Annotated in this window: 54 protein-coding genes and 1 tRNA gene (1 of these 55 running past the window's edge); 21 read left to right on the top strand and 34 right to left on the bottom strand. The window is 48.6% G+C overall.

Annotation, left to right across the window (positions count from 1 at the left end):
- From pabC to DUW71_RS16405, 7 genes are all read right to left on the bottom strand, one after another.
- Positions 1-665: the 5' portion of an aminodeoxychorismate lyase gene (pabC, locus tag DUW71_RS16435; RefSeq protein WP_119396370.1), read on the bottom strand. It extends 136 nt beyond the left edge of the window; 665 of the gene's 801 nt are visible here — the first part of the coding sequence; the start codon lies at positions 663-665; its stop codon lies off the left edge, out of view.
- Positions 665-1,903, bottom strand: coding sequence for a beta-ketoacyl-ACP synthase II (gene fabF, locus DUW71_RS16430; RefSeq protein WP_119396369.1), 1,239 nt, complete (start codon positions 1,901-1,903; stop codon positions 665-667). Before fabF ends, pabC begins: the two co-directional genes overlap by 1 nt.
- 108 nt (positions 1,904-2,011) lie before the next feature.
- Positions 2,012-2,245 (bottom strand): acyl carrier protein, encoded by a 234-nt coding sequence (gene acpP / locus DUW71_RS16425; RefSeq protein ID WP_119396368.1) that lies wholly within the window; start codon positions 2,243-2,245, stop codon positions 2,012-2,014.
- 470 nt (positions 2,246-2,715) lie between these two features.
- The gene (gene fabG / locus DUW71_RS16420; protein WP_119396367.1) at positions 2,716-3,459 is read right to left on the bottom strand and encodes a 3-oxoacyl-ACP reductase FabG; all 744 of its coding nucleotides are present in this window, start codon (positions 3,457-3,459) and stop codon (positions 2,716-2,718) included.
- A 9-nt stretch (positions 3,460-3,468) separates the two neighbouring features.
- Positions 3,469-4,395 carry an ACP S-malonyltransferase gene (gene fabD / locus DUW71_RS16415; RefSeq protein ID WP_119396366.1) on the bottom strand — a complete coding sequence of 309 codons (927 nt, stop codon included), beginning with the start codon at positions 4,393-4,395 and terminating at the stop codon, positions 3,469-3,471.
- Between the two features lie 280 nt (positions 4,396-4,675).
- Positions 4,676-4,858, bottom strand: a complete 183-nt coding sequence (rpmF, locus tag DUW71_RS16410; protein ID WP_119396365.1) for a 50S ribosomal protein L32 — start codon at positions 4,856-4,858, stop codon at positions 4,676-4,678.
- A gap of 16 nt (positions 4,859-4,874) precedes the next feature.
- Positions 4,875-5,420, bottom strand: coding sequence for a YceD family protein (locus DUW71_RS16405; RefSeq protein WP_119396364.1), 546 nt, complete (start codon positions 5,418-5,420; stop codon positions 4,875-4,877).
- 53 nt (positions 5,421-5,473) lie between these two features.
- Between DUW71_RS16405 and DUW71_RS16400 the strand changes: the two genes are divergently transcribed.
- Positions 5,474-6,058 (top strand): Maf family protein, encoded by a 585-nt coding sequence (locus tag DUW71_RS16400; protein ID WP_119396363.1) that lies wholly within the window; start codon positions 5,474-5,476, stop codon positions 6,056-6,058.
- On the opposite strand, the gene DUW71_RS16395 is transcribed toward DUW71_RS16400, so the two are convergent.
- Positions 6,055-6,969 (bottom strand): RluA family pseudouridine synthase, encoded by a 915-nt coding sequence (locus DUW71_RS16395; RefSeq protein ID WP_119396362.1) that lies wholly within the window; start codon positions 6,967-6,969, stop codon positions 6,055-6,057. The genes DUW71_RS16400 and DUW71_RS16395 overlap by 4 nt on opposite strands.
- A 411-nt stretch (positions 6,970-7,380) precedes the next feature.
- Here DUW71_RS16395 and rne point away from each other — a divergent pair, with 411 nt between their 5' ends.
- The gene (gene rne, locus DUW71_RS16390; protein ID WP_119396361.1) at positions 7,381-10,110 is read left to right on the top strand and encodes a ribonuclease E; all 2,730 of its coding nucleotides are present in this window, start codon (positions 7,381-7,383) and stop codon (positions 10,108-10,110) included.
- 58 nt (positions 10,111-10,168) lie between these two features.
- Complete coding sequence (gene rsuA / locus DUW71_RS16385; RefSeq protein ID WP_119396360.1) at positions 10,169-10,861, top strand: 16S rRNA pseudouridine(516) synthase RsuA; 693 nt, start codon at positions 10,169-10,171, stop codon at positions 10,859-10,861.
- Here the strand turns inward: rsuA and DUW71_RS16380 are convergent.
- From DUW71_RS16380 to DUW71_RS16340, 9 genes are all read right to left on the bottom strand, one after another.
- Positions 10,829-11,536 carry a polysaccharide deacetylase family protein gene (locus DUW71_RS16380; RefSeq protein WP_119396359.1) on the bottom strand — a complete coding sequence of 236 codons (708 nt, stop codon included), beginning with the start codon at positions 11,534-11,536 and terminating at the stop codon, positions 10,829-10,831. The genes rsuA and DUW71_RS16380 overlap by 33 nt on opposite strands.
- Positions 11,536-12,663 (bottom strand): glycosyltransferase, encoded by a 1,128-nt coding sequence (locus DUW71_RS16375; RefSeq protein WP_119396358.1) that lies wholly within the window; start codon positions 12,661-12,663, stop codon positions 11,536-11,538. The genes DUW71_RS16380 and DUW71_RS16375 overlap by 1 nt, the downstream gene beginning before the upstream one ends.
- Positions 12,664-12,665: 2 nt before the next feature.
- Positions 12,666-13,808, bottom strand: coding sequence for a sulfotransferase family protein (locus DUW71_RS16370; RefSeq protein WP_119396357.1), 1,143 nt, complete (start codon positions 13,806-13,808; stop codon positions 12,666-12,668).
- A complete protein-coding gene (gene cysC / locus DUW71_RS16365; protein ID WP_119396356.1) occupies positions 13,805-14,425 on the bottom strand; it encodes an adenylyl-sulfate kinase in 621 nt (206 codons plus the stop codon). The genes DUW71_RS16370 and cysC overlap by 4 nt, the downstream gene beginning before the upstream one ends.
- Positions 14,426-14,617: 192 nt before the next feature.
- The gene (locus DUW71_RS16360; RefSeq protein ID WP_119396355.1) at positions 14,618-16,594 is read right to left on the bottom strand and encodes a methyl-accepting chemotaxis protein; all 1,977 of its coding nucleotides are present in this window, start codon (positions 16,592-16,594) and stop codon (positions 14,618-14,620) included.
- A gap of 41 nt (positions 16,595-16,635) precedes the next feature.
- Positions 16,636-17,742, bottom strand: coding sequence for a peptide-methionine (R)-S-oxide reductase MsrB (gene msrB, locus DUW71_RS16355; protein ID WP_119396354.1), 1,107 nt, complete (start codon positions 17,740-17,742; stop codon positions 16,636-16,638).
- A gap of 356 nt (positions 17,743-18,098) precedes the next feature.
- Positions 18,099-21,653: an ATP-binding protein gene (locus DUW71_RS16350; RefSeq protein ID WP_119396353.1), complete on the bottom strand. Its 3,555-nt coding sequence runs from the start codon at positions 21,651-21,653 to the stop codon at positions 18,099-18,101.
- Entirely contained in the window at positions 21,643-22,284 is a 642-nt protein-coding gene (locus DUW71_RS16345; protein WP_119396352.1) for a DUF4194 domain-containing protein, read from the bottom strand. The genes DUW71_RS16350 and DUW71_RS16345 overlap by 11 nt, the downstream gene beginning before the upstream one ends.
- Positions 22,285-22,488: 204 nt before the next feature.
- Complete coding sequence (locus tag DUW71_RS16340) at positions 22,489-23,910, bottom strand: Wadjet anti-phage system protein JetA family protein (RefSeq protein ID WP_119396351.1); 1,422 nt, start codon at positions 23,908-23,910, stop codon at positions 22,489-22,491.
- A gap of 214 nt (positions 23,911-24,124) precedes the next feature.
- Here DUW71_RS16340 and DUW71_RS16335 point away from each other — a divergent pair, with 214 nt between their 5' ends.
- A complete protein-coding gene (locus DUW71_RS16335; protein ID WP_158584212.1) occupies positions 24,125-25,267 on the top strand; it encodes a helix-turn-helix domain-containing protein in 1,143 nt (380 codons plus the stop codon).
- A gap of 109 nt (positions 25,268-25,376) precedes the next feature.
- Positions 25,377-26,723: an isochorismatase family protein gene (locus tag DUW71_RS16330; protein WP_119396349.1), complete on the top strand. Its 1,347-nt coding sequence runs from the start codon at positions 25,377-25,379 to the stop codon at positions 26,721-26,723.
- A gap of 55 nt (positions 26,724-26,778) precedes the next feature.
- Here DUW71_RS16330 and vapC read toward each other — a convergent pair whose 3' ends face one another.
- Entirely contained in the window at positions 26,779-27,177 is a 399-nt protein-coding gene (vapC, locus tag DUW71_RS16325; protein WP_119396348.1) for a type II toxin-antitoxin system tRNA(fMet)-specific endonuclease VapC, read from the bottom strand.
- Positions 27,174-27,404: a type II toxin-antitoxin system VapB family antitoxin gene (gene vapB, locus DUW71_RS16320; RefSeq protein ID WP_119396347.1), complete on the bottom strand. Its 231-nt coding sequence runs from the start codon at positions 27,402-27,404 to the stop codon at positions 27,174-27,176. The genes vapC and vapB overlap by 4 nt, the downstream gene beginning before the upstream one ends.
- Positions 27,405-27,636: 232 nt before the next feature.
- On the opposite strand from vapB, the gene bcp reads away from it, so the two are divergent.
- From bcp to DUW71_RS16295, 5 genes are all read left to right on the top strand, one after another.
- The gene (gene bcp / locus DUW71_RS16315; protein WP_119396346.1) at positions 27,637-28,116 is read left to right on the top strand and encodes a thioredoxin-dependent thiol peroxidase; all 480 of its coding nucleotides are present in this window, start codon (positions 27,637-27,639) and stop codon (positions 28,114-28,116) included.
- Positions 28,117-28,179: 63 nt separating this feature from the next.
- Positions 28,180-28,737 (top strand): GTP cyclohydrolase I FolE, encoded by a 558-nt coding sequence (gene folE, locus DUW71_RS16310; RefSeq protein WP_119396345.1) that lies wholly within the window; start codon positions 28,180-28,182, stop codon positions 28,735-28,737.
- Between the two features lie 195 nt (positions 28,738-28,932).
- Positions 28,933-31,782 (top strand): valine--tRNA ligase, encoded by a 2,850-nt coding sequence (locus DUW71_RS16305; protein WP_119396344.1) that lies wholly within the window; start codon positions 28,933-28,935, stop codon positions 31,780-31,782.
- 108 nt (positions 31,783-31,890) lie between these two features.
- Complete coding sequence (locus DUW71_RS16300; protein WP_119396343.1) at positions 31,891-33,207, top strand: GGDEF domain-containing protein; 1,317 nt, start codon at positions 31,891-31,893, stop codon at positions 33,205-33,207.
- A 91-nt stretch (positions 33,208-33,298) separates the two neighbouring features.
- Complete coding sequence (locus DUW71_RS16295; RefSeq protein ID WP_119396342.1) at positions 33,299-33,757, top strand: FKBP-type peptidyl-prolyl cis-trans isomerase; 459 nt, start codon at positions 33,299-33,301, stop codon at positions 33,755-33,757.
- Between the two features lie 69 nt (positions 33,758-33,826).
- Here DUW71_RS16295 and DUW71_RS16290 read toward each other — a convergent pair whose 3' ends face one another.
- Positions 33,827-34,141: a SelT/SelW/SelH family protein gene (locus DUW71_RS16290; protein ID WP_119396341.1), complete on the bottom strand. Its 315-nt coding sequence runs from the start codon at positions 34,139-34,141 to the stop codon at positions 33,827-33,829.
- 45 nt (positions 34,142-34,186) lie between these two features.
- On the opposite strand from DUW71_RS16290, the gene DUW71_RS17625 reads away from it, so the two are divergent.
- Genes DUW71_RS17625 through DUW71_RS16265 form a run of 6 tightly spaced genes read left to right on the top strand, consistent with a single transcriptional unit; the run spans position 34,187 to position 38,898 of the window.
- Entirely contained in the window at positions 34,187-34,513 is a 327-nt protein-coding gene (locus tag DUW71_RS17625) for a hypothetical protein (RefSeq protein ID WP_158584211.1), read from the top strand.
- Positions 34,417-35,376 carry an asparaginase domain-containing protein gene (locus DUW71_RS16285; protein ID WP_119396340.1) on the top strand — a complete coding sequence of 320 codons (960 nt, stop codon included), beginning with the start codon at positions 34,417-34,419 and terminating at the stop codon, positions 35,374-35,376. The genes DUW71_RS17625 and DUW71_RS16285 overlap by 97 nt, the downstream gene beginning before the upstream one ends.
- A gap of 47 nt (positions 35,377-35,423) precedes the next feature.
- On the top strand, positions 35,424-35,807 hold the full coding sequence (locus tag DUW71_RS16280; protein WP_119396339.1) for a hypothetical protein: 384 nt from the start codon (positions 35,424-35,426) through the stop codon (positions 35,805-35,807).
- Positions 35,788-38,061 carry an ATP-dependent helicase C-terminal domain-containing protein gene (locus DUW71_RS16275; protein ID WP_119396338.1) on the top strand — a complete coding sequence of 758 codons (2,274 nt, stop codon included), beginning with the start codon at positions 35,788-35,790 and terminating at the stop codon, positions 38,059-38,061. Before DUW71_RS16280 ends, DUW71_RS16275 begins: the two co-directional genes overlap by 20 nt.
- The gene (locus DUW71_RS16270; protein WP_119396337.1) at positions 38,051-38,437 is read left to right on the top strand and encodes a diacylglycerol kinase; all 387 of its coding nucleotides are present in this window, start codon (positions 38,051-38,053) and stop codon (positions 38,435-38,437) included. The genes DUW71_RS16275 and DUW71_RS16270 overlap by 11 nt, the downstream gene beginning before the upstream one ends.
- Positions 38,437-38,898 carry an RDD family protein gene (locus DUW71_RS16265; protein WP_158584207.1) on the top strand — a complete coding sequence of 154 codons (462 nt, stop codon included), beginning with the start codon at positions 38,437-38,439 and terminating at the stop codon, positions 38,896-38,898. Before DUW71_RS16270 ends, DUW71_RS16265 begins: the two co-directional genes overlap by 1 nt.
- Here the strand turns inward: DUW71_RS16265 and DUW71_RS16260 are convergent.
- Together DUW71_RS16260 and DUW71_RS16255 are read right to left on the bottom strand one after the other, a co-directional pair.
- Positions 38,888-39,922 carry an LptF/LptG family permease gene (locus tag DUW71_RS16260; RefSeq protein WP_119396335.1) on the bottom strand — a complete coding sequence of 345 codons (1,035 nt, stop codon included), beginning with the start codon at positions 39,920-39,922 and terminating at the stop codon, positions 38,888-38,890. The two genes, DUW71_RS16265 and DUW71_RS16260, sit on opposite strands and share 11 nt — an antisense overlap.
- Entirely contained in the window at positions 39,919-40,980 is a 1,062-nt protein-coding gene (locus tag DUW71_RS16255) for an LptF/LptG family permease (protein ID WP_158584205.1), read from the bottom strand. Before DUW71_RS16255 ends, DUW71_RS16260 begins: the two co-directional genes overlap by 4 nt.
- Before the next feature lie 82 nt (positions 40,981-41,062).
- Between DUW71_RS16255 and DUW71_RS16250 the strand changes: the two genes are divergently transcribed.
- Together DUW71_RS16250 and DUW71_RS16245 are read left to right on the top strand one after the other, a co-directional pair.
- A complete protein-coding gene (locus DUW71_RS16250; protein ID WP_233546177.1) occupies positions 41,063-42,508 on the top strand; it encodes a leucyl aminopeptidase in 1,446 nt (481 codons plus the stop codon).
- A gap of 168 nt (positions 42,509-42,676) precedes the next feature.
- A complete protein-coding gene (locus DUW71_RS16245) occupies positions 42,677-43,318 on the top strand; it encodes a MarC family protein (protein ID WP_119396332.1) in 642 nt (213 codons plus the stop codon).
- On the opposite strand, the gene DUW71_RS16240 is transcribed toward DUW71_RS16245, so the two are convergent.
- The 5 genes from DUW71_RS16240 to recQ all read right to left on the bottom strand — a co-directional run bounded on the left by DUW71_RS16240 (position 43,302) and on the right by recQ (position 47,513).
- Entirely contained in the window at positions 43,302-44,705 is a 1,404-nt protein-coding gene (locus DUW71_RS16240; RefSeq protein ID WP_119396331.1) for a cryptochrome/photolyase family protein, read from the bottom strand. The two genes, DUW71_RS16245 and DUW71_RS16240, sit on opposite strands and share 17 nt — an antisense overlap.
- A gap of 53 nt (positions 44,706-44,758) precedes the next feature.
- Entirely contained in the window at positions 44,759-45,166 is a 408-nt protein-coding gene (locus DUW71_RS16235; RefSeq protein ID WP_158584203.1) for a gamma-glutamylcyclotransferase family protein, read from the bottom strand.
- 102 nt (positions 45,167-45,268) lie between these two features.
- On the bottom strand, positions 45,269-45,592 hold the full coding sequence (locus DUW71_RS16230) for a hypothetical protein (protein WP_119396329.1): 324 nt from the start codon (positions 45,590-45,592) through the stop codon (positions 45,269-45,271).
- 13 nt (positions 45,593-45,605) lie between these two features.
- Positions 45,606-45,681: transfer RNA gene (locus tag DUW71_RS16225), tRNA-Arg, on the bottom strand.
- Positions 45,682-45,725: 44 nt separating this feature from the next.
- On the bottom strand, positions 45,726-47,513 hold the full coding sequence (gene recQ, locus DUW71_RS16220) for a DNA helicase RecQ (protein WP_119396411.1): 1,788 nt from the start codon (positions 47,511-47,513) through the stop codon (positions 45,726-45,728).
- A gap of 50 nt (positions 47,514-47,563) precedes the next feature.
- Between recQ and DUW71_RS16215 the strand changes: the two genes are divergently transcribed.
- Together DUW71_RS16215 and DUW71_RS16210 are read left to right on the top strand one after the other, a co-directional pair.
- Positions 47,564-48,136: a YecA/YgfB family protein gene (locus tag DUW71_RS16215; RefSeq protein ID WP_119396328.1), complete on the top strand. Its 573-nt coding sequence runs from the start codon at positions 47,564-47,566 to the stop codon at positions 48,134-48,136.
- 5 nt (positions 48,137-48,141) lie between these two features.
- Complete coding sequence (locus DUW71_RS16210; protein ID WP_119396327.1) at positions 48,142-48,576, top strand: tRNA-uridine aminocarboxypropyltransferase; 435 nt, start codon at positions 48,142-48,144, stop codon at positions 48,574-48,576.
- On the opposite strand, the gene DUW71_RS16205 is transcribed toward DUW71_RS16210, so the two are convergent.
- The 6 genes from DUW71_RS16205 to uvrB all read right to left on the bottom strand — a co-directional run bounded on the left by DUW71_RS16205 (position 48,573) and on the right by uvrB (position 55,257).
- Complete coding sequence (locus DUW71_RS16205) at positions 48,573-48,878, bottom strand: BolA family protein (protein WP_119396326.1); 306 nt, start codon at positions 48,876-48,878, stop codon at positions 48,573-48,575. The two genes, DUW71_RS16210 and DUW71_RS16205, sit on opposite strands and share 4 nt — an antisense overlap.
- Before the next feature lie 9 nt (positions 48,879-48,887).
- Positions 48,888-49,400: a 3'-5' exonuclease gene (locus tag DUW71_RS16200; protein WP_119396325.1), complete on the bottom strand. Its 513-nt coding sequence runs from the start codon at positions 49,398-49,400 to the stop codon at positions 48,888-48,890.
- Between the two features lie 45 nt (positions 49,401-49,445).
- Positions 49,446-51,278 carry a protein-disulfide reductase DsbD gene (dsbD, locus tag DUW71_RS16195; RefSeq protein WP_119396324.1) on the bottom strand — a complete coding sequence of 611 codons (1,833 nt, stop codon included), beginning with the start codon at positions 51,276-51,278 and terminating at the stop codon, positions 49,446-49,448.
- Positions 51,279-51,375: 97 nt separating this feature from the next.
- Positions 51,376-52,863, bottom strand: coding sequence for a DUF3570 domain-containing protein (locus DUW71_RS16190; RefSeq protein WP_119396323.1), 1,488 nt, complete (start codon positions 52,861-52,863; stop codon positions 51,376-51,378).
- Between the two features lies 1 nt (position 52,864).
- Positions 52,865-53,056, bottom strand: coding sequence for a DUF4266 domain-containing protein (locus tag DUW71_RS16185; protein ID WP_119396322.1), 192 nt, complete (start codon positions 53,054-53,056; stop codon positions 52,865-52,867).
- Positions 53,057-53,232: 176 nt separating this feature from the next.
- Complete coding sequence (gene uvrB / locus DUW71_RS16180) at positions 53,233-55,257, bottom strand: excinuclease ABC subunit UvrB (protein WP_119396321.1); 2,025 nt, start codon at positions 55,255-55,257, stop codon at positions 53,233-53,235.
- Between the two features lie 106 nt (positions 55,258-55,363).
- Between uvrB and DUW71_RS16175 the strand changes: the two genes are divergently transcribed.
- Complete coding sequence (locus tag DUW71_RS16175; RefSeq protein WP_119396320.1) at positions 55,364-56,509, top strand: YihY/virulence factor BrkB family protein; 1,146 nt, start codon at positions 55,364-55,366, stop codon at positions 56,507-56,509.
- On the opposite strand, the gene DUW71_RS16170 is transcribed toward DUW71_RS16175, so the two are convergent.
- Positions 56,502-57,050: a GspH/FimT family pseudopilin gene (locus DUW71_RS16170; protein WP_158584201.1), complete on the bottom strand. Its 549-nt coding sequence runs from the start codon at positions 57,048-57,050 to the stop codon at positions 56,502-56,504. The genes DUW71_RS16175 and DUW71_RS16170 overlap by 8 nt on opposite strands.
- Positions 57,051-57,671: the final 621 nt, after the last annotated feature.

Here is a 57,671-nt window from a genome sequence, read left to right as displayed (position 1 = left end):
CTGTCGGCATTATACAAGGTTTCTAGTGAAATACGCTGAACGCTCGTTGCAAGTCCTAATCGCTGGGCTGCATTCAGTACAAGCTGGCGCATTACTCCCTGTATACCGGCCCGGTCAAGTGTTGGGGTACACAGCACACCTTGGTGCAAGATAAACAGATTGCCCGCGGTTGCACAGGTAACATAACCATCTTGGTCCAGCATGATGCCGTCATTAAATTCAGGCGCTAAACTAGCAGTGGCGATGACTTGATCGAGCCGATTGATATGCTTACAGGCCACCAGCGCTGGCTGATGCGACAACCTATGTTCAATAATCTGAACGGCTACGGGCGCGCTGGATGGCGCGCGATCGAATCCTTGCACGATCGTTTTGATTGCAGCACGACCTGGCGCGTATCCCCTACCCTGCTGAGCGCGAGTAACGGTAATGCGAGCCATTTGACAGTGTTTAAGCTGGTTAAGCTGGCTTACGAGAAAGCCTGCCAGCATGGGCGAAAAAGGCATGGATAACACCTCCATACCCCTACTTAAACGCTGCCAGTGGTGTGACCAAAGTGGTACACGACCATCCACTAAGCGTATCGTTTCAAATAACCCATCGCCATATAACAAACCCCGGTCAAGTGCCGGGGTTTGTGCAGGTTTACCATCAATTAGAAGCATTAGACCTTGCTGAAAATCACCGTACCATTGGTACCACCAAACCCGAAAGAGTTTGACAGTGCGTGTTCGATCTTCATCTCTTGGGCAGTGTGTGCCACATAGTTGAGATCGCACTCATCACTTGGATTATCTAGGTTAATAGTTGGCGGCGCAACCTGATCTCGAATGGCTAGCACTGAGAAAATCGCCTCGATCGCACCGGCTGCACCTAGCAGGTGACCTGTCATCGACTTGGTTGAACTCATTACAACCTTATTTGCATCGGCACCATAGAGCGATTTAGCTGCCATAGTTTCAGCGATATCACCGGCTGGGGTAGACGTACCGTGGGCGTTGATATAGTTCACGTCAATTGGGTTGAGCTTGGCATCCGCCATGGCGTTTTTCATCGATAACGCTGCACCTGAGCCATCAGCTGGTGGTGACGTCATATGATAAGCATCATCGCTCATACCAAAACCAGTTAGCTCGGCATAAATTTTTGCACCACGCGCTTTAGCATGCTCGTACTCTTCCAACACCATGATGCCAGCACCGTCAGACAATACAAAACCATCACGGTCTTTGTCCCAAGGGCGTGACGCCGCTTGCGGGTCATCGTTGCGAGTAGACAGCGCACGTGCTGCAGCAAAGCCACCCATGCCAAGTGGGGTTGATGCGTATTCTGCACCACCAGCAATCATCACATCCGCATCACCGTAAGCAATAGTGCGTGCGGCATAACCCATAGAGTGCGTACCTGTTGTACAAGCTGTAGTGATCGCAATATTCGGACCGCGGAAGCCATAACGAATGGCTAGGTTGCCCGCCGTCATATTAATAATGGCACCTGGTACAAAAAATGGAGAAATGCGGCGTGGGCCTTTATCAACCAATGCTGAATGGTTAGTTTCAATGGTGTGCAAACCACCAATGCCAGAGCCGATAGAACAACCAATACGTGCTGCGTTGTCTTCAGTAACGGTCAACCCTGAGTCTTCAAACGCTTGAATCGCTGCGGCGATACCATACTGGATAAACGGGTCCATCTTCTTGGTATCTTTGGCATCGAAGTAGTCAGTTGGCTCGAAACCTTTTACCCGACCACAAAATTGAGTGGCGAACTTGCTTGCATCAAAGTGATCAATCGTTGCAATACCACTTTTTCCTGCAAGAATCCCCTGCCAGCTTTCTTCTACTGACAAACCTAATGGGCTCAACATACCCATGCCAGTCACAACAACGCGTCTGCCGTTCATGCACTTCTCCATTAAAATACTAAAAAGAAAAGCCGCCCCTTTAGGACGGCTTTTCATATTCGACTACTAAATCGCGAAGCCTGATGCTAAGCGTTTAGCAACGACCAATTACTGGTTGTTGTTGATGTAATCGATCGCGTCCTGAACTGTTTGGATCTTTTCTGCATCTTCGTCAGGGATGTCAGTATCGAACGCAGTTTCAAGTTCCATTACTAGCTCAACAGTGTCTAGAGAGTCAGCACCCAAGTCATCTACGAAAGATGCCGCTGGCACTACGTCTTCTTCTTTAACACCTAGTTGCTCAGCAACGATCTTCTTTACGCGTTCTTCAATATTGCTCATGTTAACTCCCGATTATTCTGTTCGGTATAAGGAATTTAAAAATTTTGCTTAGTGTATTGGTCACAATTGCCAACGGCAAGTAAAAAGTTTCTGTCGTTTTAGGCACGACTGAAGCACTTACACTAAACGATCAATTAGTGTTCAAAACCTAGCAAAAGCGCTTAAAACATCAACAAAAAAGCACTTTTGCCTATTTATATCAGCTTAATATCAAGTTATTTGGCTAATTAGGCTTGCAAGAGTCATTCTGCAAACCTTAGCGATTGACTGAATCGAAATGATAGCGCGGCGAAAGCTTGCGAAAACGCCGCACAATTCAACCAATCCGGATTTAGGGAGTTATGTGGATCTGAGCTTAGTGCAGTACAAGGCAAATGTGAGCGAGGCGCGCAGTGTACAAGTCGTACATGAGTAGCCGAGCGAACATTTAACGCAGTAATGCGCAAGATCAGACCCACAGGAACCCTAAATCACATGTACATGCCGCCGTTTACGTGTATCGTCTCGCCGGTGATGTACGCTGCTTCTTCACTTGCCAAGAATGCAACAGCCGACGCAATCTCAGCTGGATCACCCAAACGACCAGAAGGCACTTGCGCTAGCAACGCTTCTTTGTGCGACGCTTCTAGTACATTAGTCATATCCGTTGCGATAAAACCAGGTGCAACAGCATTCACAGTAATGCCACGCGGGGCAACTTCACGTGCTAGCGAGCGAGAAAAACCTTCGGCGCCTGCTTTTGACGCAGAGTAGTTCGCTTGGCCAGCATTACCCATCGAGCCCACAACAGAGCTAATGTTTACGATGCGACCCCAACGGTTTTTCGACATCGCACGTAATGCAGCCTTTGAAACGCGGAAGATGCTGGTTAGGTTGGTATTGATTACCGCATCCCAGTCTTCTTCTTTCATGCGCAACATTAGGTTATCTTTAGTGATACCAGCATTGTTCACCACGATCACTGGCGCGCCAAAATCTTCTGTTACCGCTTTAAATAACTCGGTTACTGAATCTGTATCCGCAACGTTTGCAACGTAACCTTTACCTTTTACACCAGCTTCAGCTAGATATTCAGTAATTTTTGCCGCACCACCTTCAGATGTAGCCGTACCAACGACGGTAGCACCTTGTGATGCTAACTTTAACGCGATCGCTTTGCCGATACCGCGCGTTGCACCTGTAACTAGGGCAACACGACCCTCATGCATAGACATATAAGCTCCTTAAGCTTCTAAATACTTTGCGAGGCTGGCAGCATCGCCAGTCGCTTGCGCACCTAGCGCACGATTAATACGCTTCGCTAGACCCGCTAACACTTTACCTGGACCAACTTCAACTAGGGTTTCAACACCCTGCTCGGCCAGTTTGTTGACTGATGGCGCCCACAGTACCGGCTGGTACAGCTGAGCGATCAGTTTTTCACGAATTAGATCTGCCGACTCAGCCACGTCACCATCCACGTTATGTAGAACAGGAATGCTTGGCGCCGTAATGTTCACTTCTTTCAGCGCTTGCGCTAGCTTTTCTGCTGCTGGTTTCATTAGCACACAGTGCGACGGCACACTTACAGGCAATGGCAACGCACGTTTCGCACCAGCTTCTTTTGCACGCTCACAAGCAGCATCAACAGCTTCTTTATGACCAGCAATGACAACTTGGCCAGGCGAGTTGTAGTTCACTGCCTGAACAACTGCTGCGTCGTCTAGCGCGCCACAAACCTCTTCAACTTGCTCATCAGTCAAACCAAGGATCGCAGCCATGGCACCAACGCCAGCAGGCACGGCTTGCTGCATCAGTTGGCCACGTAGCTCAACAAGCTTTACTGCGTCTTTAAATTCGATTGCACCAGCACATACCAATGCTGAGTACTCACCCAAGCTGTGACCCGCCATGGCAACGGGTGCTGCCACACCTTCTTGCTGCAATACACGGAAAAGGGCCACGCTTGCTGTTAACAATGCTGGCTGGGTTTTTTCTGTTTTACCTAACTCTTCAGCAGGGCCATCTTGAACCAATGCCCAAAGGTCGTAACCAAGTGCTTCAGACGCTTCAGCGAACGTGTCAGTTACAACAGAATATTTTTCAGCCACATCTGCAAGCATCCCTACAGTTTGTGAGCCTTGACCAGGAAAAACAAAAGCGGTTGTCATAATGGTTCCATATAAGTATCTAGTTGGCATTATCGATTGGACAATGACAGAGTAAACAGAAGATCTGAGAAAACAATTGTGATTATTTCGAACAGGTCAGTAGAGTGGCGGTATTACTGACTTAACACAACCCATTGCAGGCTGCTGTAATTATAAATATTTCCCGAAGCTGCGCTTCGTAAAACCTACTGCTGCACATATCGTAGGTCGTACGAATCTTTGATTCGGGCGACATAGCTTTGTAATGCTCAAAAAAAAGGAGCCGCTAGGCTCCTCTTTTTTAGTCTTCGCTGCTGTCAGCAACTACTTTCTTACCACGGTAAAAGCCGTCTGGCGTTACGTGGTGACGACGGTGAGTTTCACCAGTCGTTGAATCTACTGACAGAGTTGCAGCAGTTAGAGCGTCGTGTGAACGGCGCTGACCGCGACGTGAACGAGTTACTTTGTTCTTTTGAACAGCCATGGTTTACTCCAAGCTTTCAGGATAACTTATCTTTCAAATCCGCTAGCATAGCGAACGGATTCTGCTTAGCCTCACCATCAACTTCAGACTGCTCATCCTCAGTTGGCGAAGCGGTGTAATGGTTCGGTGCATTGCACTCAGCTTCAGGATGCATGACATTAACAGGCACCCCGAGCAGCAGTTCGTCTTCAAGTGGGCTTACGATGTCAGCACGATCTTGATCACCGCTCACCAACCAGGGCTCGTATTGTTTGCTAACGTGCGCTGCTGCCTCATCAGAGAACACAATAGCTAGTGCAAAGTCGGCACGTATTGGCAAGCGCATCGGCTGCAAACAGCGCTGACAAGTCACTTCAACGTCAACAGAAAGAGACCCTTTAACAAACCGCTGCCGATCTTCATCAATACCAAACTCTAATTCAACCTCAGCATCAGTCACTACTTCGATACCAGATTCCTGCGTGCGAACAAATTTGCTCGCGGCAATCATTCCAGAAAGCGAGACAGCTTTTTGTGCTAATTTTAGTGGCTCAAGTGAGCTTGGTAATGCAGGTTTCGACATAGGCGCGGTATGATAGGGATCGGTCAAGCTACTGTCAAAGGTTTTCGTACATTATGAGTATAGTTCTCGCGTCCTCATCTCCCTATCGCCAGCAACTTTTGCAACGATTGCAACTGTCATTCATCGCTGACAGCCCGGATATTGATGAAACGCCGCTACCTAACGAGTCGCCAATAGAACTGGTCACGCGCTTAGCACGACTAAAAGCAGAAGCGACAGCTAAGCGTCATCCGGGCAAAATCATCATTGCAAGCGACCAAGTTGGTGTCGACCCATATGGCACTATACTGACCAAGCCAGGCACACGCGACGCTGCAATTGAACAATTAATGCGCTACCCCAACAACCAGATCAGTTTTCTAACCAGCCTTTATACAGGCACAACTGAACAGCATTGCCTCGATGTTGTTAGCTACGATGTCGGCTTCCGAGACTTAACGCGTGACCAAATCGAGGCATACGTAGATATGGAACAACCATTTGATTGTGCCGGCAGTTTTAAAGCCGAAGGGCTAGGCAGCGCCCTATTCAGTTATCAACGCGGCGATGACCCAACTAGCTTGATTGGGCTACCACTCATCAAGTTATGCGAACATCTAGATAGCCTTGGTTATGACGTGCTCGGTCGGCATAACTAAAAGTTCAGCATGACACCCTCTTTTGGGGCATCCAGCGTTAGGCGCTTGCCGGTGCGAGGGTGCTGAAAAGTAAGCTGGGCAGCATGCAGCATCAAGCGATCACAACCAATAGATTTACTGTACGCCAGCTCTTCTGGGGTGCAGTATTTTTCGTCACCGGCAATCACACCACCGCCATACAAACAATGCACACGTATCTGATGGGTCCGACCGGTCTTTGGTGAGGCTTCCATTAATGTCCAGCCTTTGCCACGCTTGAGTACCTTATAACCCGTCACCGAAGGCTTGCCAGCTCTTGAAACTCGAACCAAGCGCTCCTCGCCTCGTTGATAGCGTTCAAGTGGCGCATCCACAGCACTTTTCCCATCCGGCCATCGCCCCAACACCACACAGTGATAAATTTTGCGCATGGTTTTACCACGCAGTTGATCATGCAAGTGCTTGAGCGCACTGCGCTTTTTGGCAACGAGAATCACCCCTGAGGTGTCGCGATCTAAGCGATGCACTAATTCTAAAAACTTTTGTTGCGGATATAACTGGCGCAGCGCTTCAATTAAACCAAGCTTCACGCCACTGCCACCATGCACTGCTAACCCATGCGGTTTATTAACCGCAATCATCACGTCATCTTCATATAAAATGCGGGCTTGCAACGTTTGCTTTAACTGCTCACTAGCCGGCGCGGCAGCACTCGGCTCACTTACTCGCACTGGTGGAATACGAACTACATCATCTATCGCGAGTCGGTCAGTTTGCTTGCAGCGCTTTTTATTAACGCGCACTTCACCTTTTCGAATAATTCGGTACACCAAGCTTTTTGGCACACCCTTTAACTGCGACATCAAAAAGTTGTCCAGCCGCTGACCATCGTTATCTTCGTTGATGGTGACAAATCTCACGCCTTGCGACATACATCCACACTACTTATTTAACAAAGGCCTATGATAACAGGTTATTGAACATTTGCGCCCTAGCTACATTCTGTTATATTGAGAAAGTATCCGTAAAAGGATCTGGATTTAACATAGCAAATCCATCGAGCACGAGTCAGTGCCAAGCTAGATTTATGCTGGTGACGCAATAAACTGCATTTAATGCGCAAGCGGGAAGAGCCGTAAGACTTGCCTAATAATGCCACGTCATCAGCAGAACTTCACAATTTACGATGAACGCCATTCTGCAATCAGAGGTGAGTCAGCTGTCGGAAGCAAGATGAGTTAAGTTGACGTCCCGACAACGACCAAGGATTCAGATTTGACGTGAAGTAATCTGCTTCGCGACCCGTCTTGGTGGATAACAACAACCAAGAGTCGAATTACTGCATGAAAAGAATGCTAATTAATGCAACACAGGTTGAAGAAACCCGTGTTGCCTTGGTCGATGGGCAGAGCCTGTACGACCTAGACATCGAAAATGGCTTTCGTGAACAAAAAAAAGCAAACATCTACAAGGGTCGAATCACCCGCATTGAACCAAGCCTTGAAGCTGCGTTCGTAGACTACGGCGCTGAACGCCACGGCTTTTTACCCCTTAAAGAAATCGCACGCGAATACTTCTCTAATACCGACTTCCAAGGTCGCCCAAATATCAAAGATGTCGTCGCTGAAGGCACCGAGGTCATTGTTCAGGTTGACAAGGAAGAGCGTGGCAATAAAGGGGCAGCATTAACCACTATGATCAGCCTCGCCGGCCGGTTCCTAGTATTGATGCCAAACAATTCGCGCGCTGGTGGTATATCCCGCCGTATTGAAGGTGAAGAACGTGCCGAATTGCGCGAAGCGATGCGCGGCTTAAACATTCCTAAAGGCATGGGCGTCATTGCACGCACAGCCGGCATCGGCCGCTCTACCGAAGAGCTTCAGTGGGATCTAGACAACCTACTGAACTTGTGGCGCGCAATTACCGATGCATCGGCGAATAAGGCACCTCCGTTCCTCATTTTGCAAGAAAGCAACGTGATCATTCGAGCGATCCGTGATTATTTGCGCTCGGATATTGGTGAAGTACTGATTGATAACGAAGACACCTTCGCTGAGGCACAAGGCTTTGTTTCAACCTACATGCCAACGTTTGCCAATAAAATTAAGCTGTACCAAGACGAAGTACCGCTTTTTAATCGCTTTCAAATTGAGTCGCAAATTGAGTCGGCATTCCAGCGTGAAGTGAAGCTACCATCAGGCGGCTCAATTGTTATCGACCCAACTGAAGCCTTGGTATCGATTGATATCAACTCAGCACGTGCGACCAAAGGCGGCGATATTGAAGAAACCGCGCTGAATACCAACCTCGAAGCAGCGGAAGAAATTGCCCGCCAGTTGCGCTTGCGTGACATCGGTGGCTTGATCGTGATCGACTTTATCGACATGACACAAGCCAAGCACCAACGCGAAGTTGAACAGAAGTTAAAACAAGCCGCAGGTGCCGACCGCGCCCGTGTACAAATTGGCCGTATTTCACGCTTTGGCCTGCTAGAACTATCACGTCAACGTTTGCGCCCATCATTGGGTGAAACAAGTGCGATCACTTGCCCGCGCTGCTCAGGCCACGGCATCATTCGCGATGTTAAATCACTGGCATTATCTATTCTTCGCATTGTTGAAGAAGAAGCGTTTAAAGAGCGTACGTCACAAATTCGTGTCGTAGTGCCACTCGCCGTTGCAACCTACTTGTCGAACGAGAAGCGCAACGCCATTACCGAGATAGAAAAGCGTCTTGATGTACATATCCTAGTCATTGCCGACCCAGAGATGCATACCCCACATTATGATGTGGTGCGCCTGCGTGATGACGACGAGCAGCTAGGTGATGACACACCAAGCTTTAAGATTAAGGTTGAGTCGAGCAGCACGGAAGAGCAAACAGCAGCCCTAGAAGCTCCTGTTAAGCGTGAGCGAGCTGCTGTATCGCAAATTGCTGCGGCACCAAAAAAAGCGCTACCTGAAGAGGCGCCGGCGACTGAGTCACTGCTGGGCAAAATTAAAGGCTGGTTAAAATCTGCATTTGTTGAAGAAGCACCAGAGCGCGACACTAGCGCCGCACCAGCAGCTAAAAAACCAAAACAAGACAGCAAGCAAAAGCCAAAGCCAGCGAAAAAACCTCGCAACAACGATCGTAATAACGACCGTGGTAGCGATCGTGGCCGTAACACCGATCGCAACAATGATCGAGGCCCAGATCGCAACACTGACAAGTCAAATAGAAACGGTGACCAGCGCACTAACGACAAGCGCCGCAAGCCTCGCAACAACGATAAGTCAAACGATAAAGGCCAAGATAAGCACAACGACAGCAAAGCGCCCGAGCAGAAAAAGCAGGAGCGCAAAGCTGATCCAAATCGCCGCCCAAACCGCGACGACCAAGGCCGCATTCCAACCAATGAGCGCGGTGCGAATCGACGCGAGCGTGACAATAGCGCGCAAGAGTCGCGCAAGGCACAAGCTGCGGTAACTGAGCAAACAGCAGAAGTCACATCGCAAGCCGTTGTTGAAGAGGCAAGCGAAAAGCCTCGTCGTACACGCAAGCCTGACAGCAGCAAAGCCCGTACAACGAAGCCAGAGGAAGTGGTTAACTCGCCAGTTGAAGAAACTGCAAGCCAAGCGCCAAACAATGGTGAACAAACTACTGCTGCAGAAGCAACGCCTGCGACAGGCGAGCAACCAAAAGCTGAGCCGACTACAAGTGTTGAGCAGCCTGAAGCTACGACTGAAGCAGCAAGTAAACCTGAAGCAGTGGCCAAACCTGAGGCTGAAAGCAAGCCGGAGGTTGCAGTGAACGCGGAGCCACAAGCGAGCGACAAAAAAGCAGCGCCTGCGCCACAACAATCTGCAGAGCCGCCGGTAGAAGCCAGCGAGCAAGCGCCTGCACCAACGAGCCAAAGCGAACCTGCACAAGCAGAGCCAGTCGAACCGGCGAAAGCAGATGCTAGCAGCACGGATACAGCCGAGCCGGCAAAAGAAGACAAAGCTGGCGCGCCGCGTCGTCGCCGTCGTCGCGCGCCAAACGACCCGCGCGAAATTGCTAAGCGTCAAGCCAGCGAAAGCAACGCCGAGTAGCGTTAACCAAATAGGGCCTGCGGGCCCTTTTTTTTACCTGATTGATTACGAGACACTTATGCGCCTAGATAAGTTTTTTTCTGACGCTACCGGAATGAGCCGCAAAGATGCTAAACGCCAAATTGGCAAGGGCAATGTTACTTGCAATGGCGAAGTTGAAAAACGCGCAGCCTATGTGGTCGCAGAACAGGATGAGATTGCTTGGCATGGCGAGCAGCTTAGCATTGCCGGCAACCTCTACATAATGCTCAACAAACCGCCAGGCTTTGTTTGCTCCACCGCTGACCCAGAACACCCGACAGTGCTTGAGCTGGTGGATGTCGTTAGCCGAACACCTCTGCACGCAGCTGGGCGTTTAGATATCGACACCACAGGCTTAGTATTGTTAACCAACGACGGGCAATGGTCTCATCGCATTACCTCACCTCAGCACCAGTGCGAAAAACGCTACCGTGTTGAACTTGCCGATCCAATAACCGACGAGCAAATTAAACAATTAGAGCAAGGCGTGCTGTTACGCAATGAGGACACCCCTACTCTGCCAGCTAAAGTGGCAGTCATCGACGTACAGGAAATTTTGATTTCCATTTCTGAAGGTCGCTACCATCAAGTGAAACGCATGTTGGCGGCAGTTGGAAACCACGTTGACGCCCTGCACCGCGAGGCAATCGGGCCTATCGAACTGGATAAGGATCTTGAGTTAGGCGAAAGCCGATACCTAACGGACGAAGAGATAGTCTGGGTGGGTTAACTCAACCTGCTCGCTGGCAATACGAGTTAAATCCCGACGCAAATCATCTGCCAGCAGCAGCGATAAGTCTTGTGGGTGGATACCAATGCGTACGGGACGCCAGCGGCCCAATACCCGGTTAATCGCGTTCCAAGCACGCACCGACCATTTTCGCAATAGCGTGTCAGCCTCATAACCAACCATCGGCAAAAAATGGTGACGTTGCGCTCGGCTGTCATAAACGAAAAACGTTGACTCAAAAAGTCGGTAGCCACTGTCGCTGCGTTGATTAATAGGCAACTGACCAAATGCCCAAGCCGGTGGCACATACCAGTCACTGATTGGCAGACCGTTTTGCTCGAACCAATCGCGATTCGCTTGCATTAACGTTAACTCTTCCTCAGCAGTGATCGACAAATGCTCAGCGACATCACGCGAGACGAAAGTTGCATGCAACTTGTGCCACAAGGTTTCTATCTTCTCTGTTTTATGGTGCCAGCCATGGCCTGCAAGCTGCAAGCCATGAGTTGTCCACTGGCGCAACTGCATGAGCTGCTCGGGCTGCCATGCTAAGCCAGGCACCACCAACAACAGTATTTTATTACGGTGCGCACTAGGCACGAGCTCAATGATTTCGGCAACTCGCTCCATTGTCTCCGGCATCACATCATGAATGGATAAAACGGCTGTTTTCATTAAGCAACCTGGCGCAGTGGTTGATTCGACAAAGCACCCAATAGTTGCAGCCAGTCACTAATACTCCACTCATGAACTTCGCTGGCAACCGAGAGTGCTTTAGCCGCCTGTGCTTGCAGTGCATCGCTAGGCACTTGCTTGAGTTGCGACAATACTTGCGTTAGCGTCTGCTGCTCACTAATTAAACTCATCGCCCCAGATAAATTCTGCCACTGACTAATACCACAGCCCGTGCTAACAATAGCAATGCGCTGACGCGCCATGGCTTCTAGCGCAATGGTACCGAATGATTCAAAGTAAGATGGCAGTAACAGTGCATCATTGGCATCCATTTGTTGGCGCAATTGAGCTCGGCTTAACCAGCCAACATAGTGCAAGTTATCTAGCTCATCACAATAGGCTTCAACTTCCTTGCGCATTGGGCCATCACCAGCAACCGTAAACTGGATATCACGATGGCGTTTTGCTGCAAGCAGCACAGATGCTACGTTTTTCTCAGCCGCAAGACGGCCAGCAAACAAACAACGCTTTAACTCGCCTGAATGCGGCACCACGGGTGTATCAACAAATTCAGCCGGTATGGGTGTACCAACAAGCTTTACCGATTCAGCACCGATGCGTTCGGCGAGCTCTACCATTTCTCTAGAATTAGCCAATACTTCTGAAGATTTACTAAACAGGTATTTGTTCGATTGCTCAAAATATCGACGGGCCACTTTGCCCATAATCGAGCCTTGCCAGTACAAGTCCGTTAAGTGCTCAAAGCTCGTGTGAAAACCAGCTACCACTGGAATATTCATCGATTGCGCAATGAAAGCACCCATTAGGCCATAACAACCTGGTGTTGGCACAATCACGACATGAGGATTCAACTGGCGCAACGAGCGTTGCAACGAAATTGGGTTGGGCATGCACATCTTTTGTGTCGAGTCGCCTGGCAAAGGCAACACCATACCCGCCTGCCAACGACCATCAGCCTCGATCGTTGGAGAGAAAATTTCGACCTGATGAATATGGCGACGTAAATGTGTTACCAAATCGAGATAGTACGCGCCAACACCGTTGCGTGCGGGTGCAGCATCCGAGACTACTGCTAGACGTAGCTGTTGTGTATGAGCAATCGTCATCTTTACGCTCCTTGCATGCTAAGTGCTTGATGCTGACGCCATGCTGGCATAAAAAAACGCCGTATGTCGTCTTCGCCAATGTGGTATTCCAACAAGCTGTATTGGTGGCCACTACTGTACTGTCGCGAGGCTTGCGCTTGTTGCTCAAGCTGCTCAGCGAAAGCATCTGTAACTTCTAGATGACAGAACTGATAAATAGCCTTAGTAGTACTTACCAGTTCCGTTTTAATTTGGCTCATTGGTACCAGCACACAATTGGGTTGCGATGCCCAGTGCGCGACAATTTCATAATAGGCTGCTAGCGAATTCAGAAGAGGTTGCTGAATTTGCTTAAACGTCGCCATGCTTGCAAATAAGGCCACAGAAGGCTTTAACGAGCTAAGCTGCGAAGCAACGACCGTTTCCGGATCACGAGTACAGGCGATAAACTTTGCATCAGGGAACGTTTGACTCAGGCTGGTCATCATTGACGTGAAAGATGGGTTTTTCGATAAAATCCTTAGGTCAGAACCATGGAAATATAAATGCTTCTGCAAACAACTATAATAGTACTGCATGACCAAACGGCGCCACCAAGCCGGTAGTTGTTGGTCAAACTGACTGAGTTGCCATATGTACTTGCTATTTGGCGCCAGTACGAACAGTAAAAAACAAGCGTGGATAGATAAAAATAACAGGAAGTCTTCTTCTGGCTCATCCAAGCGAATGGTATGGATGTTATCCATGCGAACAAACAGCCGTTGCTGTGCTCGCTCTACTAAACCAACAAAAGGTCGACCCAGAAAAGCAACTGCTTGCCAGAAATAGCGCTCGCTGATCGATGGCGCCAAAATACATTCCCACGTTCTAAGGGTTGTTAATGACGCATCATTAGCCAGCACTCGTTGCAAAAAAGTAGTGCCGCTGCGCGGCACTCCCAAAACAAATACTGGCGCCTTTACAGGCAGCTGCCGTGCCTTGCGAAACAGCAGTGCATCCAAAATAAAACCAATAATGTGAACAACATTCAATGCGCTCAGCGCAATCCATACTAGCGAAAACAGAACTAATCTTTTTGGTAAACACTTAATGCCAGCACTGGGTAGCGCTTTAATTAATGTGAAGAGTAAAAAAAAAGGCGCAATCGCTAATAGGATGATGTTCATTTTACTGCTCGTAAAGGCTTAGGCTTTAGCCATCCATTGATCGTTAGATACTCCACTACCTTTTGCGCACATTGTTCGGCAGTGAACTGACTACCGTCCAAATAAACTTCTGGGTTAACTGGCGGCTCATAGCTCGAGTCGATACCAGTGAAGTTCTTAATTAACCCAGCCCGTGCTTTACGATACAACCCTTTTGGGTCACGCTTTTCGCACTCAGACAATGGTGTATCAATATGAATTTCAATGAACTCACCTTGTTCAAACCGGTCACGTACCATTTGCCTTTCACTCGCGAACGGTGAAATAAATGCAGATAATACGATGAGGCCAGCATCGCTCATTAGCTTGGCAACCTCTCCTACTCGGCGAATGTTTTCTTTTCGATCCGAATCGGAAAAGCTTAGATCAGCATTCAACCCAAGACGAACATTGTCGCCGTCAAGTAAATAACTATGATGACCTTGGCGGAACAACTCCGCTTCGACCATATTGCTGATGGTTGACTTCCCTGCACCGCTCAAACCAGTAAACCAGAGCACACAGGCTTGCTGGCCTTTTTGGGCGGCACGCTGAGCTTTGCTAATCTCAGCTGCGTGGTATGTCAAATTTTCGCGCATGCTTATCTCCTTACTACGCTACGCAGAATGACGTTAAAGTGTGATGATAATGTGACACTAACAAGTCACTATCATTGCAATCAAGTCTTGCAGACATTGATTGCAAGACGAGTAAGGCGGCATTCATTCATAACGCGTGAGAGATAGGCTATTTTTGGCTACCGCCCTTGATCGGTTGCATAAATTAACATATCAACAGTTAAATTTTTCCATTAATTTGTTCTGCTGAGCAGCTAAATCACTCACGTACTGACTTGATTCACTTCCTGATATGGCTCTTTGATAAGCCTGCTCTGCCAGGTCAGCAACATCTACCACGTTTCGATTAATTTCGCTGGCAACCAACGTTTGTTGCTCTGCAGCCGTGGCAATTTGCGTCGACATATCTTGAACAACAGCCATCGCTTGATCGATGTCATGCATCGCTTTTGAAGTAATTTCAGATTGCTCCACACACACCACCATAGATGCCGCAGCGGCATCCATATAACTCTTAGCCTGTTCACTGGCCGCCGTTAATGACGTAATCATGCTTTGAATTTCGGCCGTAGACTGGTTGGTTTTATCGGCAAGACTTCGCACTTCATCGGCAACCACAGCAAACCCTCTGCCAGACTCGCCAGCACGAGCTGCCTCAATGGCAGCGTTTAATGCAAGCAGATTGGTCTGTTCAGCGATACCACCAATGACATCCAAAATATTGGTAATTTGTGCGGTTTGTTCAGCTAACTTACTAATCACATCGTTAGCCGCATGCACCTTACCATCTAACTCATTGATCGTGGCAATATTACTTTGCATTGCCTGCTCACCGTTATTGGCAAGTGTTTTTGCATTCTCAACTTCATGGCGTGTCTCATTGGTTGACTTGGCAACTTCCGAAACGGCCGATTCCATCTCATTGATTGCCGTGGCGATCGACTGCGCTTGATCTTTTTGATGGCCAGCTTGTTGTTGTGACGTAGCCGCTTGCTGTTTTGACTGCGAAGCAGAATCGGCGAGCGCTGTGGCATTTTTTCTAAGCTCAGTAATAGATGCCGACAGCTCTTCGCTGAGTTCATTGACATAGCGACCAATGCGACTGAACTCATCTCGCCCAGATGCAGCAAGGCGAACAGTAAAGTCGCCTTTGCTCACTTGCTGCAGCGCTCTAAGACTCGCTTCAAGTGGATTACGAATACTCATAATTGACCGCCAACCAATTAGAAGTGCTGCAATAATGGCTACCGCGATACCAGCAAGTGTATAGGCTCTCGCGCTCGCTGCAGTTTGCTGGCCATCCATTTGCTGCGTTGCAGCATAATCCGACACGGAGTCGCTAATACTGGCAATCATAGTCTCAGTTTGAGCAATGGTTGCCTCCCACTGCCCTAGCAGGGTTAACAACTGAGCTTGTTTTTCAAACACTGCCAACTGGGTACTAGCAAACCCCTCATCACCCGTTAAAAAATTTCCTAGAACTGCGCGCATTTGCACCAGTTGTTCAGTCGAAGCGCCTTGTGATTCGATGCGATCAATAACAGCTTGCATTGACTCAAACGAGCGCAGCAACCCACCATTATCGATATCCTCTATCGAGCTGGCTTGCGCCAATGTTTCGGCAAATTCCACCACTGGTTGCGCTAAGCGGTCGAACTGGCGATAGCCACGTGCAGCAGCGCTGCTGGCACCTACTTGTAAACGCTGGGAGTCTGATAACATGCCTTGCCAAAGAGAGGTAAACTCGTTGAGTAGTTGGATTTCTCTCGCCTCAAGCACCCTTAAGTTATTTACCGTGGCAATGATATTTTCGACCTGACCTTGCGTGGCGTTGACTGGCGTTTTTAGTTCACTGAGTGCTTGCCTACTAGTAAAAGAGCTGGGGGTTTTGGCGACGAGCTCATCGTAACTGGCGACAAGTTGTTGTTGCGAAGCGATGATGCGATTGCGGGTGCTTTCACTGGGGGGAACTTCAAACAGGTAACCTGTTAGATCGTTTTGCAGCTGATAGAGCTCTTGCGGCACCACTTGCGACTGTTCAACAAAAGGTAATAACTCAAAATACGCCGAGTCATTTTTTGCCACAATTTGAGTTATTGAGGATAGCGAAAGCAGCCCTATGGCAGTTAATAAACCACCCAGCAAGCCAAAACCGATAACAATTCTTTGAACGACGCTCAAGCCCCGCATAACACCCCCCAAGAATTCTGTTATGCAGGGCCAAGACTGGTTTAATCAAACAGATAACTAAACTCGCCGTATCCTGCATCATCCAGCTCAGCTGCAGGAATGAATCTCATTGCAGCAGAGTTCATACAATAGCGTAGACCAGTTGGTTCAGGTCCGTCGTTAAAAACATGCCCTAAATGGGAGTCGGCAAACTCACTGCGAATCTCTGTACGCACCATAAATAATGATCGATCCTCTTTTTCAACGAGCTGAACGCCAGGCAATGGCTGGGTAAAACTAGGCCAGCCAGTACCAGATCGATACTTGTCGGTAGAACTAAATAACGGCTCCCCCGAAACGCGGTCAACATAAATTCCTGGTGCTTTGTTGTCCCAGTATTCGTTATTAAATGCACGCTCGGTACCGTCTTTAACAATGACCTTATATTGAAGATCGGTTAGCTGCTCACGAAGCTCGTCATCGCTTGGACGCTGGTAATCAGCAAAGCGCTCGCGCCAAGCATTAGCAGGTGCACTGGCAGCTGTCGGCGCAAGCAATTCTTGCATAAACTGCTTGTCCATAATGGCATCATCGCGCCCCCAAACACTGAAAATATAATCGTCACGACCAGAACGCGAACGATACAACTTGTAGCGGAAAGAGTTTCTTAGGTAATAGTTTTGGTGAACGTCACCAGCTGGATAAAAACTCTTAAACGGCTCGATCACCGTGACAATTTCGCCATCAATGATACCACTGGCTTGCAACAAATCGCGTGAGCGCTCGGCAAGCCTCTGCTGCTCTTCGCTATGCGTATAAATTGCTGAGGTATAGTGGCGACCTCGGTCAACAAAAGAGCCACCGGCATCAGTTGGATCGAATTGGCGCCAATAGATGTTCAAAAGTTCAGCATAGCTGACTACTTCAGGGTCGAACGTAATTTGCACCACTTCACGGTGTTTAGTTTTGCCGTCCACCACATCGTAATAATTTGGGTTGGCAATATCACCACCACTAAACCCAGAAATGACTTGTTTAACGCCATCTAGCAGCTCGTAAGGCGGCTCCATACACCAAAAACAGCCACCGCCAAAAGTTGCCAGCTCGTCTTCCGACATCGCTGAAACGCTCATGAGCGCTACTAACGTTGCAATGATTAACTTCCTCATACCCACCTCGTGTTGCTAATGCAAAGTTATACGCAAACAATCTTAATTTGCCTTAATTATGCAGCAGGATGATGAGCCTGTCTGTGAGGGGAGTTACTTATTTGGCTGCGGTAATTTTGCTTAAGGACAAAATCGTAGGTTTCACGAACAGAATGTTCGGGAAACATTGATTGGTGACGCTTTATGTTGCCCGGCAGAAAAACACCTGCCGTACAACCTACTAAGTAGAGGCCTAGGTTTCACGAACTCAAGCTTCGGGGAAACAATGACCGGCGGCGATACATGTTGTCCGACAGGATAAACACCCTGTCGTACAACCTACGATATTTTATAGATCACCGCCAACACATGGCGCCTTAAGCAAAACTCTCCATAAACTCAAGCTCGGCTTGCCTGCGCAACACTTTGCGATGCTGCGCCCATAGCACCTTGATTTTGTCTTGATTAAAGCGCTGGCGGTCAAGCAAAACCGTTGAAGTCAGCTCACCGACCGGCTGCGAACCTGGCACTTTGCTAAAGACAAACTGGTGCGAGACCACGTCTTTATATGGCCCTGCTTTACTGGTTGGCATAATGAACAGCAGCTGCAAACCCTGGGTTTTAGTCAGGTAGTCGATCACTTCACGAGAGCGGGTTTCATCCATCTTCGAGAAGGCTTCATCGACCAGCACCATACGCAGGTGCGAATCGCCTTGATCAAAACCAAAGGCGCTCGTGACCGCTGCCGAACGGATGATATAAGCCGGTGTTTCGAGCTGACCACCCGAGCCCGTACCGTACTGCGATAGCGCAATTGGCTGCTTGCCTTCTGGTATCTTATAGATCTCATAGTTGCGGTAATTACGGTAATCCGAGATACGCGCCAGCTCCGCCATGGCTTGCTGCTCGTTGTCCGACAGCAACATGTCCATCCACTTGTCGAGCACCTTTTGTGCACTGGCTGATAACGCCACATCAAACAGGCTATTGCGCTCACCCAAACTTGGGTTTTGGCGAATTTCTTCAAGGAACTGCCAGTATTCTTTAAACTCTGGTACCCAACTCCAACCAAACTCAAAGCGTTCTTTATCGGCACCAAAACGGTAATGCTGCAACTCGTCATTTAGTTGCTCTAGGCGCGCTTTACCCGATTCAACCGCGCGGTAAACCGCATGGCAAAGGTTGGTGACAAACGCCGAATGGAAGCTCTCGCGCAGCTCATGCAAGCTTTGCTCACGTCCCATCAACACGTTGTGGGTCAACTGAGTTTGCAAACGGGTGATCTCAGCTTCCAGTTCAACTGCAGCTTCAAAAAACGCTAGGCTCTCAATGCCCTGCCCTTGCAAGTTGAATAGCAATTGCTCATGCGCTTGGGCCTGCAAATTGTACTGGGCAATCGACTTGTCGACCTGCACAACGGTGCTCAGCAGCGACTGTGATTTTTGCTCAAGTTCCGCGGTTAGGGCATCTAGTTTAAGCTGATCAGCACGCTCTGTTGCTTCGCTAATAAGCGCCTTCAATTTTAGCTGCGGCCAAGCTTTAGCCACCGCTGCTAACGACTCTTCAGCATCTTCGGCGATGATTTGTGTTGCTTCTTGCTGCTCGTCGAGCTTGGCAACCTGCTTAGCAATGCTTTCAAGTTTACCGAGCGCTCGCCCGCGCTCACTGATGGTTTGATCTAGTTTTTCACGCTGCGCATGCAACGCCGCGAGTTTTTCATCGTAACGCAGCTGCAAGCTTGCCGTATCGGTAAGGTCCAAGCCTTCTAAGCGGCTTTGGTTAATGCGCTGGCGCTCTTTGGCATCCAAAAACGCTTCAATTGGCAACTGCACCCTAGCGACAGACTTCAGCTGGTTATAGGCATCTTGCTGCACACTATAGTGCGCTAGCAATGGCTGCATATCTTGCTGTAGTTCGGTGATTTGGACTTCTACTGCCGCTTGTGAGCGAGCGCGACCTGATTGACCAAACACCAAATCACGATCGGCAATATCACAGCGATAATAGGCATAACCACCAGTGGCAATTCCGGTTTTGGTCAAACCACGGCGCGTGTTTTTCAACTCAGCTTCGGAGTTCACCAATACCGCACTGCCAAAGCTGGCAGTCAGGTAGGCTTTCACCGTTTCATTGTCCATCACCAGCTGATTGATCAAGCTGTTTTGTTCAACTGGGCGGCGATTGGCATCTTTACGCGCTTGCTGACCTTGAATCACTCGGGCGCGATTTTTAGCCGGCAGGTCACGTAATAGCTGCGCTGCTTCGACCTCATAATCTGGGTCAACAACAATGCCAAAACGTGCCATGGCCAAATAACCTTCAATAGCCGACTGCCATGAGGCATCTTGCACTTCAACAAAGTCGGCCAACACAGCTGGCTTGGCTTGAGGTAACTGCTGGCGAATATAGGCTAATGCTTCTTCAACAAAACCTGGCAATCCACGCTGCGAGCCTTGCTGACTGCCTTGTAAGCGCTGAATTTTTTCGCGAATTTTTGCTATGCCTTGCTCTGATTGCTGCATTTGACTGCGCAAATCAGCCAGCACACCTTGATCAGCATCACCTAGCGCTTCGACAATGGCAACGTATTGGTCAGCTAAGGCCGCCACACCAAGCAGGCGATTCACTAGGTTTTCATTACCCACCCAGTCATCACCAGCCAAGTCGTTAATATCAAAATCTAGCGCAGGCAGTTTGCCAACCTTGTCGGCCAACATGGCATTCGAGGCCGCAATTTGCGGTTTCTGCGCCTGCAGTGTAACTATGCCTGCTTGCAAGGCCAATAACTGCTGCGGCAACTGCTGCTGCAATGAGGTCAATACCTGCTTCGCGTCGGCCAGTTCAGTTTCTAACTGATCTTTGGTGTGTAGCTGCGAACCTTGACGTTGAGCGGCAATATCACGCAGCTCGTCTTCTAGTTGCTGATACTGCTTTTGCTCAACAACAATTTGTCGCTCAAGCGAGTCCAAATTCTGCTGAATATCTTGCTGCGTCGCTTTGGCTTTTAAATAAGCCTGCTGGTCGGCACGGTATTTGGCAATGGCCACGGCCAGTTCATCGGCGCGACAGCCACTCCAGTCGGTAAGATAACGCTCGATGCCATTATGCGCCGCCGTTAACATGTCACTAGCGGCCCGCACACGCTTGGCTTCCTTTTCGATGCGATTGATCGACTTCATCAACTCAGAGACTTCTTTAATCGCTTCGCCCAAGTCGATTGGATCAAGAATTTCTTGCCCAACAAACTGGTTGACCGACTTCACTGGCTTGTAGGCCATAAAGCGAGCGAATGCCTTGGCAGCATTCATCGCCTCACGCTCACCCATCGCATGTGATGGCATACCGCGCAGGGCGCCATACAGGGCGCGCAAGTAGTGCTTTTTATTGTCGCAGCGCTCCACTTCGCCATAGTCTTTTTGCAAACGTTTAAAAACTTTTGCTACCGGCAACCATTGTGGGCCTTGTGGCGTTTGCTCCTGAAAATCAGCCAGCGCCATTTGCTCACAATTCACAATAAAAAACTGCTGTTGTTTTAGCCGTGCCGTACGCTGATTACCAGAGCCTTCAATGAAGGCATCCATCGCCATCACAGCGGTAAAGGCTTGTGCCTGTTCGCCTTGCGTGGGGTGAAAGCTGGCAGCTAGGTAACAAGTCGCACCATTAGGGCGGGCATAAGCACCATCATCACAGCCCAGCACATAACTGGCGAGCGTACGTACTTGTTTCCCACGCGAGCGCTGACTGGCCTCTTCTTGACCTGGGTTAAAGGCAAATAGAGTGTCATGCGCTGCGGTCATTACTGTTTGAATGGCATCCGCCGCAGTGGTTTTACCCGAGCCGTTACCACCAGATAACAAGTTGACCGGGCCAAAATCTAAAACACGATTCGGCAGGTTGCCCCAGTTAATTAATACCAGTTGTTTAAGAAACATGAGTCACCTCCTGCTCCGTTGAGTTTGCCGACGCCATGGCATCCGCAACCAAAGACACCACCGCAGGGCGAATCCAAACTAGATCGTTGCCATCGTTAAAATCACTGGCCAGTTTGATAACTTTCAATTGGCGTAAATTGGCAAATAACTGGTCACGCTCAACCTTGCTCTCGGGCAGCTGGCGGTCTAACTGTTGGCGCATCAATAGTGAAATACTCTCAAGCGATGAGCGCACCTGATTATGCTCATCCAAACGTGCTTCACGAATACCTCGGTCATATTCCAAGCGCAGCGCCAGCAACATGGCCACTTCATTTTGACTTAACCGTTTACGTAGCGGTTTAGCAGCATTGTCTTCTGGTTGTTCGGCATCACCTGGAATGGTCGAATTTGGCGGATAAGCTCGTACCAATTCAAATACGTCGTCGTGCATTAAACGAATGCCCAGCACATCAAAATAATCAGTTAATAGCGGCGCAAGACGAATAAATAGGTCGTATAGCGCCTCTTCTGTCGCGCTATCTGAGCGCACAATGATGCCTTGGTCTAACAAACGGTAGGCCACATCGCGAAACTGATTTAGGGTTAGGTCCAGTTTTTCTAACTGCTGTTCTAATTCAACTATCATCATATTCTGCTTATAAATCGCTGAATGAGTGCAATGGTTCGTGCTGGGTTTGCGGGCGGCTCTGCTTATTCACTTCCTCGGCACGGTCGGGTGCGACCCCAGACCAAGTACGTCCCTGTATGCTCGACACCTGCGTCCTGCAGGTGACGGCCTCGAAGCAAACAAGCAGAACCGCCCTCAATTCTGCAACGAATCACTAGCCGTTCATCAAGAGGCAACTCGCACGCTAAAATCATCTTGCACGGCGATGACTTCGCCCTGCTGGTTTTTAATCTCTACTTGCACAGGTTCGCCAGCTTCGTTTAGCACTGGTTCGATAAACCAACCATCGCCAGCATCTAACAGGTGACTGATTGCTAATAGATCAGTCGCTTGGTTTACCGGTAAGGCATTTTTGCTGGCACAGCCTTGTTGTTCGCTTAGCCATGAGCCTAACCATTGCTTTTGAATGCTAAAGGCTTCCGACAGTTTGCGCTCAACATGCAAGGCTTGTTGTTGGTCTTGGCTGAGTTTTTGTTCGGTTTGAATGCTTTGGTCAATATCGCGATTAGTACGCTCACGCAGGCTTAAGCTACCTGGATCAACCAAGCGGACTCGCACACCGCTGAGTGCATCGGCCATTTGATCAAGCTGAGCGTCGAGCTGGCCAGATTGGCGCCAGTTTTGCACCGCTTGATTCAGCGCCTGGGTTGGCTGGGCGGCGAACGATAGTTGGCGAATAATAAGCTCGCCACGTTTAGTAAACTGATTGAGCGCTTGACGCAGGGTTGGCAGCATCACATCACAAGCATTGTTAACCCGTTGATTAACAACATCTAAGTAGCGCCAGAGAAGGCTTTCTTTGCCTGCTTGATCTGGCATTAAGGCGCGCAGTCGCTCTTCTGCATCACGCTTCCAATCATTGTCTTGCGAGCGAATATCACTTACCAATTGATTGATTTGCAAACGATACTTTTCAACATTGTCGGCCGACAGACGAATGGCCAAGTCTGGCTTAAAACGCTTTTCCATAAAATCAAAAAAGGCATCACTGGCTTGGCTCAGTTCAGCTTGGTCACTGACTTCTTTGACCAACTGACGGCGTTTAGCTTCAAGCTCTTCAATCATGTCGCTAAAGTCGGTGACAATATTGTCGCTGGCGGCATTTGCCTCAAGTAGATCGTATACATCACCATGCGTCACAAAACTGCGCAGCGCATTGCGGGTATTACGGGCATTACGGTGGCGAATTTGGCGTACCGGCTGCTGTGGTGCAATAAAGGGCTCGGTGAACTTGCGCCCCATTTCGCTAAAGCCATAGCTAACCTGATAGTTCGCTTCATCTAAATGGCGCTCTAACCAACCGTAATTGATCAACTGATTCAGTACCCAAGCAGCCTGCTCGCGCTTATCTTTAAAACGCTCAGCACCGGCTTGGTCATCCTCAAGCACATCCGTAATGACTTCATGCTGAGCGATCCCCTCAGCAAGCAGCGCTAACACATCAGCGCGCGTTAACATCAAACCACGCTCAACCTTGTTGGCATCATACAGTCGCTGATACAACGCCTTCAGTCCTGCGGCAATTTGCTCACGGTACTTGCTGGTAAGCGGGCGGAAAAAATCTTGTTGTTTACCTGAAAAAAACATCGACACACATTCTTCGCAGTGGATCGGCTATCTTGGCAAATCATACTGCGATAGCAAAGTATTTTGTTGTACGGGTCACAAAAACAAAGCGCCAGCAATAGCACATCAACACAACCAGAATGCCAAAACCTTGACCGACTTAGCAGTTGATTTATGAAAAATGATTAGGCTGGGGTCTGTATCCAACCACCTCGTTAACCGAAATTTAAGCAAAATGACCCTTGACCAAATCAGCATCATTATTCTGACCATTCTGAGCATTGGCGCTCTGCAGAGTGTGGGCCTTAGCCTCAACCTATTCATTCGCAAGCATCACTTTTTAGCTTGCTGGATAGGCTTGTTTGGCATAGAGATCGCCAGCAAAGTTGCCATGCAAGTTGATTTATTACGCCCAATGAGCCAATGGCTCGGTTTTTGGTTATCGCTAGATCTGTTTTATGGGCCGCTACTATACCTATGGGTACAAGGGCTGCTGAATGGCAAGGTAAACCGGCGACAGTTGTTACACCTAGCACCGGCTGTATTGGTGCTTCTCCAAACACTAAGCATGGTCGTCATGCTGGGTCAAAACGGTCGAGCCGACCATATTGCAACCGTATATGAAACCGGTCTCTGGACGTCGATTCATTCTTGGCTCGATTACATTCAGCCCTACATTTTATATCACCCGTTCTTTTATTCGGCTCTGTCGTTGGCAACACTTTTGCGATATCGAAAAAGATTTAATAATCATTGTAGTGAATCCCTTGCCGTGCGGTTCGATTGGTTAGTCAGCATGCTCGTACTGCAACTAATCATGTGGCCGACTGTTGCGTATATCTTTAATTCACTGCCAATTTCTGCGCCTAACGCTTGGCTCGCTAGTTATATCCCGGCAGTAGTCTGGATTAACTGCTTAGCAGTTATTAGCCTTTATCACCATAGTGTGATCATTAACCGAGTTGTTATCCCTGCCCCTAACGTTGAAGCAGAAAAAGATAAAAATGCCTTAGAAAAACAACAAATTCGCCAAATAGAAAACGCACTGTTGAAATTTAAAGACCAAGGGATATTCAAACACCCGCGCCTAACACTAGATGAAATGGCGACAGCAACAAACATCGCCAGCCATACACTGAGCCAATATTTAAACAATGAACTGGGGGTAAACTTTTTTGACTATATTAATAGTCTACGCATAGAAGCCGTTAAAGAGGCGCTAATGTGCGATAACAATCAAGCAACCATTTTGCAAATTGCCATGGAAAATGGCTTTAACAGCAAATCAACGTTCAATACCGTGTTTAAGAAACAGGTAGGCTGCACACCTAGCGAGTATCGTCGCAAGCGACCAAATAGCGTGATCAATGTCGCATAAGTGAACGTTCAGAGGTGCAGTTTAGCAAGTCTGAACGCTTGAACCTGCAAGTTTTGCCACTGTCCACTTCGCAGTTAAGTGAAACAGCCAAAACAAAAAAGAGGTTCAAATGCTAAAAAGAACATTTGCAATAATACCCATAGTTGCTGCACTCTCGGCATGCCAAATTACCGCCGATAAAATCACTACCGACCCACAACTACCTGAGCTGGTCACGGTAAGTGAGATGGTCGAATTAACCCCGTCGAACACCAGTGTACTGATTATCGATGCTCAACAAGGTTATGTTATGGGTTCACCAGATTTCTGGATTGATGTCTGGTATCCAAACTTAGAGCAACCGGTTGAAAATGTTGACCCCCTCCAGGCAGAGAAGATAGACAACATTGCGACCATTGCTAAAGCGGCCAACCGTTTAGGTTTCACCACCAATATTACCTATGAGGCCTATAATACAGAATTCGGTTTAGACTATTCGCCATTTATTGAGAGCATTAAACAAGAACTGCCAGCAAGCACCGGCGAGTTTTTCAAGGGTTACTTTGACTCCACTAAAGAAGCGGATATTAATGCAGCAATGCAAGCATTATTAGACCAAGGCATCAGCAATATTGTTGTCAGTGGCGCGGAAACCGATGTTTGTGTGATGCAAACAATACTAGGCCTTCGTAAAATGGGCTTTAATGTATATTTCGCCAGTGACGCAACCTTCTCAACTGAAATGTACAACCGGCATGTCTTCAAACGCTTGCAGCAAGCGGGTGTAAATTTGGCGACAACCGATGAAATTATCGAGTCGATGACGGCTGCTGATGAAATGATCTACAGCCCACGCTATGCCATTGCAGAACGCGAGCAGCTTCACAAAGGTGACCGCAGGTTAATGGCAGCCGTGCATTTTAATATGGATCAAGATAGCCTAGCAATGGCTGAACACGACAACTTGCGTGCCATAGAATATCGCACCTACGCTTGGACACTCGAACAAGAATACATGTTCAGCCAGCCTAACCAAGCGAACATGCCAAACTACCATGTTTCAGCACAGCTCAAGGCATTCAGTAGTGGCTACCCACAGCCGGTAAACTTAAAAACTGTCGACGCAATTGCAACAGTTGTTAGCGACATGCAGCAAGCTGGTAAGACACAAGCTGTACTAACCGGCGTTGTTGGTGAACAAGAGTTGATCGATGCAGTACTAGCCTTTACCAACGCTGGCATCACACCCATCATTATCGAGGATAACTTGCGCGGCCGTGAAGTTGACCCAATTCACTTCTTAGATACTGCCTATAACCTAGGCGCCGTACCAAGTAGTCACAAATCGACAGGTTATGAAATGTATGAGGCCGTGCAACTTGCCGACTTCAGCGAGGCTGAAAAAGGCGGCTACTACGCTCGTATTGACAGCGGCAAAGACCAAACCATCCCTGAGCTCTACCCACGTTTGCGCTAACCGCAGCCTTAAGATAGCGCCCTAACTAGGCGCTATCTATTTTAAATCGCCTAGGTTAGACCCAGTTTTCTATACGAAGCCCGTCAACCCGCAAAAATTCTTTGCTGTTGTTGGTTACTAAAATTAGGCCCTCGGCTCTTGCATGACCGGCAATCATTTGATCATAAGGGCCAATCAGCGTTCCTTTTTTTGCCAGTTCTGCTCGAACCTGCCCTGTGTGCACTGCTGCCTTCTGATCATAATCAAGCACATCAATTCTTGCGATTAGCCCCTCCACCTGAGCCAAGTTACGCTCGGGCTGCGCCGATCGTTCCGCACTATAGATCAGTTCCATCAATACCACACTCGAGCAACACATCTGACCATGTTTGCGCTTAAAGGCTTCTCGCACGGCTTCTGGTTTGTTTTTGATTGTGTAAATCAGGATATTGGTATCTAGCATGTACTTGATCATAGACTTTCACGCACCTGTTCCTCGGGCTGCTCACGTTCAAGCATAAAATCCTCGCTTACCCCTTCACCGTCGAACCACGCATCCCAGCTGTCTTCAACGGGGGTAATTAGCCTACTGCGGCCAATAGAAATAATTTCTACTTTCTTTACCGATTCAGGAAATCGATCACTGACAGGAATTCGAACCGCTTGGCTCTGATTACTTTTAAACACACTAGCAATGGCCATGGCACACCTCACGTATACACCATAGGGATATACAAATTATAGTAGATCACAGGGATATATCAACGGGATATACCAATACCATCACCTTAAACCCGCTGGGGCGGGTATCGAGGCTAAACTTCCTAGCATGGTTACAGACTCCTTCAACAGAGTGTAATCAACAATCCGGCTCTGCTAATCTATGGTCAGCACAACAACGTAGCATTCAATTTCGAGAAGTTAAGGAGTGATCATGCCAGTTCAATTAAACTTGCCAGAAGTTGGCCAGCCGGCACCAGCGTTTAAAGCGCTTAACCAGCGTGAAGAGGAAGTAACGTTAGAAAGCCTGAAAGGCAAGAAGGTGGTATTCTACTTTTACCCAAAAGCCATGACACCGGGCTGTACGACTCAGGCGTGTGGCATTCGCGATAGCAAAGCGGATTATGAGGCGCGCAACGCTGTGGTATTGGGTATTAGCCCAGATGAACCCAAGCGTTTGGTGAAGTTTATTGAAAAAGAAAACCTCAACTTCGATTTATTGAGCGATCCAGACCATGCCATTGCTGATGCTTATGGCGTGTGGGCACTAAAAAAGTTCATGGGCAAAGAGTACGAAGGCATCCACCGTTTAACCTTTATCATCGATGAAGAAGGCGTTTTGCGCCACATTGTCGAGAAGGTTAAAACAAAAACTCACCACTCAGACGTGCTAGAAATTTTAGATTCGTTATAATGCCGCGCTTTAATAACGAATTTTTAGTGAGGGCGGCTGCCCTCACTTAGTTTTGGATGGCGCATGATCGACAAACTGACTGAGCACTACCGTGGCATTCTGCAGGAAATTGGCGAAGACGTAACTCGCGATGGCCTGCTCGACACGCCAGCCCGCGCGGCAAAAGCAATGGCCTTTTTAAACGAAGGCTACAACAAAACCTTAGACGATGTCGTCAATGGCGCCGTATTTGAAAGCGACAACGACGAAATGGTGATCGTGCAAGACATCGAGTTCTACTCTTTATGCGAACACCATCTGTTACCCTTTATTGGTAAAGCCCACGTTGCTTACTTGCCTTCGGACAAAGTACTAGGCTTGTCTAAATTTGCACGCATCGTTGACATGTACTCGCGCCGCCTGCAAATTCAAGAAGGCTTAACCAAACAAATTGCTGATGCCATTCAAACGGCGACCAATGCCCGTGGCGTTGGCGTGGTATTAGAAGCACAGCACATGTGTATGATGATGCGCGGCGTACAGAAACAAAACGCCAGCATGCGTACCTCGGTTATGCTCGGCACCTTCCGCAGCAAACCGGCAACCCGCGCAGAATTTTTATCGTTAATCGGTAAAAAATAAGTAACGAATTTTGAACTACGGGGCGAGGTTCACGATGTAGGTTGTGAACCCGTCACCTGCAGGACGCAGGTGTCGAGCCTACATGGACGTACTTGCGGGCGTGGTGAAACAACTTTCATCGTGAGCCTCGCCCCCGCACATTGTTTCAACTCGAGCGCACTTGCGCCTTGGCAACTAAAAAAGTGATGACACAAAATGGATAAGAACTACCAGCCACAAGCGATTGAAAAAACGCTGTATCAACAATGGGAAGAAAAAAACTACTTTGCCCCATCTGGCAAAGGTGAGTCTTACTGTGTCATGTTGCCACCACCAAACGTCACCGGCACCTTGCACATGGGGCACGCCTTCCAGCAGACCATTATGGATGCCATTATTCGCTTCCAACGCATGCAAGGCAAAAACACCCTTTGGCAGGCAGGTACTGACCACGCTGGTATCGCCACGCAAATGGTGGTTGAGCGCCAGCTCGAAGCACAAGGCCAAACTCGCCATGATCTAGGTCGTGAAGCCTTTATCGACAAGGTGTGGGAATGGAAAGAGCAAAGTGGTGGCACCATTACTCAGCAGATGCGTCGTTTGGGTGCTTCGGTTGACTGGTCACGCGAGCGTTTCACCATGGACGAAGGTCTGTCAGAAGCGGTGACCGAAATCTTCGTCAAATTACACGAAGAAGGCCTAATTTACCGTGGCAAACGCCTAGTTAACTGGGACCCTAAATTCCATACAGCGATTTCTGACCTAGAAGTAGAAAACGTTGATGAGCAAGGCTCACTGTGGCACTTCCGCTACCCACTTGCCGATGGCGCTACCACCTCGGAAGGCAAAGACTACCTAGTGGTTGCCACCACGCGCCCTGAAACCATGCTCGGCGATACCATGGTGGCCGTTAACCCAGAAGATGAGCGCTACACCAACTTGGTTGGCAAGTTTGTAGAACTGCCATTCACTGGCCGTCGCATTCCAATCGTTGCCGATGACTATGTTGATCTAGAGTTCGGTACTGGCTGTGTGAAGATCACGCCTGCGCACGACTTCAATGACTATGAAGTGGGTAAGCGCAACGACAGCAAGCTGATCAACATCTTCAACCATTCTGCTGAAGTACTAGCTGCCGGTGAAGTATACGACTACAACGGTCGTCCAATTGAAGGCGAAAGCGCTCATATTCCAGAAAAATTTGCTGGTTTAGATCGTTTTGAAGCACGTAAGCAAATTGTTGCGGAGTTCGAAGCACAAGGCCTGCTTGAAAAGATCGATCCACACGCACTAAAAACACCACGTGCTGAACGTGGTGCTACCGTTGTGGAGCCTTGGTTAACAGACCAATGGTACGTTGCAACCAAAACACTGGCTGAAACAGCGATTAAAGCGGTTGAAGACGGTGACATCGAGTTTGTGCCGAAGCAGTGGGAAAACACCTACTTCTCGTGGATGCGCGACATTCAAGACTGGTGTATCTCGCGCCAGCTTTGGTGGGGCCACCAGATTCCTGCCTGGTATGACGCTGAAGGTAGAGTATATGTTGGTCGCAGCGAAGAAGAAGTGCGTGCTAAGCACAACCTTGGCGACATCGAGCTAACACGCGATGAAGACGTACTAGATACTTGGTTCAGCTCTGGCTTGTGGACCTTCTCTACTCTGGGTTGGCCTAACGAGACCGAAGCGCTTAAAACCTTCCACCCTACCGACGTATTGGTGACGGGTTTTGACATCATCTTCTTCTGGATTGCCCGCATGATCATGATGACCATGCACACCATTAAAGACGAAGATGGCAAGCCGCAAGTGCCATTTAAGAAGGTATACGTTACTGGCCTAATCCGTGACGAAAACGGCCAAAAGATGTCGAAGTCTAAGGGTAATGTAATCGACCCAATCGACTTGATCGATGGCATCAGTGTTGATGACCTAGTGGCGAAGCGCACCTCTGGCATGATGCAGCCAAAACTAGCTGCCAAGATCGAAAAAGCCACGCGTAAGGCATTCCCAGAAGGTTTTGCCGCCTCGGGTACCGATGCGCTGCGTTTCACCATGACGGCGATGGCTTCGAATGGCCGTGACATCAAGTTTGATGTTAAGCGTCTTGAGGGTTACCGCAACTTCTGCAACAAGCTTTGGAACGCCTCACGCTATGCCTTGATGAACACCGAAGGCCAAGACTGTGGTCAAAATGGTGGCGAAGTTGAACTTACGCTGGCTGATCGCTGGATCACCTCGCAGCTACAGCGCGTAACCGAAGAAGTTCACACAGCATTTAACACCTATCGCTTCGACATCGCTTCGAACAAGATCTACGACTTTGTTTGGAACGAATTCTGTAGCTGGTACCTGGAGCTATCTAAGCCAGTATTCTGGGATGACAACGCACCAGAAGCTCGCCTGCGTGGCACGCGTAAAACCCTGATCACAGTGCTTGAGAGCATCTTGCGCCTTGCGCACCCTATCATGCCGTTTATCACCGAAGAGATTTGGCAGGCGATCAAGCCGCTGGCGGGTAAATCGGGTGAATCGATCATGATCGAAGACTACCCAACGGCTGACAAAGCGCTGATCGATGAATCAGCCGAGCAGCAAATTACTTGGGTGAAAGGTGTGATAGAATCAGTGCGTAACATCCGCTCTGAGCTAAACGTATCGCCAAGCAAAGAACTAGACGTGATTCTAGATAATACCAGCGACAGCGATGCGGCAATTTTGGCTGATAACGAAGCCTTCGTTAAACAACTAGCCAAACTTGCCAGTATTCGCATTTTGCCAGCTGGCGAAGAAGCACCAATGGCCTCTTCTGCCCTAGTTGGCAATATGAAAGTATTGGTACCTATGGCTGGTTTGATCGACGTTGACGCAGAAGTGGCACGTCTAAACAAAGAACTAGGCAAGCTAGAAGGCGAAATCAAACGCATTAATGGCAAACTAGGTAACGAAGGTTTTGTGGCCAAAGCACCAGCCGCCGTAGTGGAAAAAGAAAAAGCCAAGGCGGCGGACTTAGAGCGCCAAATTGGTGAGATTAATAGTCAGATTGCGCGTTTGAAAAAAATCTAACGCCATTCCAAAACAGATTACAAATGCCACATTACGTGGCATTTTTTTTGCCTGATTACCGGCAACAATGTATTGTTATGGTTCTGTAAACTCGGTGAGTAATTGATTATGACAAAGGATACAAGCCAAAAACTTACGCTATTAGTGTTAGGACTTGCCATTTTTGTCACGCTTGCTGCGCTGCTTCTGCAACGCTATGGCTTAAATAAATCAATGACCATTGACTCAAGTACGCTTTATAACGTTGCCGTTTCGGACGATCGCCCAGTTGGCGGGCGCTCCATCGCATCACTCAATTACGATGAAAACGCAATTGAGATGACCTGCGACATCAATACCTCTTATGCCTGGCCATACTGTCAGTTGGCGGTAGAGTTTGCCGATGCGCCGGATGGCATTGATTTATCTGGCTATGACACGATTGAACTTGATGTGTCGATTACCGGCCCCGGTAAGCCGTCGCTGCGCGTCTATCTAAGAAACTTCAACCCAGCTTACGCCAACCCAAGCCGCTCTACCACACTGAAAGTAAATGAAGTGGAATACGACACCCAAGTCTACGATGGTTTCTTAACGCTACCCTTGTCAACTTTTTCGGTACCAGCTTGGTGGCGAATCAATAACAATGTGGACATTTCTTACGGTCAGCCCGAGTTCGACAATGTAACGCTTATGGAGTTATCAACTGGCTCCATTGTAGAAAATGGGCGGTATACTATCAGCATGCGCTCAGTCAAGTTTACTGGGAAGCTGGTATCACAGGCCACAATAATGGCGTACTTGCTGTGCATGTGGGTGCTACTGGCACTAGTGTTTATTATTGCGCAATACTGGCTAGATATTCGCCGTCAAATGCGGCGCAAAGAGCGACATAAAATTTTACAAGAAATTGAAGCAGCACTTGGCGCAGACACAGCCGAGCCTAAGTTTGATCCCGTAACAGGCTTGGGTACGCGCAAGTATTTGCGCAGTCGCATCATTGACATAATGCGCGACAGCGAAGAGACCCCTGCAACGGCTATATTGGTCGAGATCGATCATCACTGCGATTACTATCATCAGGATGCAAGTGTGCAAGAAAGTCTGCTGGCCGATTTAGCGCGCTTGGTCAAACGCAATACGCGTGAAAAAGACATTACCATCCGTTGGCATGCCACTCAGTTACTCATCATTTGCCCTGCCACCACTACGGCACAAACCATCCAGCTGGCGGAAAAAATTCGTCAGCTATCGGAGGAGGCTAATTGGCGTGATGGGCTAAGGCTCACACTCTCCATGGGGGTTGTGCAACACAATAACACCTCACTTGCTGTGTTCAGCGATACGCTAACTCAAGCACTGCATCGCGCTCGAAACGAAGGTGGTAATCGAACGGTGGCACTACTGATGAAGCCTGGGCAACAAGAACCGAAATTAGTGAATTAATTAGTACTATACGGTTAACCAATATCGCTGTTCGTGCTAGGGTTACCCTAAGCCCTGCATGGCAGGATATTCTCAAGAAAATGGTAACACTATGATCACTAAAGACAGCGTTGTTGAATTTCACTACAAGGTGACCGATGCAGAAGGCAACCTTATCGATCAGTCTGGTGAAGACGCACCGCTAAAATACCTACACGGTTACAACAACATTGTTCCAGGTTTAGAGTCACAGCTGCAAGATAAAGAAACTGGCGCAAAATTCGAAGCATCGGTTCCAGCAGCACTTGCTTATGGCGAGAAAAATGATGCATTGGTTCAACAAGTACCAGCTGCCATGTTCCAAGGTGTCGACAATGTTGAAGTTGGCATGGGCTTTTCTGCCCAAACGCCGCAAGGCCCTGTTGAAGTTACAGTAGTAGCTGTAGAAGACGACATGGTGACTGTTGACGGCAACCACCCACTTGCCGGTAAAGACCTTACTTTCGACGTAGAAATCGTTTCGGTTCGTGAAGCGACTGCAGAAGAACTAGAGCACGGTCACGCTCACTAATATCAAAGTAGAGTACCGAATAGTAAAAGCACCGAGCCGTCGGTGCTTTTTTGTATCGATAAACTTTTGCTACTGATCACCTTCAGGCAGGCCGCAAGCATCATCTACACAACGGTCAGTATGGCTTAAGTCTTTCTCTGGCCAACACTGGTTGCGCAACTTACGCTTAAGCGCCTTTATTTCTGGAAAGCCAGCATCTCGCTTGCGATCGGCAAGCATTTCACCATCAACAAATATACTAAATCGCCCGCCCTGCTCTAGCTCAGGAATCAGCGTCACGGCAATACCGTTCTGCTCAAACGACTGCAACAACTCTTGGGCATACCACGCTGCTCTCACCATCCATTTACAACCAGCACAGTAAATAATCTCAACCTTCACCATAACAACTATACTCCTGCTATTGACCGGTAAAAATAGGAGGCACTCTTGTCAGGATTTACCATTACCTACGCCACAGAAACCCTAAACGAACTAATTTACGCCCTAGATGACGCCTATTGGGAAGCCAGCACTATAGAATTAAAAGATGCCGTGTACAATGTACAGCGTGCATTCACGGAAGAACTGATTGAATTACACAAAGTCAGTGTTCAAGATGGCGACTACAAATACGAGCCAGTCAATGAAGGGCTAAGAAATCTAGCACCTTCTATATCATGGCTACGCGAAAACTTATCAAGTGTATGCAGACGAACGCACACTCAACATCGAGTCGCCGAGCTGCTGCAGCGAGTGCAACCACTATTGCAATGATACAAATAATTTATACGGGTGGGACCATAGGTATGGTGCCCACCGAAACCGGGCTACAACCGAACAAAGAACTTTTTTTGTCAGCTATTGATGACTATGTTGATACCGACATTCAATGGACTGTTCTTGACCCTTTATTAGACAGTTCGCAAATAACACCGAAGAACTGGCAGCAAATCTTGGCGTCGATAGATTACAAAGCGCATGCCACCATTATTCTGCACGGCACGGATACCCTTGCCTATACCGCAGCAATGCTCAGTTTTTTTGCCAAACCCGACCACCCGCTCGTAGTCACCGGCAGCCAACTGAGTTGGTTTGAAGACGGATCCGATGCACCGGCCAATCTGGATCTAGCATTACTTGCTTGCACAACACCAGGCTGCCATATTGCCTTCGGTGACAAGCTGCTGCCTGCCCGCACCTGCTATAAGCTGCACACAGAAGCCTTCGACGGGTTTGCACAATATGACCGTGTTGAGCACTCGCATACCCTAGTAGAGGCGATTCAACCAGTTCGCTACCACTGGCTAACGCCAATACCAGGGCAGCTAATACCCAAACTAGATGAGTTAGATGTGCTTATTTTAGACAACTTAGGCAGTGGGCAAGTGCCCGAGTCTAGTGAACTCAAAACATTGCTAACCAAAGCAAAGCACGTGTTGGTTACTAGCCAATGCCCGCACGGTAATGTTGACCTTAGCAGGTATGCCGCCAACGAGTTTCTTAGGCCATATCACCCCATTTCCTGTGGCCGCGCCCGGCGCGAAGAAATCATCGCTGCCTGTTATGCGGCATTTTCCCAGCAAGAAAGCCCACCCGGCCAATGGCTTACTAACTATTTCGCAATACGCAGTGCTTGAATCAGTGCAATTTGTTAGTATCCGAGCAAAGATTCAGCGGAGGTATTATGGCGATCGCAACCTGGGATCCGAATCAGCAATCTAACGACGAAATAACCGTCGAACAGCTTAACAACTTGGCTGCGCAATACAGCGAGGATTGTGACATAAGTGCAATCTTCGCCGATCAAGATTATTGGCAAGCCATTATGCAACGCAAAGACTGGCGCCTTGCCAATGACTTAAGCAATGAGGCGTTGTGGCATCTAGTCATCATGTTCACTCGCTTAGAAGCAGAAAATAGCGCCTTCACCACTGGCGATGGCAACCCTGCTATCGCGTTTTTTAAGATACTAAAAAAGCGCAAAGCCACACCCGACAGTGAGCAAGTTCGCTGGCTAAAGAGCTTAACCAGTAACCGGTTTATCCCGCATGGCCCAATCACCTTCTAACCTACCAATATTTGCTGCCTTGCCAACGCTCAACAAGCGTTGGCACACACAGCAACGTTGGGTCATCGAAGCAGCGCCAGGGGCCGGGAAATCAACCGAGCTACCAAAGTTTGTTTTAGAACAACTCTCGGCAGGCAAAAAGATCATCCTCGTTCAGCCTAGACGTGCGGCGGCAAAAACGGTGGCCCAGCGCATAGCTGAGCAACTTAACGAACCACTTGGGCAACGCGTTGGCTATCAGGTTGCAAAAGAGCAATCACTCAGCGCCAATACGCAACTAATTGTGATGACTACAGGGGTATTGTTGCAATACCTTGCTAGCGATAGCCTACTAGAAGATGTTGAGTCGGTTTTGCTCGATGAATTTCATGAGCGCTCTTGGCACCTAGATGCCTTGTTCGCACTATGCTTGCAAATCAGCTGGTTGCGCGAAGATTTTCATTTAGTGGTGCTGTCAGCCACGCTACCAGGCAAACAAATTGCCGAGGCAATGCAGGGAGAACTCATTCAGGTACCTGGCAGACAATACCCAGTTGACATTAGCTACCAACCAACCGAAAACTTAACAGCAAGCATTGTTGCCACCCTAGCAAACCACAACTGCCCTACTTTGGTGTTTTTACCTGGCCGACGCTGGATCGACGAAGTGGCTAGTTACCTTACAAACCGCCCTTGTTACGCCCTACATAGCGGCCTAACACTTCCCGAGCAGCAAGCGGTGATTAATGCTCGTGAAGATAATCGAGTCATTTTGGCAACCAATATCGCCGAAACCTCACTTACGATTCCAGGCATCGAGTTGGTGATAGACAGTGGTCAAGCTAGGCATCCGGTTGTCGACAAAACCAGTGGCTTAACCAAACTTGTTACCCGCCGTATTAGCCGAGCCAATGCCGATCAACGAGCGGGTCGCGCGGGTCGCACACAGGCTGGTCAAGCCATACGCTTATGGTCACAAGATGAGCCCTTGATTGCTCAACCAAGACCAGATATTGAGCATCAGCCGCTTTTTGAACTCTATTTGTTACTCTGCCAGATCGGTGAGCAACCCGAGCAACTGCCTTGGCTATCACCGCCTAATCCTTTAGCCTGGCAAAAAGCCCGGCAACAAGCGCAGGAGTGGGGCTGGGTAGATCATGATAAACTAACCCAGGTTGGCAAAACCGCTATGGCACTAGCAACTGAGCCTGGAATAGCGCGCCTAGTGTTAAGCCAGCCAGATAACAAGCAGGCCATTACGCTAGCGGCGCACTTGCACTGTCATGGAGATGAGCTAACGTTGCGCCGCTCTCGCGAGGTAGATATGCAATTGCGCGCTTGGCAGCAACTTGGCTACCAGAACCAAGCCATCTCTCGCTCGCTTGGCGACCTACTAGCACCGGGATTCAGTCAGCTTTTGGTCCCACCCAATGCTACGAAAACGCTAGCCGGGCAACATGTATCTCAGCAACTGCCACACTGGCGTCTAGTTTGGCAAGCCACGCCAACCAACAATGGTCTACGAGAGCGTAATAGTTTTCAGGTAAGTGAGTCAGTGGCAGAGGCTGTGCTGCAGAACAATCAGCGCACGATTGCTCAATATGAATGGGCGAACCGGCAACCAAAAAAATACATCGCAACGCTGGTACACAATTATTTGGTTAAACGCGAACCAGCAAAATTTAGCAACGACGACTGGCAGCAAGCGATCATCAATCGACTCAATCAGCTTGGCATTGAGCTGCTATTGCATCAGCAATCAGCCATTGACTGGTATCAAAAGTATCAGTTTGCCATTGCTAATCAACTACTTGCAGATACTCGGATATACCTAGAAGAGTTTTCATGGTTAGCCGATTACCTTGCAGGCATTAACAAATTTGATGCATCGCAGCTTTTTTCTCTTGTTCAGCACCAACTCGACCCAGGTAGCGTGATTGACTCAACATTGCCAAGTGTTTGGCAATCACCTGCAGGCACACGAATAAAAATAGACTACAGTGAGGCAATACCATGCGTCGCAGTAAAATTACAGGCTTGTTTTGGCTTATCTAGTCAGCCGAATATTGCTGGCAAGGCGCTGCGTTTAAACTTGTGCTCACCATCTGGCCAGCCTGTGGCGCAGACCACAGACATTAACTTTTTTTGGCAACAAGCGTATCCACAAGTTCGCAAAGAGCTAAGAGGTCGTTACAATAAGCACCCTTGGCCTGAGGACCCAACGACCGCCAAGGCAACCCTACAAACTAATCGGCAGCTTAGAAATGAATCATAAACCAGAAGCAAAAGGATTCGTTCGCGTTATTAAAGCAACGGGCTATTCAATGAAAGGTCTCAAAGCTGCGTATCAGCACGAAATTGCCTTTCGCCAGGAAGTGGTTTTACTATTGTGCTTATTCCCTGCCTCGTTTTTTGTTGCACGTAATGCCACCCAATGGGCATTGTTAATGGGTACAGTGATCATTGTGATGATCGTCGAGCTGGTTAACTCGGCCATTGAAGCGGCCGTCGACCGCCATGGCGGAGAGTGGCACGAGCTATCCGGCCGAGCTAAAGATCTTGGCTCTGCCTCAGTATTTATGGCGTTGCTTAACCTAGCGTTTGTTTGGGGCGCCATTTTTGTTGATAACTATATTTGGAGTGTTTGGTAGTGACCAACCCGTCCCTCGTTGTGCGCCTACTGGCAATCGTTTATGAAACCCTAGTGATTGGTGCCTTAATCATGCTCTATGCATTTGCCGCAGAAGCACTCATGGTCTTGCTACAATTAACGCCTGCGCCGTCGGCTGAGCTACATGATGCCACCTACTCCCAGCATCCGCTGTACTTTGTGGGGCTATTCACTTTTATCTGGCTGTATTTTGCCTTTTTCTGGCGCCGTTCAGGGCAAACCGTTGCCATGCAAGCATGGCGTTTAAAGCTTACTAATGCCCGTGGTGACAGTCGCCCGACCTGGCTACAAACGTTCATTCGTTTTTTAGCCGCTATTGTGTCGCTGCTGCTGTTAGGCAGCGGCTATTTAATCGCATTGTTAAGAAGTGATAAAAAAACGCTACCCGATTTGCTTTCTGACACTGAACTGGTGCGTTTAGAGAAAAAACCTAAGCTTTAACCAACCGATAGCTCGCAACTACAAACACAAGTGCCGCAGGCAAAAGTGCAAAGACGAATGCCGGCGCCGCAACTGCGGCATTGATTGCAGCTAACAAATCCTGCACAAGTACCAACGCCACGCCTATCACTGTACCTTGAATGATCCGCTCGCTCGCGGATACTTTCCTGGTCGAGCCAAAAACAAACGATGCGCTAAGAAGCAGTAATGCAAAGGTAGTAATGGGTTGACTCAATCTATCCCAAAATGCCACTTCCATTTTGCGCACATACAAGCGCCCCGTCATCGAGAGCATCTTGTAGTCAACCAGTTCTACAAAACTCAAACTCGCACTCTGACCAAACAAATATTGCACGACTTCTGGTGTCGCGCTGATATCAATGTCGGTTGAATCTGACACCTGTTGCACAAGGCCATTAGGCGTAATCGATAGTGCCGAGACATCCTCTGCTAGCCAGCGGTCCCGGCGTTCATCATATGCAAGGTTAGGCGCATGCTGAAAAGCTTCTATCTTGCCATCGTTTATTTCGAACTGGCGTACATCTTTCAGGGCATCGCCATCTACCTGTGCGGCAACAAGCTTGCCAGCATCCATAAACACACCTGAAAAAACTTCGGAACTGTCACCTACACCATCTCTGATTTGCAGGGTTGCATGGCTAAGGGGGCCTTTTACATAGTCAATCGTGATTAACCAAGCGATATGCGTGGAAACCAAAAGCATTGCACTAAAAGCAATGATCTTTAGCTTAGTGATACCACAAGCCTGCATGACGACAAGCTCACTGCTGTTGGCTAGCCCTCCCAATGTCACCAACAAAGCGACCAAGAACACGACAGGCGCTAGTTCGGTCATTCTTAATGGTGTTTCCATTACCGTTACTAGAGCCGCTTTGCCCATAGATAAATCACTATAGGTTAGCTCTCCCATCATGGTAATCAGCAGTTCAAGCAGCGACACCGATATCGCCACCAACAGTAACTTTGAAAATATTTGCCTACAGAGATAGCGCCAGATAATCATCTATACCTCCGCAAGCGGCGCAAAATTGCCGAGCGTTCAAAGAATGCCAAACTAAGGGCAATGGTGAGCCCATAAATCCAAACACCAGTAGCAAGCCAAGGCGACGCACCATCATATGCCACAGCCCGGTGTGCTGACGACATGACACTACTGAGGCCCATGTAGATGATGATGGCCGGAATAATTTTGGCAAACTTACCGGAGCGCGAGTCCGTTCTAGATAAAGGCACGGCAAAAAAAGGAATCACAATCAGTAACAGCGGATAGTGCAATCGCCACATTAAGGTTGCATTGCCCCACCCTGATTGCCAATTGAATTGCTTCCATAAATTGAATGACGACACCGCCTTAAAGAAATTTTCTTTGGTTTCGCGATAGTCATTTAGCAAAATTTGATAGCGATCAAAATAAGTGGACACATATCCATCACTCGAAACCTGGAACATCTGCCCATCGAGCATAAGCAAATAGTCCACATCACCATCGAGAACAATTTCTGCTTGTTTAGCGCTTATCACTTCGGCGTTTTCGCCATCTTCTGTGTAAAGGGTAATGCCATAAAAAATGCCATTTTCCTTCGCATCAACCTGTATTGCTTGCCCTTCAAACTGCACTACAGCACCAGGCGTTAGAATTTGCTCTAGGGCTGTACGCCGTTGCTGGTCATAAAATTCATTGCCTGCTAAGCGCATTTCAGGGGACACATAAATGGATAGAACACAAACAACCAAGGCTGTCACCCCTGCCGGTATTAATGCTGCTTTATACAACATCGATCGATCACCACCGCATGAAGTTACCGCAGTCATCTCATTTTGCGCGTACAGGCGAGCGTAAGTGAGCATAAGGGCAATCATAAACGAGGGTGGGATGATCTCCAGAGCAAACCTAGGCAAATTAAACAAAATTGACGTAAATACGAGTTGAGGGGCATCGATGCCTGAAGCGCTTGCCAAGCCACTGGTCATTCTGGTACCAGCAAAAATGACGAGCAGCAAAAAGGTAATCACCAACTGCAAGCCGACAACTTCTCGAAACAGATATTTGTAAATGCGCAAAGGCCACTTCCTCGCAGAATTGCGTGCGAGCACGTAAGATACCCGAGAGATGTCTCAAGACCAACCAAACATTGGAGAAAGCATGGAAATTACCGCGCTAAGCAACAGCTCATCAATCGATCATTCAGTTATTGTTACTTTTATTGCAGAGCAAGGCTTGTCCCAAGGCAATCAATCTTTACCGGCTGAACTGAGCACAATGCTAAAAGCAGCCGTTGAACGCAAACAAGTCAGCAGCAAACTAGGTAAAAGCGCAACACTGGTTAGCGGTGAGCACACGTTAATTGTTGTTGGTGCTGGCGAGGATGCTAAACGAGATCTAGGCGCGTTTGATAAAGCCATTGCCGCGGCAGCCTCTGCACTAGAGGCAGTAGAAGCTAAAACCGCCACCGCAGTGATTGATACACTCACCATTGAAAACAAGTCTGCAGCCCAGCTAGCAGAACGTGCTGCCACCGAGTTCGCCAAAGCTACTTACCGCTATACCGAAACCAAGACCGACGCCAAACCAGCGCATATTGAATCACTGGCAATCATTGGTGACGAGGCAAGCGTTGCTAAAGGTGCAGCCATCGCTCAGGGCATTAACCTAACACGTCGATTAGGTGACCTACCGGGCAATATCGCCACACCTAGTTACTTGGCTAATCAAGCCGAGGCACTCGCCAGTGAGTTCAGCCATATCAATACTAAAGTGATTGATGAAAAAGAACTCGAAACAATGGGCGCTGCTGCATTTATATCAGTTTCAAAAGGATCAACGGAACCTGGCAAGTTAATCGCCATGGAATACCTTGGTGGCAACGACGGTGATGCACCTTATGTATTTGTCGGCAAAGGCATCACATTCGATTCAGGTGGCATCAGCATCAAACCTGGCCAAGGTATGGATGAGATGAAGTATGACATGGGTGGTGCGGCTTCTGTATTTGGTCTAATGCAAGCAGTGGCTTTACTAAAGCCAAACGTCAATGTAATTGGTGTTGTGGCCGCCGCTGAAAACATGCCAGCAGGCAATGCAAGCAAACCAGGCGATGTGGTAACTTCACTGTCGGGTAAAACCATCGAAATCCTTAATACTGACGCCGAAGGCCGTTTAGTACTGTGTGATGCCTTAACTTGGGCCATTAACGAGTATAAGCCAAACACTATCCTCGACATTGCTACGCTCACTGGTGCCTGCATGATGGCGCTTGGCAACGTAAACTCTGGCTTGATGACAGAAAATGACGAACTTGCAGAGGCCATTATTGCATCAGGTAAAACAACCAATGATCGCTTCTGGCGCTTACCATTAGAAAAAGAATATCAAGAACTGATCGACTCACCATTCGCCGACATGCAAAACATTGGTGGTCGTTTGGCGGGCGCAACCACAGCAGCTTGCTTCTTAGCTCGTTTCACTGACGGCCAGCGCTGGGCACACTTAGACATTGCCGGTACAGCCTGGCAAAGCACACCAAAAGGTGGTTCTGGCCGCCCAGTTGCAGCGCTAGTTGACTTCCTACTAAGCGACAGCAGCAAGTAATCTCTAAGCCTATCTAGACTTGCACTACCGCATGCGCCCCCACAGGGCGCATGTGTCTCTCCTAGCAGACTCGTTCACCATCCCTTACAGTTCTTTTTTGTTTGCCAACCTTCCATTACACAAGCGAATACGGGAAACTCCACCGCCCAAACCAAGGTGGAGCCCATTATGGATTTTAATCAATTGCTGCTGTTGTTCACGGCCCTGTTTGCCATGATCAACCCAATTGCCTCAATTCCTGTATTTTCTGCGCTAACGCATGGCTACAATGCCCAAGAAACTCGAAGCATTGCGATAAAAGCCTGTGTTTTTGCTGGCATTGCCCTACTCTTTTTTGCCTATACCGGCGATAAACTATTCGACTTCTTTGGGCTATCGCTCGATAGCTTGCGCATTGTCGGCGGCATTATTTTCTTCCTTATTGGCTTTGACATGCTAAAAGGCAAGTTCAACGCGCCGAAACGGCAAGCCGACAACGGCGAAATCGCCGAGCAAGACGGTAATGATGTTGCTATTGCACCACTGGGTGTGCCCATTGTAGGTGGTCCGGGCGCCATCGCCGTTACCATGATTGCCTTTGAAGAAGCACAAGGCTTCACCGACATGGCAGCACTAACAGCTGTTGTTATCGCCATCCTTGTACTAACAACGGTGATATTTATTACCGGCGAGCGCTTAATTAAAGTGGTTGGCGAGTCTGGCACGCAAGCATTGCTAAGGTTAATGGGCCTGATTGTTATGATGCTGGCAACTGAATTTTTCTTTACCGGCCTAGGCCCAAAAATTGTTGCCATTAGTCAGCAGCTTTAATTTGGCTGAATGCCGCGAGCGCCTGCTTGCGGCTCTCTTTTAGATCCACCAAGGGCTTTGGATACTGTTTATCCAATACCACCCCCGCTTGTCGCAACTGCGAAAACCCACCCAACCATGGTTGAATGGCCAACTTCGCTGGTAAGTTAGCGAGTTCAGGACACCAAGTTTTAATATAACTCGCATCCGGATCAAATCGCTCGGCTTGCGTGGCAGGGTTAAAAACTCGAAAGTAAGGCGCCGCATCCGCACCACAGCCAGCCACCCACTGCCAACTGGCCCAATTCGGTGCCGGTGCACTATCTAGCAAGGTATCATCGAACCATGCCCGACCCTGCTGCCAGGGTTGTAGCATATTTTTCACCAGCAGCGAGCCGACAATCATGCGTACTCGGTTGTGCATCCACCCGGTGTGCCAAAGCTGGCGCATACCGGCATCAACAATAGGAATACCGGTTTGCCCCTGCTGCCAAGCTAGCAACCATTGCTCGTTAGGCTGCCATGGGAAAGCAGTGAACTTTGCTTGCAGAGGCTCGCTGTCTAAATAAGGATTAAGCGCTAACTGATAGTGACTAAATTCTCGCCAGCCAAGCTCGCGCAGCCAAACATTGTCAAAATGCCAGGCATGCCCCAACGCAAGCATACGGTGAACTATGGTTCGCACACTAATTTCACCAAAGGCAAGATGTGGCGATAAACCACTGGTTGCGTCCTGCGCCGGTACATCACGATGCTCGCCATAACGACTAATAGGCGCCTCGATAAAGCGGGCGAGCCGCTCTTGCGCGCCAATCTCACCTGGCTCAAACACTTCATAAAACCCTGCATCCCACCCCAGCTTTGGGCGCCACTGCGGCAACTCGTCACAACACTCTAACCGCGCTTGCAAGGCAGCACGAACAGAGGGATTGTCTTGCAGCTTTATTGGTGCAGGCGTTGGCTCAAGTATGGGTTGCTTAGCCAATGCCGCCTTCCAAAATGGGGTAAATACTTTGAAGTGCCCCCCCTGCTTATTGGTTAGCTGTGTATCAAATAGCAAGTTAGCAGGGTAACGGTATAAATTTGCAACGGAAAGAGAATCGGCGACGGCTTGCCCAAATCGGTCGACTGTATCGGTGAAATAAATACCTAGGTCTAATGCTTGTGCAACAGATGCCAGCGAACTGGCAGGACTATTAACTAATAGCAAGTCACTGCCAAGTGACGCAAGGTCACGTTTGAGCCGAGCTAGCGACACTTGCAACCAAGCTTTGCGGGCACTACCAAGGTCATCTAGATGATTGGTTAAAAAGACAGGGATAACAGCGCCCGCCCGAACCGCGTCCGCTAACGCAGGATGATCGGTTAAACGAAGATCGCGCCAAAAAACGACAATAGAAGTACGCATAAAGCTCCTTATTTTTACGTGCTTACGAAGGAACCTGTGCTTTGGCTTAAATACTAACTATGCGTACCAGTTTTTAGCGCTTCAGATGGCTGGAAGTCTCGCCAATCTCCCGTGGTAATCGGCACGGCCTGGCCATTTACTCTGCCAATAGGGATTAACGCCATCCCCCAAGGCGTTGGCACCTCGGCCGTATCATTCAACCACTGACTGGCCTCTACCATATCGGCAAAGGTCGCTTTTGGCACTTGCCAAACTTCAGCAACAATGGTGCTACCCTTCACTGGTATTGCTATGGCTTGTCCCTTGATGGCGAACAATTGAAATCCGGCGATACGACCTTTACCAAGGCGTTTTACCCCCGACAATGATGCATGTTCTGGCATTCCTTCGCGCATTTCACCATAGACTGTCACCTGTACAATCTCTGGATGTGTCACGGCATAACCTCTAACTATAGACAATATCTACACCCTAACACCTAAATATGTTGATTGTCTTGCGCTTAAACAATTTATTGACGTTTTTTTGATCAGACTGTTAAAACATAATCTAGAATTCTTGGCCTATTGATTGCCATAACCCCAACGATACGGCGTCTGCAAATATGGCACGCCACCGACTCGCACCCCCATAAACATCAGCTCAGCGATATTCGGGTAACCTTTGTCACTAACACACTGCATTAGGGCTTCGTCAGCTGCCAAGCGCTGTGCTTCAGAGCCACCACGCCAATAGGCAATGTCATGCGTAACACAGCAGTCATACCAGTCGGCATCTGGCCAGCGAGAGCAGCCATCACTGATAAACGGACTTTGATAACCTTCTGGGTTGCTAGTAGAAGCACAACCAGCCAGAAGGCAAGAGAAGCAGATAATCAACTTTCGCATAAATTATCTCGATTGGCCTCCCCACAGGGACTCGAACCCCGATCGGCCGCTTAGGAGGCGGCTGCTCTATCCTGTTGAGCTATAGGGAGAGAAGGCTTTGCATTGTAACGGCATGTACACAAAAATCAACGCACTAACTTGCTGCCGCTTCTAAGTTTCGCAAGCAGGCCAGGAACTGCTGACCGTACTTATCCATCTTTTTATCACCTACACCATTAATTGCCAGCATTTGGCCATAGGTAGTCGGTAACCGTTCAGCCATTTCTATAAGCGTAGCGTCATTAAACACCATGTAACTAGCGATATCATATTCGTCGGCCAACTCTTTGCGCAGCTTGCGCAGCACTTCAAATCGCTCGCTTGTATGGGGTGCCATTTGTGCCCGCCGACTACTTTGCTTGGCTGACTGAGTCTCGAGGCGCAAGTGAAAGCGCGTGTCGCCACGCAAGATGTCACGCGCCGTTTCATTTAAATGCAAAGATCCATGTGGCGCCACTGCGAGGTAACCAGCAGCAATGAGCTGGCGATATAAACTGCGCCATTGTTTTTCATTGAGCGCTTTGCCGGTGCCGTAAATAGGCAGATCTCTATGGCCACGCTGGCGCGCCAGTTCATCATTTTTACCCAATAGCAGTTCAACCAAATAGCCCACACCATAGCTCTGCTGTGTGCGGTAAACGAGCGACAATGCACGTTGGGCCGACTCCGTTGCATCAACGCTTTGGGCAGGGGTTAAGCAATTATCACAGTTACCACAAGCGCTCGACTGCTCACCAAAGCAACTTAATAATGCTTGCCGACGACAACTCACTAGCTCACAAATACCCGCCAACTTTAGTACCCGCGCCTGATCAGCCCTAATGACCGCCTCGGGCGCATCTTTTTCGCTGATCATTTGCATTGCTCGCACAAGGTCATGACCACCATAAAACAACAACGCAGTGGCTGGCGCACCATCACGCCCAGCGCGGCCTGTTTCTTGGTAATAAGCCTCAACCGAAAACGGCATATCCACATGCACAACAAAGCGTACATCTGGCTTATCGACGCCCATGCCAAAAGCGATGGTCGCCACCATCACCATGCTTTCCGAGCGAGTGAACTGGCGCTGGCGTTTAAGTCGGTCTTCTTGTGGCAAACCAGCGTGATAGGCAAGTGCTTCGATTCCTTTACTCTGTAGGTATTCAGCCAGCTCCTCTGTAGCGCGCCGTGAACGGCAATAAACAATCCCGCATTGCTCAACAAACTCTTGGCGAATAAATTTGACTAACTGTTCGCGCGTTTTTTGTTTGGGTACCACGCGGTACTGAATATTTGGCCGGTCAAAACCAGTAATAAAACGCTTGGCATCCGCAATACCAAGTAACTGCACAATATCTTCGCGAGTACGCGCATCCGCCGTGGCGGTAAGCGCCATCACCGGTGTACTTTGCAAGCGCTGAACGAACTCATTTAGGCGTAAATAATCGGCCCGAAAATCATGCCCCCATTGTGATACACAATGCGCCTCATCGATGGCAACAACAGACAACTTCAGGCCAAGTAACCAATCGGTAAACGCTTGATTGAGTAACCGCTCAGGTGACACGTATAGCACATCTAAAGCGCCTACCTCACAAGCATTGCGCATTGCTTGCGCTTGCTGAAAGTCTAAGCCAGAATGCAGCGCGCCAGCACGTACACCAGCTTCTCGCAAACCACGAACCTGATCGTCCATTAGGGCAATCAAGGGTGAAATCACCACGCCCATACCCGGCATCGCCAGGGCAGGCACTTGATAGCATAGTGATTTACCCCCGCCAGTTGGCATTACTACTAGGGCGTTTTCTCCGGCCATCACCGCATCAACGACTGCTTGCTGACCAGGGCGAAACTGAGAAAAGCCAAAAACGTGCTCTAAGATGTGTAAAGCTGACTGCATGTAATTCATAAAACCGCTAAACTAGGCGCCAAACTATTTGGAGACAACGAATGGCAACCACCGAAGACGAGCTGTTATTACTCGAACAAATCTTTGACGCTGAGGATGCCCACGAAATGCTGCCTGATTTTGCCAGCTTTCACGGCATGTTAACAGCAGCGGCGATGGATCCTTTACAACCCGATGTTGAAACTGTGTGGCAAATTGTCATGGATGAAGTGCCAAACGCCGCACAGCCAGGTGCTCAAGTAAAAACCATTACTGCCAAACTACTGCAAGAAATCAAAGATGAGCTGTTCAGTGAAGATGCTCTGGCACTGCCTTTTGATATTGATGACACAGAAACGGTAGACGACGAAATGTCGTGGTGCTGTGGTTTTATGGAATGGGCAATGGTACGCGAAGACGACTGGTTTGCAGAGCATGAAGCAGAGGTTGCAGAACTATTGCTGCCGGTGCAAGCAGGCAGTGGTTTGTTTGACGACGAACCTGACATGCAAGCATTAAAAGAAGATGGCAATCTTTGGCATCACCTGCGCGCCCAAATTCCTGACGTACTCACCGATTTGTACCTACTGCTAAATGTGCCAACCAATAAGGGTGGCAAAGCAAAGCGTCACTAGCATCAATGCAATTCTGGCGGTTAATTCACCAGCGCGAGTTAGAGCGGCCGACCAATACCGGTCGCTTAATCCCCGATGCCATCCCGATCATTTGGCAGCGCAAAGTGCCCAACCCTGCATTATTAGCCCAAATTGAGCAAGGTAATATGGCACTTCTCTACCCTGGCGATTCAACTGGGGGCACTCAGGCTAATATTGAACACTGCTTAATCATTGATGCAACCTGGCAAGAAGCGCAAAAAATTTACAACCAGAGCGCTTATCTACACAGCATGCCACGCATTAGCCTTGAGGGTTATACATCAACGTACCGATTACGGCGCAATCAACGTGGACTGTGCACGGCGGAAGCGGCTGCCTATGTGCTTATTGAGGAAGGGAACGAACAAGCTGGACAAACACTGCTGCAAAGACTGCAGCAGTGGCAAGAAAATGATTAACGCCCCGCACCACCACGACAAGCAGGTGAGGCTGGAGCACTGCCCTGCCATTCAACAGGTGAGTAAGTATGCAAAGCCAGAGCGTGCACCTCACCAGCAAGCTCGTCAGCCAATATACTGTATATCTTTTGATGGCGTTTCACTGGACGCATGCCGTCAAACACATCACTGACTAGTACAACCTTGAAGTGTGTTTCAGAGCCCTTGGCAACGTTGTGCATATGGCTCTCGTTAATGACTTCTAAGTATTCTGGCGTCAACGACTCATTCAGTTTTCGCCTAATGCTCTGCTCAATGATCATTACGATCAACTACCCCTTATTCGCTTGGGATTGATTTTGCCGCGTTGCAATCCATGTTTTTTGCAATACAGCAGCGTCTTGTCCGGCGCGATGATACCCTATCTGCATCGCTTGACGAATTTTTTCTTTCTCTACGTCCCACACCTGCATCTGGTGCTCAGACATAACGCGAGCAATGGTATCCAAGCGAAACGCTTGTTTTTTATGAGCCGAATAAAACAGCAACGAAAGCCACGAGGAATCAAACCCCCAGCCATCGCTGTATACAACCAAACCTTCTAAGCGCTGATTAAGTGTTTCAGCCACTTCGCGAATGGGCAGGCCATTGCTAATTAACAACTCACGGCTAATGCCATGAACCGACTCAGCCTGCTCATCCCAGTGTTGCCAGTCCGGCTCTGGGCGCACGAGCATGGAAAACACTTCGCCGTTTTCCAACGCTGCGCCAATTTCTATTGGATAACTACCGCGTCCAAATCCCGACGCTTCAATATCCAGCATGGCTGGTAGCCGTTCAATCATTCATCTGCCCTATGTACTGCAAGCTGCATGCCCTGCCCCGAGCGACTACAACCCTAAATGATTCAAAAATGCGGTTTTGCTCAACTCACCCTGTATGGTTAGTTCTGGAATATAACCTTGTTGCGGGTCGAAAAATAAAATCGCTGGTGGCCCGAATAACCCAAAGCGCTCCAGCGCTGCTTGATCATCGGCATCATTTTCGGTGACATCAATCTGCACCCAGGTCCAATTCGCCATTTTCTGCTGCACTTCAGCATCGGCAAATATTTCTTCCTCAATGGTATAACAAGATACACACCAGTCTGCCCAGTAGTCTAGCATCACTGGCTGGCTGCTGCTGGCGATGATCTGGTCTACTTCAGCTAAAGTATCGACCTTGATAAATTGTTTATGAGCTTGTTCACCACTGCTAATGCCAACTACCTTAAGCGGTTGCGTATAACTAGTATTGCCTGCTAACCCACCAAATAGCAGCGCCGCGCTATATAAGAGCGCCAGCACACCAAGCGCTTTCAACCAGCGTAGTTTTTGTGCAACGGGCTCTAGCGCACCAAGCATCACTAATGTAATCACCCCAAATGCGCCCCAAGCAATTAGGGTGACACTACGGTCTAATAATCGGGTGATCAGGTAAAGCGCGATGGCCAACAATAGAATGCCGAAAGCCGACTTGACGATATTCATCCAAGCGCCCGCACGCGGAATCAGCTTGTTGCCACCCGTGCCGACAATGAGCAGCGGCACGCCCATACCCATGCCTAAGGCAAACAAAGCTAGGAATCCCTGCGCCATATCGCCAGTGCTCGAGATATAAATCAGCGCCCCAGCCAATGGTGCAGAAACACAAGGCGATACCACAACCGCAGACAAAACCCCCATAATGGCCACACCGATAAACGTACCACCTTTTTGTTTCTCAGATAGCTTGTTCAGCTGCTGCTGGAAGGGGATACGCAGCTGGATTTTGTCGAACATGACCAACGCAAGTAATACAAAAATCGCCGCAACAATCGACAAGGCAATCGGCTGCTGCATCATAGCGGCTAGGTTGTAGCGCGCTCCCAGTGTGGCAACCAGCAAGCCAGCTAAAGCAAAGGTGAGTGCCATCGGCACCACGTAAGTCAGGCTCAATAAAAACGCTCGTTTAGTACTAATATTGCCTTGCCCCATAATAATGCTGGATAAAATAGGGATCATTGGCAGCACGCACGGTGTGAACGTTAGTCCTATTCCCAACAAAAAGAACAAGCCAATCGCCTGCCACAAAGACACTGAAGCGATAAAACCAGCGAGCGACTGGCTGCTCTCTGTGTCGACCTCAGTTGCACGATTAGAGGCCGTTAAGTCAATCACGCCGCTATCGCTGATGTCGCGAGCAGTGACAACAGGTGGAATGGTTGCAGTGGTTAAATCAATAACGTCAGCACTAGCTGCCTCGATTACTGGCGGCCGGGTTGGTGACACACCAAATTCTGGGGTAAACATTAGGCGTTCGGTGACCGGTGGATAACAAATACCAGCTTCGGCACAGCCTTGGTAAGTTAGTTTTATCTGTACAGGCTCATTGGCATAGATAGGCGCATAGGCTTCCATCTTGTCATACACCACCTGCATAACCTGCTCGAAGTTTTCATCATATTTTTCTTCGTAGCGGGTGTTAAACTCAAGCTCACCTACTTCACCGTCACCGACTTCAACTTGCAGTTTTAGATTTTGCTGATATAGGTAATGGCCAGGAGTGATCTGCCAGGTTAAGAAAAAGCCGTTGCTGTCTGCCCAATGGTTAAACTGAAAAGCCTGATCGACCGGCAAAAACTCGACGGCTTTTCCCGACAAACTCGCTAATAGCAGCACTGCCCCAAGCCACATATTGCGCATAATTCACTCCACATCAAAAAATAAAAGCGACACGGGTACCCACCGTGTCGCTTCCCTATTCTACACATTCATAGCTGAACGTCTGTCTAACCTGTTATCAGAACTTGTAGTCTAAACCACCTGTGAACATGACAAAGCTTGTCAACCCCGGCACTTCTACCTGCCCAGCTAGCTCAGATAACGTGGTATAAGACTCAAACCCTGCAGATAGTTGTACATCTGCAATGCTAATCGCCGTATTAATGCCCAGGCTGTAGTTCAAGTAGCTGGCGTATTTTGGATTCGACGTATAATAATTCGGCTGCGAGAAACCTAATCCAGTACCATCCGGCGTTACAATTGTACTTGGAAAGTTGCTCTCGGTTGCGCCTTCAGCGAACTCAATATTGTCACTGGCGTTAATGGCATTAGTTAACTCAGGATCAGTCATTTGCGTGTAATACGCCGCTTTGTATTGCCCAGCAACACGCGCAAACGGCACCAAATTGATGGCTGTATCCTGGCGTTCTAACCAACGTAAAATACCTGTTGAACGCTGCGTTGCTATGTCGAACTGTTGATCCCAGGCGACACGACCCATGCCTTGCTGCACGCCCCAGTCGTTACCAACGTAACGAAGATCTAGGTGTAGGGCAGCATTAGCTGGGTTGATAAACTGGCGATAGTTAGAATGCACATGCCAGCCTATACGAGACTCCGGCAGCAGCTCAGTTCGGTAATCCACCACATCACTGCTGGCAAACGAGCTTTCATTCGTCTCTGTGCTGCCATCATTATGACAGCCTTCACCACATTCAATGGCAAAACTCGCATACGGATTACTCAAATAACCAATACTCGCATCGATCCCCGCCCCAAAACGCCAAGCAATGTTTTTGTTGAAAGCAATCGTTAGTGATTGTGATGCGGCAATTCTGTGAACTTGCTCGCCATCGGCTTCACTCAGAACAACTTGCTCAGCTTTTGCGCGGTTAGCATCAAACACAGAAGTTAGCGTGGTAAAGCCATAGCGCACCCCTAGGCTATAAACCAACTGATCGTTATTGCCATCAAAAGCGATGTCTAGCGCAGCACCAGCCGTCTGTTGCCTTGGATTGACCAAATAATCAGCCGATAATCCAGCCACGACATTGTTGCTGTATAAGCGTGTATCAAGTACAACATCATGTTCGCTGTAAGCTTGTGAGGGCCCAACCACACCGCGAATCACACCTTGTTGCTTATCATTGCTATCGGTCTGAGTTTGTGCTGTCCAGCCAACATTTGTACCCGAGGTATCAACATCTACATCTTTATAGATACTGTGCACTCCATTGCCAGCGTACTGCCCTAAACGATAATTGAGTGCGACACCCAAGTTTTCGTTCACACCAGTGCCTAACGTAAATAAATGCTGTTGAATGGACTGCGGATCATGAGCAGGGGTTTGATAATCACTCGTGCTTGGGTTCAATAAAGCTTGGTCAAACGCTTGCTGATTGGTTAAGCCAACTTGGTAACCCAAGTTTGTCGTGACCGGTGCTGAATTGCCATAAACCATTGCACTAGCGGCAAGTAAAACGGCTGAACTTAGATATGCTTTCATGTTACCAGCCCTCTCCTACTAGCGCGCCACTGACCGCCTCGAAGCGCTGATAATTTTGTTCGGCTAATGACTGGGACGACAAATCTAAAAACTGCATCTGCTCATTTTCAAGGTTTGCTCGTTCCCATGGCTGTACCGTCGCACAGCCAGCAAGACTAACCATGGCGCAAAGCGCCAGCACTAGTTTTTTCATTAACCTGGCTCCAATTTCGAAATTGGCGCTATTTTGCGTTATTCAGCCAAAGAAACCAACCATAAAGGCGCATTGAAGTGGGTTGCTTGGCAGCAGCAAGGCATTTGTACCAAAAAATGCGACACCACCTACAAAAACTAAACAGGTATTTTCACCCTACAATAAATTTGCAAAGGCTAGCCTAGGGTTTTTAGCGCTTCTTTCAAATCGAGCATTTCATCACGCAACTCAGCTGCTTTTTCAAACTGCATATCCTTAGCGGCGGCAAACATTTCGTCTTCCACCTGCTTGATACGCTGAGCGATATCTGCAGCTGTGCGATACTGTGCTTGCGGTTCTGCTGCCTGTGCAACACTCTGGCGCTGCTTGCGTTTGTTACCACGCCCTGGCGCTTGCCCCATTTCCATAATGTCTTTTACCGACTTTTTCAAAGCCGTTGGCACAATACCATTCGCTTCATTATGGGCAATTTGCTTTTCACGACGGCGTTCGGTTTCTTCCATCGCTCGCTGCATCGATGGGGTAATTTTATCGGCATACAGAATTGCTTTACCGTGAACATTACGCGCCGCTCGACCCATTGTTTGAATCAATGACCGATCAGAACGTAAAAAGCCTTCTTTGTCGGCATCAAAAATAGCCACCAAACTAACTTCCGGGATATCCAAGCCTTCACGAAGCAGGTTGATCCCTACCAGCACATCAAACTCACCTAAGCGCAAATCTCGAATGATCTCGACCCGCTCAACCGTATCGATATCCGAGTGCAAATAACGCACGCGAATACCGGCTTCGGATAGAAAGTCTGTCAAATCTTCCGCCATACGCTTAGTAAGCGTGGTCACCAGAATTCGCTCGCCTTTTGGGATTCGTTCGTGACACTCTTTTAGCAAGTCATCTACTTGACTTTGCTGAGGACGAATTTCTACCTCTGGATCGACCAAGCCAGTCGGCCTAACCACCTGCTCAACCACTGCTTGGGCATGCGCCTCCTCATATTTAGCCGGCGTTGCTGACACATAAATGGCTTGCGGCGCCATACGCTCCCACTCTTCAAAACGCAGCGGCCGGTTATCTAGCGCTGAGGGCAATCGAAAACCATAGTTCACTAGGGTTTCTTTGCGTGAACGATCGCCTTTGTACATGCCACCAATTTGCGGAATGCTCACATGCGACTCATCAATAAACATTAACGCATCACTAGGCAAATATTCGAAAAGCGTAGGCGGTGGCGCCCCACCCGGTCGTTGAGACAAGTAGCGCGAATAGTTTTCGATCCCTTGGCAATAACCAAGTTCGCGCATCATTTCAATGTCGTACATGGTGCGCTGCTCAAGGCGTTGCATCTCAACCAAGCGGTTTTCTTTCTTCAGTACCTCAAGGCGCTCTTGCAGCTCAGCGGCAATGCCATCAATGGCATCCAAGATGGTTTCGCGCGGTGTCACATAGTGAGTTTTTGGGTAAATGGTAAACCGTGGCACTCGTTGAATCACGGCACCCGTTAGCGGGTCGAATAGGTAAATTTCATCCACTTCATCATCAAACAGCTCGATGCGCACAGCCTGCTCTTCGGATTCCGCTGGGAAGATATCGATGATATCGCCACGAACTCGGAAGTTGCCGCGAAAGAAGTCGATGTCGTTGCGCTCATACTGCAGCTCGGCTAAGCGGCGCAGTATACCGCGTTGATCAATGCGATCCCCGCGTGATATGTGCAACATCATTTTTAAGTACGATTCAGGGTCTCCCAAACCATAAATCGCTGATACCGTCGCCACGATCACAACATCTCGACGCTCCATCAATGCTTTGGTTGCCGATAAGCGCATCTGCTCAATGTGTTCGTTTACCGAGGCATCCTTGTCGATAAAGGTGTCCGTTGACGGCACATAGGCTTCTGGTTGGTAATAGTCGTAATACGAAACAAAGTATTCAACACGGTTATCGGGGAAAAACTCGCGAAATTCCCCATATAGCTGAGCAGCCAAGGTTTTGTTATGTGCCATCACGATGGTAGGTCGGTTTGCTGCTTCGATTACCTTAGCCATGGTAAAGGTTTTACCCGATCCGGTAACACCTAGCAGGGTTTGTGCGGCCAATCCAGACTCTAGGCCATCAACGAGTGAGGCAATCGCCGTTGGCTGATCACCTGCCGGCTCATATTTTGAATGAACTTTAAAGGGCTTCACTTGCTCGGTCATGCTGGCCTCAAATCTGGATATATGCCCAGTAGTTTACTGCAAGCCAAACGCTTTCGCTACTTGCTTACTCGGGCTAGTATTAAGCTATCTACGTTAAGGATCTTATATGTGGCTTGCATGGTGGCATAGTTTTCGAAAGCGCCAACACCCTTGGTTTATTAGCCTAGTGTTGCGCCTCATTGAACATGGGCTCAGTGTCAATTTGCGTATGCAAGCCATGGCGCTGGTTTATAGCACCTTGATTGGCTTAGTACCCCTGCTCGCAGCAAGTCTTGCGTTACTGAAAGCCTTCGGCATTCAGGAGCGTGTGATAAACCCCTACCTACAACAACTCGCCAGCCCTTTAGGTGAACAAGGTCAAGCAGCCCTGGCACAGGCAATGAGCTTTGTTAGCAACAGTGAATATGGTCTACTTGGAATCGTGGGCATTGTAGCCCTATTATATGCCGCCATCACCATGGTAAGCCGTGTAGAGCGCTGCTTCAACAACGCTTGGCATGTAATAAGCGGGCGTACAATTTGGCAACGAGTTACCGACTTCAGTGGCTTAGTGCTGCTTACGCCACTGCTGCTTATTGCTGCGCTAACCATGATCTCCAGCGTAATGGGTGCACCAGCGCTGATGGCAATCGCGAACTTTTTCTCGGCTCAATGGCTACTCGATTACGCCTCGTCGCTGCTACCTTGGTTAAGCCTAGTGATTGCTTTCTCAGTGATTTACTTTTTTATTCCTAACACCAAGGTGAAACCTCAGTTTGCCATAGCGGGCGGGCTAGTCACGGCGCTCGTTTGGCAAGGGGCCGGCGCTACTTTTCGTGCAATCGTCGGTGAGGTTGGTGAACAAAGCACGCTGGCACTCTATTCTGGTTTTGCCGTTGTCATGATGTTTTTTATCTGGCTATACCTAAGCTGGATGATCATTCTACTAGGTGCGCACCTAGCGTTCTATTTACAAAACCAACAGCGCGTCTTCCAGCCTGCCATGGGCAATGTACTAATTAGTGAGCAGCTAGCAGAACTTGTGGTCTGCTATCGTAGTATTTGCCAGCAGTACCTAGCCGGAGAACCAGCATTTCATGAAGATGGCCCAGCACTTGAGCAATTACAACAAGCTGGGCTATTAGCGCAAACCACACAGGGAGACTGGCTCCCTACATCACCCTTGGATGAACTGACTACCGAGCAAGTACTGAAAAAACTTATTGGCGAGCAATTATTTCCCGTGCAAAACGTAAAACAATGGCTTAAGTAGTACAAGAATTAGCCGTCAGCTCACTTATACTAGGGCGGCCAATTTTATTAATTTCCAAAATCCGACCACCGCGAGTTCGGTTATCGTCATCGCAAATCACAAAATAAGCTGAAGTATTCTTAAGCGTGCCATTAAATCGCATCGTAAAATGCTCGCTCACCCCGTATATCACCAAGCCTTGCGCGGGAGGGATATAATCAACAAGTTGGTCTGTTGCGGCATCGAACTGGCCTGTAGTTCCTCGGTCAGTAAATATCAGTGCGCCATCACTAAAACGAGTCGAAGCAGGATCACACGCCAACGCCCCACCGTCATTCGGGCCAACTTTTGCTACACAAATTGTCACATCCCCACTGGTACGAATCGCCTGCGAGCGCTGGTGCACCAAAAAGGCATACAGCTCATTGCTATGCTTAACAATTCTGTCACTGCGAATATAGCCACTAAAGCTTGGAATAGCGATAGACGCCAAAATTGCCAATACCGCAACCGTAATCATCAATTCGATCAGGGTAATACCTTGGTGTTTGTGAGGGCTCATAATGCTCATTCATGTTTGTCTTTTGTTATTTTCAAACAAAATAATAACAATGGACGAACCTTTTACTAGGGTTAATTAACCCTAATGGGCAGCCTAAAAAATGCAAACGGTTGCATTTTTTCATTTATTGACCAAGTTCACAAAATGCCAAGTAAAGAGCCGTCACACCCGCGCAGGCGGGTGTTTAGTCATGGATTACATGCGTGAAAAGCCAGACAACGCGTCACACCCGCGCAGGCGGGTGTCTAGTCATGGATTACATGCGTGAAAAGCCAGACAACGCGTCACACCCGCGCAGGCGGGTGTCTAGTTAGGCGTGTTTCCCAAACCTACGGTTTGTAAAACCTTGTATCTCTCCAGAGATGCTGATTAGCTATCGGCATCTCATACAAAGCTAGGATCGAAGCCTGTGTAAAACCTTAGCACTATGATGCTGTTCCGTAGATTCGGCTCCTAGCTTTTTCATCTTTGACTTTGAATGGTATCCAAGCGCCCAGCTCTAAGTGGTGACGCTGAATGTACAAGGGGAAACGGAGAGATGACTCAGGTTGTTGGTATTGACGTTAGCAAAGATAAAATCGATTGCTGTTGGATTCGCGATCTGCAAAAGAATAAGATCAA

The organism is Salinibius halmophilus (assembly GCF_003577475.1).
Classification (GTDB): domain Bacteria; phylum Pseudomonadota; class Gammaproteobacteria; order Pseudomonadales; family Natronospirillaceae; genus Salinibius; species Salinibius halmophilus.
This window is presented reverse-complemented; position numbering and strand designations above follow the sequence as displayed.

Bases quoted from the DNA above. Each gene is read 5' to 3' on its own strand.
- DUW71_RS16335 (WP_158584212.1), top strand. From the start codon at position 24,125: ATGACCCTTGACCAAATCAGCATCATTATTCTGACCATTCTGAGCATT.
- DUW71_RS16250 (WP_233546177.1), top strand. From the start codon at position 41,063: ATGGAAATTACCGCGCTAAGCAACAGCTCATCAATCGATCATTCAGTT.
- rne (WP_119396361.1), top strand. From the start codon at position 7,381: ATGAAAAGAATGCTAATTAATGCAACACAGGTTGAAGAAACCCGTGTT.
- DUW71_RS16380 (WP_119396359.1), bottom strand. From the start codon at position 11,536: ATGAAAACAGCCGTTTTATCCATTCATGATGTGATGCCGGAGACAATG.
- vapC (WP_119396348.1), bottom strand. From the start codon at position 27,177: ATGATCAAGTACATGCTAGATACCAATATCCTGATTTACACAATCAAA.
- DUW71_RS16215 (WP_119396328.1), top strand. From the start codon at position 47,564: ATGGCAACCACCGAAGACGAGCTGTTATTACTCGAACAAATCTTTGAC.
- DUW71_RS16395 (WP_119396362.1), bottom strand. From the start codon at position 6,969: ATGTCGCAAGGCGTGAGATTTGTCACCATCAACGAAGATAACGATGGT.
- DUW71_RS16370 (WP_119396357.1), bottom strand. From the start codon at position 13,808: ATGAACATCATCCTATTAGCGATTGCGCCTTTTTTTTTACTCTTCACA.
- DUW71_RS16190 (WP_119396323.1), bottom strand. From the start codon at position 52,863: ATGAAAGCATATCTAAGTTCAGCCGTTTTACTTGCCGCTAGTGCAATG.
- DUW71_RS16400 (WP_119396363.1), top strand. From the start codon at position 5,474: ATGAGTATAGTTCTCGCGTCCTCATCTCCCTATCGCCAGCAACTTTTG.
- DUW71_RS16275 (WP_119396338.1), top strand. From the start codon at position 35,788: ATGGCCCAATCACCTTCTAACCTACCAATATTTGCTGCCTTGCCAACG.
- DUW71_RS16200 (WP_119396325.1), bottom strand. From the start codon at position 49,400: ATGATTGAACGGCTACCAGCCATGCTGGATATTGAAGCGTCGGGATTT.
- bcp (WP_119396346.1), top strand. From the start codon at position 27,637: ATGCCAGTTCAATTAAACTTGCCAGAAGTTGGCCAGCCGGCACCAGCG.
- DUW71_RS16300 (WP_119396343.1), top strand. From the start codon at position 31,891: ATGACAAAGGATACAAGCCAAAAACTTACGCTATTAGTGTTAGGACTT.
- DUW71_RS16280 (WP_119396339.1), top strand. From the start codon at position 35,424: ATGGCGATCGCAACCTGGGATCCGAATCAGCAATCTAACGACGAAATA.
- dsbD (WP_119396324.1), bottom strand. From the start codon at position 51,278: ATGCGCAATATGTGGCTTGGGGCAGTGCTGCTATTAGCGAGTTTGTCG.
- DUW71_RS16405 (WP_119396364.1), bottom strand. From the start codon at position 5,420: ATGTCGAAACCTGCATTACCAAGCTCACTTGAGCCACTAAAATTAGCA.
- DUW71_RS16270 (WP_119396337.1), top strand. From the start codon at position 38,051: ATGAATCATAAACCAGAAGCAAAAGGATTCGTTCGCGTTATTAAAGCA.
- msrB (WP_119396354.1), bottom strand. From the start codon at position 17,742: ATGAGGAAGTTAATCATTGCAACGTTAGTAGCGCTCATGAGCGTTTCA.
- DUW71_RS16240 (WP_119396331.1), bottom strand. From the start codon at position 44,705: ATGCGTACTTCTATTGTCGTTTTTTGGCGCGATCTTCGTTTAACCGAT.
- DUW71_RS16350 (WP_119396353.1), bottom strand. From the start codon at position 21,653: ATGTTTCTTAAACAACTGGTATTAATTAACTGGGGCAACCTGCCGAAT.
- fabD (WP_119396366.1), bottom strand. From the start codon at position 4,395: ATGACAACCGCTTTTGTTTTTCCTGGTCAAGGCTCACAAACTGTAGGG.
- DUW71_RS16245 (WP_119396332.1), top strand. From the start codon at position 42,677: ATGGATTTTAATCAATTGCTGCTGTTGTTCACGGCCCTGTTTGCCATG.
- recQ (WP_119396411.1), bottom strand. From the start codon at position 47,513: ATGCAGTCAGCTTTACACATCTTAGAGCACGTTTTTGGCTTTTCTCAG.
- DUW71_RS16340 (WP_119396351.1), bottom strand. From the start codon at position 23,910: ATGTTTTTTTCAGGTAAACAACAAGATTTTTTCCGCCCGCTTACCAGC.
- DUW71_RS16360 (WP_119396355.1), bottom strand. From the start codon at position 16,594: ATGCGGGGCTTGAGCGTCGTTCAAAGAATTGTTATCGGTTTTGGCTTG.
- DUW71_RS16290 (WP_119396341.1), bottom strand. From the start codon at position 34,141: ATGGTGAAGGTTGAGATTATTTACTGTGCTGGTTGTAAATGGATGGTG.
- DUW71_RS16330 (WP_119396349.1), top strand. From the start codon at position 25,377: ATGCTAAAAAGAACATTTGCAATAATACCCATAGTTGCTGCACTCTCG.
- folE (WP_119396345.1), top strand. From the start codon at position 28,180: ATGATCGACAAACTGACTGAGCACTACCGTGGCATTCTGCAGGAAATT.
- uvrB (WP_119396321.1), bottom strand. From the start codon at position 55,257: ATGACCGAGCAAGTGAAGCCCTTTAAAGTTCATTCAAAATATGAGCCG.
- fabG (WP_119396367.1), bottom strand. From the start codon at position 3,459: ATGTCTATGCATGAGGGTCGTGTTGCCCTAGTTACAGGTGCAACGCGC.
- acpP (WP_119396368.1), bottom strand. From the start codon at position 2,245: ATGAGCAATATTGAAGAACGCGTAAAGAAGATCGTTGCTGAGCAACTA.
- DUW71_RS16345 (WP_119396352.1), bottom strand. From the start codon at position 22,284: ATGATGATAGTTGAATTAGAACAGCAGTTAGAAAAACTGGACCTAACC.
- DUW71_RS16305 (WP_119396344.1), top strand. From the start codon at position 28,933: ATGGATAAGAACTACCAGCCACAAGCGATTGAAAAAACGCTGTATCAA.
- DUW71_RS16170 (WP_158584201.1), bottom strand. From the start codon at position 57,050: ATGAGCCCTCACAAACACCAAGGTATTACCCTGATCGAATTGATGATT.
- DUW71_RS16210 (WP_119396327.1), top strand. From the start codon at position 48,142: ATGCAATTCTGGCGGTTAATTCACCAGCGCGAGTTAGAGCGGCCGACC.
- vapB (WP_119396347.1), bottom strand. From the start codon at position 27,404: ATGGCCATTGCTAGTGTGTTTAAAAGTAATCAGAGCCAAGCGGTTCGA.
- DUW71_RS16375 (WP_119396358.1), bottom strand. From the start codon at position 12,663: ATGACGATTGCTCATACACAACAGCTACGTCTAGCAGTAGTCTCGGAT.
- DUW71_RS16285 (WP_119396340.1), top strand. From the start codon at position 34,417: ATGGCTACGCGAAAACTTATCAAGTGTATGCAGACGAACGCACACTCA.
- DUW71_RS16260 (WP_119396335.1), bottom strand. From the start codon at position 39,922: ATGATTATCTGGCGCTATCTCTGTAGGCAAATATTTTCAAAGTTACTG.
- DUW71_RS16230 (WP_119396329.1), bottom strand. From the start codon at position 45,592: ATGCGAAAGTTGATTATCTGCTTCTCTTGCCTTCTGGCTGGTTGTGCT.
- rpmF (WP_119396365.1), bottom strand. From the start codon at position 4,858: ATGGCTGTTCAAAAGAACAAAGTAACTCGTTCACGTCGCGGTCAGCGC.
- DUW71_RS16185 (WP_119396322.1), bottom strand. From the start codon at position 53,056: ATGAAAAAACTAGTGCTGGCGCTTTGCGCCATGGTTAGTCTTGCTGGC.
- DUW71_RS16175 (WP_119396320.1), top strand. From the start codon at position 55,364: ATGTGGCTTGCATGGTGGCATAGTTTTCGAAAGCGCCAACACCCTTGG.
- cysC (WP_119396356.1), bottom strand. From the start codon at position 14,425: ATGCGCGAAAATTTGACATACCACGCAGCTGAGATTAGCAAAGCTCAG.
- fabF (WP_119396369.1), bottom strand. From the start codon at position 1,903: ATGAACGGCAGACGCGTTGTTGTGACTGGCATGGGTATGTTGAGCCCA.
- DUW71_RS16295 (WP_119396342.1), top strand. From the start codon at position 33,299: ATGATCACTAAAGACAGCGTTGTTGAATTTCACTACAAGGTGACCGAT.
- rsuA (WP_119396360.1), top strand. From the start codon at position 10,169: ATGCGCCTAGATAAGTTTTTTTCTGACGCTACCGGAATGAGCCGCAAA.
- DUW71_RS16205 (WP_119396326.1), bottom strand. From the start codon at position 48,878: ATGATCATTGAGCAGAGCATTAGGCGAAAACTGAATGAGTCGTTGACG.